Annotated in this window: 44 protein-coding genes (2 of these 44 running past the window's edge); 3 read left to right on the top strand and 41 right to left on the bottom strand. The window is 54.2% G+C overall.

The window, feature by feature from the left end; genetic code table 11:
• From speE to MUB23_RS19730, 27 genes are all read right to left on the bottom strand, one after another.
• A protein-coding gene (gene speE, locus MUB23_RS00700) for a polyamine aminopropyltransferase (RefSeq protein ID WP_244798267.1) crosses the window boundary here: on the bottom strand, positions 1-119 show its 5' end (the start). The gene continues 754 nt to the left of window position 1, outside the view; the window shows 119 of its 873 coding nt (coding positions 1-119); its start codon is at positions 117-119; its stop codon lies off the left edge, out of view.
• A gap of 16 nt (positions 120-135) precedes the next feature.
• Entirely contained in the window at positions 136-801 is a 666-nt protein-coding gene (locus MUB23_RS00695; RefSeq protein ID WP_244798266.1) for an S-adenosylmethionine decarboxylase, read from the bottom strand.
• 71 nt (positions 802-872) lie between these two features.
• The gene (locus tag MUB23_RS00690; protein WP_244798265.1) at positions 873-1,259 is read right to left on the bottom strand and encodes a DUF4280 domain-containing protein; all 387 of its coding nucleotides are present in this window, start codon (positions 1,257-1,259) and stop codon (positions 873-875) included.
• Positions 1,250-1,810, bottom strand: a complete 561-nt coding sequence (locus MUB23_RS00685; protein ID WP_244798264.1) for a hypothetical protein — start codon at positions 1,808-1,810, stop codon at positions 1,250-1,252. The genes MUB23_RS00690 and MUB23_RS00685 overlap by 10 nt, the downstream gene beginning before the upstream one ends.
• Positions 1,811-1,825: 15 nt before the next feature.
• Positions 1,826-4,192: a hypothetical protein gene (locus tag MUB23_RS00680; protein ID WP_244798263.1), complete on the bottom strand. Its 2,367-nt coding sequence runs from the start codon at positions 4,190-4,192 to the stop codon at positions 1,826-1,828.
• 30 nt (positions 4,193-4,222) lie between these two features.
• Positions 4,223-6,448, bottom strand: coding sequence for an ATP-binding protein (locus tag MUB23_RS00675; RefSeq protein WP_244798262.1), 2,226 nt, complete (start codon positions 6,446-6,448; stop codon positions 4,223-4,225).
• Positions 6,445-7,227 (bottom strand): hypothetical protein, encoded by a 783-nt coding sequence (locus tag MUB23_RS00670; protein WP_244798261.1) that lies wholly within the window; start codon positions 7,225-7,227, stop codon positions 6,445-6,447. Before MUB23_RS00670 ends, MUB23_RS00675 begins: the two co-directional genes overlap by 4 nt.
• 8 nt (positions 7,228-7,235) lie before the next feature.
• On the bottom strand, positions 7,236-7,796 hold the full coding sequence (locus MUB23_RS00665) for a DUF4255 domain-containing protein (protein ID WP_244798260.1): 561 nt from the start codon (positions 7,794-7,796) through the stop codon (positions 7,236-7,238).
• A gap of 21 nt (positions 7,797-7,817) precedes the next feature.
• Complete coding sequence (locus tag MUB23_RS00660; protein WP_244798259.1) at positions 7,818-9,689, bottom strand: hypothetical protein; 1,872 nt, start codon at positions 9,687-9,689, stop codon at positions 7,818-7,820.
• 12 nt (positions 9,690-9,701) lie between these two features.
• Positions 9,702-10,652: a hypothetical protein gene (locus MUB23_RS00655; protein ID WP_244798258.1), complete on the bottom strand. Its 951-nt coding sequence runs from the start codon at positions 10,650-10,652 to the stop codon at positions 9,702-9,704.
• Between the two features lie 19 nt (positions 10,653-10,671).
• Complete coding sequence (locus MUB23_RS00650) at positions 10,672-12,438, bottom strand: hypothetical protein (protein ID WP_244798257.1); 1,767 nt, start codon at positions 12,436-12,438, stop codon at positions 10,672-10,674.
• A complete protein-coding gene (locus tag MUB23_RS19740) occupies positions 12,435-13,589 on the bottom strand; it encodes a phage tail protein (protein WP_244798256.1) in 1,155 nt (384 codons plus the stop codon). Before MUB23_RS19740 ends, MUB23_RS00650 begins: the two co-directional genes overlap by 4 nt.
• Positions 13,590-13,598: 9 nt before the next feature.
• Positions 13,599-15,659, bottom strand: coding sequence for a putative baseplate assembly protein (locus MUB23_RS00640; protein ID WP_244798255.1), 2,061 nt, complete (start codon positions 15,657-15,659; stop codon positions 13,599-13,601).
• Between the two features lie 20 nt (positions 15,660-15,679).
• Complete coding sequence (locus tag MUB23_RS00635) at positions 15,680-18,685, bottom strand: baseplate J/gp47 family protein (protein ID WP_244798254.1); 3,006 nt, start codon at positions 18,683-18,685, stop codon at positions 15,680-15,682.
• A 74-nt stretch (positions 18,686-18,759) separates the two neighbouring features.
• Positions 18,760-19,182 (bottom strand): GPW/gp25 family protein, encoded by a 423-nt coding sequence (locus MUB23_RS00630; RefSeq protein WP_244798253.1) that lies wholly within the window; start codon positions 19,180-19,182, stop codon positions 18,760-18,762.
• A 16-nt stretch (positions 19,183-19,198) separates the two neighbouring features.
• The gene (locus MUB23_RS00625) at positions 19,199-20,023 is read right to left on the bottom strand and encodes a phage baseplate assembly protein V (RefSeq protein WP_244798252.1); all 825 of its coding nucleotides are present in this window, start codon (positions 20,021-20,023) and stop codon (positions 19,199-19,201) included.
• Positions 20,020-21,093, bottom strand: a complete 1,074-nt coding sequence (locus MUB23_RS00620; RefSeq protein WP_244798251.1) for a phage late control D family protein — start codon at positions 21,091-21,093, stop codon at positions 20,020-20,022. The genes MUB23_RS00625 and MUB23_RS00620 overlap by 4 nt, the downstream gene beginning before the upstream one ends.
• 15 nt (positions 21,094-21,108) lie before the next feature.
• Complete coding sequence (locus MUB23_RS00615; RefSeq protein WP_244798250.1) at positions 21,109-21,756, bottom strand: CIS tube protein; 648 nt, start codon at positions 21,754-21,756, stop codon at positions 21,109-21,111.
• A 15-nt stretch (positions 21,757-21,771) separates the two neighbouring features.
• Positions 21,772-26,517 carry a hypothetical protein gene (locus tag MUB23_RS00610; RefSeq protein WP_244798249.1) on the bottom strand — a complete coding sequence of 1,582 codons (4,746 nt, stop codon included), beginning with the start codon at positions 26,515-26,517 and terminating at the stop codon, positions 21,772-21,774.
• Between the two features lie 103 nt (positions 26,518-26,620).
• Entirely contained in the window at positions 26,621-27,052 is a 432-nt protein-coding gene (locus tag MUB23_RS00605) for a phage tail protein (protein ID WP_244798248.1), read from the bottom strand.
• Between the two features lie 9 nt (positions 27,053-27,061).
• Positions 27,062-27,196, bottom strand: a complete 135-nt coding sequence (locus tag MUB23_RS19735; protein WP_330641774.1) for a DUF6760 family protein — start codon at positions 27,194-27,196, stop codon at positions 27,062-27,064.
• Positions 27,197-27,237: 41 nt separating this feature from the next.
• Positions 27,238-27,609, bottom strand: coding sequence for a DUF4815 domain-containing protein (locus MUB23_RS00600; protein ID WP_244798247.1), 372 nt, complete (start codon positions 27,607-27,609; stop codon positions 27,238-27,240).
• A gap of 103 nt (positions 27,610-27,712) precedes the next feature.
• Positions 27,713-28,138, bottom strand: a complete 426-nt coding sequence (locus MUB23_RS00595; protein WP_244798246.1) for a phage tail protein — start codon at positions 28,136-28,138, stop codon at positions 27,713-27,715.
• Between the two features lie 21 nt (positions 28,139-28,159).
• Positions 28,160-29,890 (bottom strand): phage tail sheath C-terminal domain-containing protein, encoded by a 1,731-nt coding sequence (locus tag MUB23_RS00590; RefSeq protein ID WP_244798245.1) that lies wholly within the window; start codon positions 29,888-29,890, stop codon positions 28,160-28,162.
• 235 nt (positions 29,891-30,125) lie between these two features.
• A complete protein-coding gene (locus MUB23_RS00585) occupies positions 30,126-30,953 on the bottom strand; it encodes a hypothetical protein (protein WP_244798244.1) in 828 nt (275 codons plus the stop codon).
• A 19-nt stretch (positions 30,954-30,972) separates the two neighbouring features.
• Positions 30,973-32,982 carry an ATP-binding protein gene (locus tag MUB23_RS19630; RefSeq protein WP_280515587.1) on the bottom strand — a complete coding sequence of 670 codons (2,010 nt, stop codon included), beginning with the start codon at positions 32,980-32,982 and terminating at the stop codon, positions 30,973-30,975.
• On the bottom strand, positions 32,966-35,656 hold the full coding sequence (locus MUB23_RS19730; RefSeq protein WP_244798243.1) for a BTAD domain-containing putative transcriptional regulator: 2,691 nt from the start codon (positions 35,654-35,656) through the stop codon (positions 32,966-32,968). Before MUB23_RS19730 ends, MUB23_RS19630 begins: the two co-directional genes overlap by 17 nt.
• 278 nt (positions 35,657-35,934) lie before the next feature.
• On the opposite strand from MUB23_RS19730, the gene MUB23_RS00570 reads away from it, so the two are divergent.
• Entirely contained in the window at positions 35,935-37,923 is a 1,989-nt protein-coding gene (locus MUB23_RS00570; protein WP_244798242.1) for a sensor histidine kinase, read from the top strand.
• On the opposite strand, the gene MUB23_RS00565 is transcribed toward MUB23_RS00570, so the two are convergent.
• From MUB23_RS00565 to MUB23_RS00535, 7 genes are all read right to left on the bottom strand, one after another.
• Positions 37,908-38,630, bottom strand: coding sequence for a LytR/AlgR family response regulator transcription factor (locus MUB23_RS00565; RefSeq protein ID WP_244798241.1), 723 nt, complete (start codon positions 38,628-38,630; stop codon positions 37,908-37,910). The two genes, MUB23_RS00570 and MUB23_RS00565, sit on opposite strands and share 16 nt — an antisense overlap.
• Positions 38,631-38,681: 51 nt before the next feature.
• Entirely contained in the window at positions 38,682-39,623 is a 942-nt protein-coding gene (whiA, locus tag MUB23_RS00560) for a DNA-binding protein WhiA (RefSeq protein ID WP_244798240.1), read from the bottom strand.
• Between the two features lies 1 nt (position 39,624).
• Entirely contained in the window at positions 39,625-40,533 is a 909-nt protein-coding gene (murB, locus tag MUB23_RS00555) for a UDP-N-acetylmuramate dehydrogenase (protein ID WP_244798239.1), read from the bottom strand.
• 9 nt (positions 40,534-40,542) lie between these two features.
• Positions 40,543-41,472, bottom strand: coding sequence for an HPr(Ser) kinase/phosphatase (gene hprK / locus MUB23_RS00550; protein WP_244798238.1), 930 nt, complete (start codon positions 41,470-41,472; stop codon positions 40,543-40,545).
• Between the two features lie 108 nt (positions 41,473-41,580).
• Complete coding sequence (gene uvrC, locus MUB23_RS00545) at positions 41,581-43,458, bottom strand: excinuclease ABC subunit UvrC (RefSeq protein ID WP_244798237.1); 1,878 nt, start codon at positions 43,456-43,458, stop codon at positions 41,581-41,583.
• A 135-nt stretch (positions 43,459-43,593) separates the two neighbouring features.
• Complete coding sequence (ftsH, locus tag MUB23_RS00540) at positions 43,594-45,666, bottom strand: ATP-dependent zinc metalloprotease FtsH (protein WP_244798236.1); 2,073 nt, start codon at positions 45,664-45,666, stop codon at positions 43,594-43,596.
• 327 nt (positions 45,667-45,993) lie between these two features.
• Positions 45,994-46,410: a hypothetical protein gene (locus MUB23_RS00535; protein WP_244798235.1), complete on the bottom strand. Its 417-nt coding sequence runs from the start codon at positions 46,408-46,410 to the stop codon at positions 45,994-45,996.
• Positions 46,411-46,434: 24 nt separating this feature from the next.
• On the opposite strand from MUB23_RS00535, the gene MUB23_RS00530 reads away from it, so the two are divergent.
• Together MUB23_RS00530 and MUB23_RS00525 are read left to right on the top strand one after the other, a co-directional pair.
• Entirely contained in the window at positions 46,435-47,793 is a 1,359-nt protein-coding gene (locus MUB23_RS00530; protein WP_244798234.1) for an MATE family efflux transporter, read from the top strand.
• A 48-nt stretch (positions 47,794-47,841) separates the two neighbouring features.
• Positions 47,842-49,434, top strand: a complete 1,593-nt coding sequence (locus tag MUB23_RS00525) for an amidohydrolase (RefSeq protein ID WP_244798233.1) — start codon at positions 47,842-47,844, stop codon at positions 49,432-49,434.
• Between the two features lie 168 nt (positions 49,435-49,602).
• On the opposite strand, the gene asnS is transcribed toward MUB23_RS00525, so the two are convergent.
• The 7 genes from asnS to MUB23_RS00490 all read right to left on the bottom strand — a co-directional run.
• A complete protein-coding gene (gene asnS / locus MUB23_RS00520) occupies positions 49,603-50,994 on the bottom strand; it encodes an asparagine--tRNA ligase (RefSeq protein WP_244798232.1) in 1,392 nt (463 codons plus the stop codon).
• An 85-nt stretch (positions 50,995-51,079) separates the two neighbouring features.
• On the bottom strand, positions 51,080-51,682 hold the full coding sequence (gene yihA, locus MUB23_RS00515) for a ribosome biogenesis GTP-binding protein YihA/YsxC (protein ID WP_244798231.1): 603 nt from the start codon (positions 51,680-51,682) through the stop codon (positions 51,080-51,082).
• The gene (gene lon, locus MUB23_RS00510; protein ID WP_244798230.1) at positions 51,679-53,976 is read right to left on the bottom strand and encodes an endopeptidase La; all 2,298 of its coding nucleotides are present in this window, start codon (positions 53,974-53,976) and stop codon (positions 51,679-51,681) included. Before lon ends, yihA begins: the two co-directional genes overlap by 4 nt.
• A gap of 166 nt (positions 53,977-54,142) precedes the next feature.
• On the bottom strand, positions 54,143-55,435 hold the full coding sequence (gene clpX, locus MUB23_RS00505) for an ATP-dependent Clp protease ATP-binding subunit ClpX (protein WP_244798229.1): 1,293 nt from the start codon (positions 55,433-55,435) through the stop codon (positions 54,143-54,145).
• 10 nt (positions 55,436-55,445) lie between these two features.
• Positions 55,446-56,027: an ATP-dependent Clp endopeptidase proteolytic subunit ClpP gene (gene clpP / locus MUB23_RS00500; protein WP_244798228.1), complete on the bottom strand. Its 582-nt coding sequence runs from the start codon at positions 56,025-56,027 to the stop codon at positions 55,446-55,448.
• 15 nt (positions 56,028-56,042) lie between these two features.
• The gene (tig, locus tag MUB23_RS00495; protein WP_244798227.1) at positions 56,043-57,323 is read right to left on the bottom strand and encodes a trigger factor; all 1,281 of its coding nucleotides are present in this window, start codon (positions 57,321-57,323) and stop codon (positions 56,043-56,045) included.
• 182 nt (positions 57,324-57,505) lie between these two features.
• Positions 57,506-57,671, bottom strand: the final stretch of a protein-coding gene (locus MUB23_RS00490) for a glutamate-5-semialdehyde dehydrogenase (RefSeq protein ID WP_244798226.1). 1,085 nt of this gene lie beyond the right edge of the window; the window shows 166 of its 1,251 coding nt (coding positions 1,086-1,251); the start codon falls outside the window, past its right edge; the stop codon is at positions 57,506-57,508.

Here is a 57,671-nt window from a genome sequence, read left to right as displayed (position 1 = left end):
TCATCCGTCTGAAAGACCTCGATTTTCTGGAAGGGCGACTGCTCCTCCATCAATTTTTCCGTATATGCAATCTCAAACCGGGTGTTTCCGGTATAATATTCTGTAAACCATCGTTCCATATTGATCTCCCCAGCTCTATTGAAACATCAAGGAAAGCTCCCGCAGCAGTTCCGCGGACATCCCGTTATCTTTGCGTTTTAATTTCATATGAAAATAGGAAAGTTCCGGCGCTGCGATTACCTTTTTCTCGTACAAACCCGCCGTCTTTTCCGACAGCAGATCGCGGGCCGACTCTGGCAAGCCATCCGCCAGACAGATCGCCCCCTGTTCATCCCTGGTAAACCCCCGGACCCGGTAGTCCACCCAGGCCAGATCCGGCCGAATGCGCTCCATCAAAAATTCCAATACCGAGCAGGGCAGCAGGCAACCGCAAGTGGACACCTCCATATCAAGCCGGAAGGACGCCATATGTTTCTCCGAACAGATTTCCGGGTAAGTGTGAACCGTCAAATGGCTTTTATCCAAGTGCATGGCCGCATCCAACGGATGCTCCGCCACCAGCACCGCAGCGCTGGCCCCATAGGGGAGGTAATCCTGGACCGAGGTATTTAAAACCACGGCCCCAATCGCATCCGCCACCTCCCGCATCATACGCTTTAAGGGTTCCGCCGCATAGCAGGAATTCCGGCGCCTGATAAAATCTTCCAACACATTCGTCTGCTCTGCATAACAAAAATGATAAAAATTTAGGCTTAACGTTTTTGCCAGGTTGTTAAAATCTTTCAGCTTTACTTTTTGCATCTGTTTACGTCTTTCTCTCTACCTTCGTTCCACCCCTGCTCCATAACCAGAGTAAAACAGTGATTCCCCATTCAGGGAATTAAGATACCCGCCGTCCCCGGAACCGTGATCTGGATCACACCGCCCCAATTACAGATCAGCTTTGAGGTATTGTTCAGCGCCGGTTTTCCATTGACCAGCACGGTTGGGCATCCTGGAGCCCAAGGCGCCTGGGTGACTGGAATGCAGGGCATCGGGGTCAAAACGCCCAGGGCAGCCGCCGTGGCGGACGCCACAGTGGGGTTCGCCAGAGATGAGCACATGCCAAAAGGCAAAATATTTTTTAGCGGAACATGATCCATAATTGTGGCCGCCGGAGCGCCGGTTAACAACCGGTTCTCCGGGGTAACCACCAGGGAGGACGGGGCCATGCCAAAGCTGCACATGCACATGGCGCCCCCGCAGACCATCATCCCCATCCCAACGTCCCCCTCTCAATTCCCTCCGCCGCAAAAATCTCCGGAAGAGGCATCCCGGCGGCAATGCCTTCCAGGATTTCCTCCATCACGCTGCAGGCGGAAAAGATAAAGTCCACACACTCGTACAGCACGCTTCCGGGCAGGCTTTCTTCCACGTCCGCTGCAATGGTGTAACGCATCTGAACCCTTGCCTTCTTTTCATCCGCCCGCGTGTACACAAAATGCCCGACATTCGTCACCGCGTTCATGGCGTTGACCGCCAGCATCACCGGCTCGGTGTCAAGTGCCCCGGCTTCCAGCGGAATCTCGGACAGGAGGTGAAAATAATAGGTATATCTGGAATTCTTCTCCTCCACCGGAATATGGTTCATCACCAAAAACCGTTCCACCCCGTTTTCCTCCGGTTCTTCCGACGGAATTCCGATCAGGAGGGAAAGGGCCGGCACCGCCGGGTTCTCCTCCAAAATTTCCGCAGTCAGCCCGGTCCCGTCAATAAAATGTTTCAGTCTCTCAAAATGGTGGAGCTGTTCCTCCCGTCCCATCACTGCCATATGTTACTCCTTTCCTCAGCCTTCCCGCGAGAAGGCGCTGCTCATCAGATCCAGCAGATCGTCCTGATTCTCTGACCCCAGCATCTTGCTGAACTGGTAGCTCAGCGTCGTGGCCATCATATCCAGGTAATTCATCTGCTTGCTGACTTTGGACGCACTGTTTTCCCCCACGGAAAATAGCTGCTCCTTCGGGTCTGTGCTGCCTTCCTCCTTCATATAGTTGGAAACGTACAGCATCTGGCTGTACATGTTTTCCGCCATGGCAGAACGCCGCATTGCTTTATTTTCCGTGGAGTTTTCCGATCCGGTCCAGTCCCGGAACTTCTGGCGGATCTTAGTGCCGTATTTATGCCCTACTTTAGCCACCGAATTTCCGAAGCTGAGGCCCTTGGACACGGCGGTTCCGTAGCCCGGAATCAGATCGCAGATATTAGCCACCACCGACACGCCTTCATGGGCGATATCGACCCAATTCTGGCGGATCCGCTTTTCATTGACATATTTGTCTTCCTTCATCTCCTTGTGCTCCCGGATCCGAGTCAGGGTTTTCATTTTATAATATTTCTGCTTTTCCTCCGCACTCAAAAAGCCGCTGTTTTTCCGCAGCTTCATCTCATTCAGCTGATCGTAAATATTTCCGCTGCCGCCCAGCTCTGCTTCCAGGGCGTCCGCCTGATCTTTAAGCGTGAGTGTGCTTGGATCTTTCTCCTTATCCTTCTGGTTTTGGATATGAGCTGCATTGATCTTTTTTTTGGTGATGAAGCCCTTGCTCTCCTCCCGTGTGCCGGCAAAGCCAAACAGATTCAGATCTTTCAGATCCTGATCCTGGGCATACTTTTCTTTTTTCTCCATCATCTGCGCTTTGCCCAGTTCTTTTTTCACCGTGACTTCTTTCTTGTAATGCCGCCGGTCAATCATCTGGAGCACCTGCTGGACAATGGTTACCGCGTTTGCAAAAAGATCCGCGATCGCCCCGAGGAAGGGCACGGGCTTAAACAGCCCCACCAGCTTCAGCACATTCGACACCACAAAATTTAGCCCGTCTCCCAGAATAGATTCCATATTGCGCCGAATCTCCTCCGCAGACATATCCTTGGCCTGCTTCATAAAATCGCCGATGCCCATGATGAACTTTCCGGCCGACACCAGGGGTTCGAACAGATCCGAAAGTTCATCCAGTTTCTCTTTGAACGCTTCGGCCTTGTCCATGACCCCTCCGACCTCTTCCGCCGCTTTATCCAGGTGAAGCTTGCCGGTCAGCCATTTGATCACCGTGGATGCGTGCCCTTTCAGCCAATCTCCCAGGGATTCCGTCTCTCCGTCCGTCTGATGCTCCACAATGGGATCCGCCACGCTGGAAACATCCTCGTTCACTTCATCCCACGTTTCTTTGATGGAGGTGACTTTGTCCTTGGCTTTTTCCAGTCCGGTCGGCTCTTTTTCTATTTTGTGCTTCCCCTGGACTGCTTTTGACTTCCAGATCAGGCGGATAATCGGACTGGCCACGTTGTACTTGGTGTTCAGGGCCTGTTCCAGGATTTTTGATTTCTCCTGTCTTTTCTTCATCTCCTTCTGATCTTCCGGAGACAGCTTATCCCCGACTGCTTTCAGGCGTTCCCGGTCAAAATCGATCTCTCCCCGCAGATATTTCTGGCGCCGGATCCCCTTTTCCGATATGGGCGCGTCCAGACGGTTTGCCTGCAGCTCGATGTAATCCAGCCAGCTGGAGAGCTTCCGGTACTGGGCAAAATTCGGCTTTTTCACCTTCATCACGTCCCAGCGCTCCCGGCGCAGTTTATCCAGCTGACGGATGATATCCTCTGTTTTTCGGTCGGTGATGCTCCCCTTTACCGCGTCCATACAGCTGTCAAACTGTCCTGTCACCGCATCGCAGCGGTCCAGCAGCTTCTGCACTTTTTGCAGGATCTGCCTTTCCCTTCTCCGCCCCTTGGCTTTTGCCCGGTAGCCGGATATTCGATAAGCCAGGTTGGAAACTTTATCCCGCTCCCGGAGCAAATCCATCTGGGCGGTCTCCTGCTTCTCCTCATCGGCAGTGCGCCATACCTTGTCTTTAAACCGCCGGAAAAATTTCTCAGAATCCTTCAGCTGCGTTTCCATGGCGCCCAGCTCATTTAGATAGGCCGTGCTCTTTCCGGTCCGGTGCTGTCTGGGGCCGGATTTCCCCGGTGTGGCCTCCTCCTCCGTCGGAGAAGCTGATGCCGGATCCACATCCGCAATTCCGGCTGCTTGTCTGCTTGCCTCCAGTTCCCGGCTGTCCTGCTGCTCTTGTTGCTGTTCCCGCTGCTCCTGCCTGGCTTCCTCTTGTCTGGTCTCCTCCTCCCGCTGATCCTGGGCAGAGTTCTCATTTTCACCGTATGCCATATTCTCACCTCTCTGTCTATGCTGAAACGACTATGTCAAGCGCGCCGGTGTTTCCAAAAGATCTGAATATTCTCCAAAACTTTCCGACGGCATACTTTTTCCCGCCTTCTCCATCTCCCGTCGGAGCGCGGTCAAGAGATCCGAAAGCTCCACTGGTCTTTTTTGGGGAGCTGCCAGGAATGCGGCGGCGACCGCAATATTTTTAATGCTGCTCCCGGACAGCTCAAAGCGCTCGGCCAGATAGTCATAGTCCACATCCCCCAGCGGCAGTTCCCGCGGAAATACCTGCTTCCATAACTGTTTCCGGCAAGCCTTGTCGGGAAACGGAAATTCAATCATGAATTTCAGACGCCGCTTAAAGGCTTCGTCAAAGTTCTGCATATAGTTGGTCGCCAAAATCACGATGCCGGGGTATTCCTCCATCTTCTGTAGAAGATACGCAGTCTCCGCATTGGCGTATTTGTCATGGGAATCCTTGACCTCCGTCCGTTTTCCGAACAGGGCGTCTGCTTCATCGAAAAAAAGGATGTTTCTGGTGTTTTGCACGCCGTCAAAAATCTTTTCCAGATTTTTTTCAGTCTCCCCGATGTACTTGGACATGACTGCGGACAGGTTTACTTTGTAAAGCTCCATCTTTAAGGCATTAGCCAGCACCTGGGCCCCCATGGTCTTCCCGGTCCCTGGAGGGCCGTAAAAAAGCATAGACACGCCCCGTCCGTAGGCCACCTTCTTCCCAAAACCCCACCGTCCGTAAACCTGATGTTGAAACTCGATCTGATCGCAGGCCTGGCGGAGCACTTTTTTCTGCCGGTCCGGCAGCACCAGATCTTCCCAGGTATACAGGGATTTCACCTGGACCGCCTGGTTCCCCAGGTTTACGGTCAGCCTTCTCCGGCAGGCGGCGAGAAGTTCTTCCTCCCCCGGCCTTTCTTTCCCCTTTCGTCTTGCCTCGGCCTCAGCCTCCCGCAGCGCCGCCGCAATCTGCCCCGGCGTCAGGAAATACCGGGTTCCCAACATCTCCGCTCCGACTCCATCGGTGGGATGAGCCGTGAGCAGTTCCCTCCAAAGCAGAATCTGCTGCTCCGTTTCCGGGACCGTAAGGGGAAAATCCAGCCGCCAGACAGCATCCTCCTCCCACTCTTCCTTCCACTCCTTTGAAGAGATCAGACAGGTCAGGCGCTGTTTTCCTGCAATCCGCCGGAACAGGAAGCCTTTCAATTTTTCTTTTCGGCCCTTTTCCGCCTCGCTGTCCCTGTCCTCCGTCTGCAACGCCTCAAAATGAATGAAGCAGGCCATTGCCATCCGGATGCGGATTTCCCGGTCCACGGCCAAAAGCTTTTCCTCCGCCAGTTCCGGCTTTCGGATCAGTTTCTTCAAATCTACCCACAATACCGGAACGGAAAGTCTCTCCGCCATCCGCCGGACGAGGGTCCGTTTTCCCACGCCGTCCGGCCCGAAAAAATAAAATACCGTCGGTGTCTTTGCCGCTGCGGCCGCCTGTAATGCCTGATCCAACAGTTCTTCGCCGCAGACTGTCTCCGGAGAAGGCTTCGTTTTCCGGAATAGCTCCCGCTTCCCGGAGGACTCAGACTTCCGGGAGGGCAGCTCCAAAAACGCCTCTTCGGCAAGAAACGGGTCCTCCTCCTCATAATTCCAGATCAGGCACAGGATGCGGGAAGAGAGACGAAGGGTCTCGCTTCCTTCCGCTTCTTTCGCCTCGAAAAAGTACCGGAGCGGGCTGTCCTCCGAATGGAATCTCTGCCGGATGGCGTAGCGGATCCGGCTATCCGCCGTATACATCCGCACGGCCAAATCCAGGTCCGGTGCCGTCTTTTTATAGTCATCCTGAAACAGGCCGAACGCCCGCTCCAAGGACCGGTCAAAGGCCGGGGCTGCCGCCAAAATAACCAGATAACGCTCCGCCTCGTCCAGATGAAAAATCTGAAACAAATACTCCAAGGGAATGGCCGTGTGGTTCCGAAAAGAAGAGGCTCCCCGCTCTCCCATCCGGCGGATTTGTTCCCGAAGTTCCTCCGCCTCCTGCTCGTATTCCTGCCTTTCCCTCTCGCTCAGATCATTTTCCAGAGAAAATTCCAGGTCGGTGCCAAAGGTCACGGACCCCTTCCGGCGCAGCAGCCGTCCGTCCTCGTCCATCAGCAGGCAAAAACGCCGGTAAAGTCCCAGATAGTCCCGGACCGTTTGGATGAGATCCTCCAAATACTCCTCATTTCCTATGTAAGGCTTTGGTTCGTTCATCCGTCCTCCCTCCAGTCCACCCGGTTTCGGACACCCTCAGCCAGTTCCTTTCTGGTCAGTCTGGAAACGGATTTCCGACCGATGGACTTTCTCCAGAACACGTATTCCCGGCTTCCGCTCCCCCGAACGGAAAGGGGAAGAAAATAATTGCCCTCCGGGTCCGCCTCGGCCTGGCGCACCGGCACCAGTTTGGTTCCAATCTTCTTATGGCCGGCGGAGAGAGGCGCCTTTAAACGGTAAATCCCTCTGGCCCGTTCGATCTGCTCTCCCAGCTCCAGAAACTCTCCCTCGGTCTCGCCTGCGTCCAGCAGGCAAAAGACGCAGCCCTCCAAGTCTTCCTCCTCCCTGCCATACAGGGAGATCTCTTCCGCTCCTTTTGTTCCATCATACAGCAGCCTTTTGTAGTCCCCGTCGCCGGGACAGTAAGCGGCCAGAATCTCGCCGGGCTCCGCTTTCCCGTAAGCGCAGGTTGTCCCCGCGGGCAATGGGCAGGATGCGTTGGGAAAGAGCCTGATTTTTTTCACCTGCACCGGTTCTCCGCCCTGGCGCAGAGGGACTTCAAATGTCCGCCTTCCATACCAGGGGCCTCCGGCCGACACCCGGACCCACTCCCCGGATATCCCGGTAAATACATAGTAGCCGTCCGGCTTTCTGACCGGGCTTAAAGCCTCCGGGATCTCCACCCGAAGCCCCGATCCGCCGATGGGCTGATTCGTAAATGAATCGAAAAAGCGCAGCACCAGAGAGACCCGGATTTGCACGGTATCCTGAATCCTCATAAGCCCTCCTACTCTCTGACGGAAAACGATACATCGGTGACTCTTCTCGCCTCCTTCGCCTTGGTGGATTCCACGGCGATGGGGCCGACTTTATAGAACAGAGATGTTTTATACGCCGTATTGGGCACGCTCCAGATTCTCATTTTTTCTTCCAGGGACAGCGGCAGCATCTCCACCACCGGCTCTGTCTCCGCTCCGCCCGCGGGGAGCAGCCCCCCGTCCAGGACCGAATAGTCGTGAAATACCTGAATCACCCGCCCCAGCAGGCGCTGTTCCTCCTCGGAACGGTACTTGACATCCCCGTTGGAGTAAGCTGTCACCATGTAGAAAAGGGTCAGGTAAGCCGGCGGGTACTTCTGTCTGGAGGCATCCAACGTCACCATCTCATGGCTGCGGACTTCCTCGCTCTCCTTTACGTCATAGAGATGAAGGCCGATCTCAAAATCCCCCTTGTCCGCCGGGCTGCAAAGCCCGATATGATCCGGATTTTGCAGGGTTTCCGGCACCATCTGGCTTTTCAGCAGATGCACCAGAGCATTTCCCGCCTCCGCAATCGCCGTATATCTCATCTGGTTTCCTCCTTCCAATCCTCAGCCAAGTCCGGCATCTGGGTTTTCTCCCTCTGAGGCTCCACCTGTCTCCGCATCCGACGATGCCTCAGTAGGTGCCTCGGTGGGCGCTTCCGTCGGTGCCTCAGTAGGTGCTTCTGTCGGTGCCTCCGTCGGCGCTTCCGTCGGTGCCTCAGTAGGTGCTTCCGCCGGCGCTTCGGTCGTCCTCTTGTCCGTCACCAGCTCATCGCGCCGGAACGTTCCCTCCCCGGTCACGACACCGGTGTCCCCGTCATAGCTGACGCCTTCCCCGTTGCGCATCCCGTTTAAGAACTCCCCCTCGTAAATCATATTCCCGTCCACATTGTAGAGGACGCCTTTGCCGTTGTACTGGCCTTTCCGGAAGGCGCCCTCATAGACCGGCAGCTCAGTCCACGGGTCGTACTCTTTCCCGTCTCCCTCATACTGTCCGGCCACAAAAGCTCCCTCATAGATCAATGCTTCGGTGGCGGTGTTGTAGAGCTTGCCCTGGCCTTCATAAAGCCCTGCCCTCCATTCGCCGTCGTAGAGCAGAACTCCCTTCTCATAGGCTTTGCCCGCTCCCTCCCGGATGCCGGCTTTCCACTCTCCGTCATAATCAATGGTTCCTTTTTTTGTATAGAGGATCCCTTGCCCATCATAGACCCCGGCGCTGAATCCGCCTACATATAGGGCCTGTTTTTCATCCAGATAAAGAGTTCCCTGGCCGTCATAAAGCCCTGCCTTCCACTCCCCGTCGTAAATGGGAATGCCGCTGACGCTCTCGTAATAAGTCCCTTTGCCTTCCCGCAGTCCGGCCACAAACTCTCCCTCGTACTCCAGCCGCCCTTCCAGATCATATTCCTTGCCAAAGCCTTCCTTTAATCCGTCCACATAGTCCCCGACGTAGATCAAATTTCCATCTTCGCCGTACTCTTTGCCTTCCCCGGAGTGAGGCACGCCGCCCTTGAACTCTCCCTGGTAGGCAACCTCCCCGTTTTTATCGTACAAAATTCCCGTACCTTCATACTGACCGGCGGCAAAACCTCCGCTGTAGACCAGCTGGCCGTTTCGGTATAGATTTCCCCGGCCTTCATACTGACCGGAAGCAAAACCTCCGCTGTAGATTAGCTGGCCATCCGGCTGATAGAGGCTCCCCTCCCCCTCGTAAAGTCCCTCCACAAAGGCTCCCTGATATCGAAGGCTTCCGTCCTCGGCGTATTCCCTTCCGTTTCCCTCGTAGAGCCCGGCGGCAAAGTTTCCCTCATACCGGAGCGTACCGTTCCGGTAATATAAAAACCCTTGTCCTTCGTATTGATTCATGGAAAAGCTGCCCTTGTAGCGGGTGGTTCCGTCGGCATAATACTGTTCCCCGGTTCCGGAATAGAGTTCCAGCAAAAAGCCGCCTTGGTAAATCAGATGATTGTCGGAATCGTAGAGCTTTCCGTCTCCATTGATCCGTCCGTCCTCCAGGCGTCCCACAAACAAAACCTGGCTGCTTCCCGGATACGTCAGCTTTACCTTGCCGCTGTAGCCGTACATGGTTTCGCTGTTCACTTCCATTGTCCGGGTCAGAAAGGTGGAGCGCAGCCAGGGGTATCCCCATTTTACGATCACGATGGCGAAAAGCAGGATGAGCACCGCGATCCCGTAAATCAACTTTTTCGCTGCATAATACTGGCCAACCACATAATAGTCTTTCTCCGAGGCCGGCTTTTGCTTGATCGTCTCATCCACGCCGGTGCGGACATCCCGCACCACCGTATTGACCACCCCGTTCAAATTCAGCTTTCGTTTGACTTTCCGGCCGAACTGGGTGAACGGATACGTCATCGCCTGCAAAAGCTTTGTGGCGCCGTATTGGATATTCTGTTTGATATTCCAATTTCCTTTCATGTATCCCTCTCCTTACCGGCCGGCCGTGGTTTCCCTCTTTGTAGTCTCTGCCGCTGTGGTCTCCTCTGCCGTAGTTTTCGCGCCTGCGGCGGAAGTCCCCTCTTCTGTCCCGATCACCACTTCCCCGATCTGTTGGAAAGGAACTGGAGTATCGCCCTCCGCCGGCGCCAGAAAGGTAAAAACCAGATATCCAAGCAGTGCCAGCAGCACCGCCGCATAAAGCAGCAGACGAAGCCATTTTCCTATTTTTTTCAGGCGTTTCCACAGTTTGATCAAAAAAGTCTCCGGCTGCAGACCATCCACTGCCGCCTGATCTCTCATTTTTTCATAGACCGCTTTGTATCTGCGGTAAATCTCCGCGTAGGAATGATATTTTCCGGTCCGGAGGCTCTCGGCAAATTTTGCCATGGGCTCCGCGGCATGTCCGTCGATCTCCCTGGCAAACAGCGATTCCTGCCAGCCTGCCAGCCGCCCGCAGATATCCGGAAACAGTTCTTTTCCGATCTGCCCGGTCTCTTTCAGAAAATAGGTAAAGCAGACCGAACTGTCCCCGGCCACCCGGACGTTCTCAGACGAAAGCGCCTCATAGAGCAGGTAATCCGGAAGATTTTTCTGGACAATCCGGTCCATCAGGCTCCGGCTGACCGCAAGGCGTTCGGCCACGGGAAGGCGCTCCTCCCCCAGCTCGTTCCGGAGTTTCCTCTCCTCTTGATGCCGGAACACCAGATACAGAAAACCGTTTTTCAGGAAACATTCTTCAAAATCCTCGGTCTGCTGTTTAACCGAAAGCTCCATGAAATAGATCACATGCTCCCTCGGAACCTGTTCACTGTTGAAAGCGGTCACCAAATAGGAGCTTCCCGACGCGTCCCCCGGTATCCGGCACAGGTAGACGGCGCGCTCCGAATTTTCCTCAAACTTCTTAATGACCTCATAGGCTTTGTCCAACGTCTGAATTATCATAAAAGACCTCTGCTCTTTTCTAAATATCCCTGACTACCACAAAGGCAGATGCCCGCAGATCCGGGTATGCGGTGCTCTCGGCGATCACCTCATACACCCCCGGAATATTGGGCGCCGTGTACATGCCATTTTCGTCGATGGCGCCGCCTTCCGCTTCCTTGACCCGGAAACGGACGCCGTGCTCCGCCGCGCCGGTGAAGATGGGCTCAAAATAATAGGTCTCCCGCAGCTTCAAATATGCCATCTCCGGTTTCAGATAAAGTCCACGTTCCTCTCTGTCGTAGCGGAGTTCGCTGTTGTCCTTCATGGCGGTCCAGTGGATCTTGACCCGGCGTGTCACTGTGGTCTCGGACAGCGCCAGGCCGATCATGAAAGTGCCGGCCGCCACATTGACCCTGGCCGCAAACTTCCCCTTGACCGATAGGCCTTTATCCTCAAAAACATCCGGATCCCCGAACAGGATTTTGCTGTCGTCCTTCAGGCTGTAGGCCTCCCCCAACAAGACGGTCACCGCGCCGAGCCCCAGGCCATGGGTGATTTCCTGGGAGAAAAATTTCTGGCCCGCGGTGCCGCCGATTCCCAGGTCGATCACGGCCGTTCCGGTGGCAATCTGGAACGCCGGTCTCTCCGCGCGGCCTCCGGACTGCTTTTTCAACGAAATCCCCTTGGTCTCCCACGTCTTCATTCTCTTTTCCAGCCCGTCAATTTTATCCTGGGTGATCCGGTCCATCAGAGAAGCCAAAACCCCGTTGTACACATACTGTTCAAAGGGCATCGGGCGGACGCGGTCGATCACATAGGTGGTCTCGGCCCGGATGACGGAAAGCTCCGCCAGATAAATGTCCTGCCGGACGGTTTCCTTGGTCAGTTTATCCATGGTCTCCCGGTAATAGCGGCCCTTGATCTCTTCCTCCAGGCCGCCTTCCAGAATCCGCATCGTGTTGCCGCCGGAAAACTTGGCATTATAGACCGGCCGTCCTCCCAGGGACATGGTAAAATTGTCTTCCTCCACCGAGGCGTTTCCGTCGGTGTTTCTCACGGAGAGGGCCCTGGCGCGGAAGGCCAGCTCATAGTGACCGGTCTTCTCGTGCTCCTCCTCATCAAAGGCAACGTTGATAAAATCTTGTCCGCCGCACTCCAGGAAATCGAGAAGCAAGCGGTAGGAAAAACGGAGCGGCGCTTCCCCCAGGTTCTCCACAACCAGCTTCCAGCCAAATTCCTGGCCGCTCTCCAAAAACCGAGGGAAAATCTGTGTGATCTGCACCCCGTTTCCCCAATAAACCATGGTCCGCTCCTCGTAGTAGGCATCTAAATCGGTCATGCCGGACTCCGGCTGTTCATTGGTCAGGAACAGATGATAGCCCTCCGCCACCTTGTTGAACTCACCGTCCCGCAGGGAAGCGCGGATGTCTCCGGCCACATTGTAGACCGGCTCTTTTTCGCGTTCTTCATATTCAATGCACAGATAGAGGCTGCTGCGCTCCTCATCTTCCTCGGTATAGGAGTCAAACCCCTCAATTTCCGTTAGCTTTTTGGTCACCGGGCGTTCCACGACGATCTCCCGCCCGGCATAGTCAAGGGCAAGGCCTGCTTCCAAAGAAAAGGTGCGGTCGTCCACCTGCACCACATTCAGCCCGCTGATTACGCCGCAGCCATGGAGGAACCGGTTTCCCATCCGGCGTTTATTGTTCATATATTTTTGTTCGGTTTCAAAGTCATCGACACTCAGAAGCTTCCCATAAAAATATTTGTTTCTCTCAAAGGGAAAATAGTTCAGGTTTTTCAATGGATATTCCTTCCTTTCCTCTCACTTTCCGGCACGGTGGAAAACGGAACGGCGCAAAGGCCATCCAGACGGGCCGGCTGATAACGTCCGAGCACACTGTTGATCCCCAGATACGAGTATTGATCCAGAAAAATATAAGGTTTCAGCGTCAGGATCCGGCACTCCATTCCAGCCGGTTTCGCCAGATCCACCATCCGCCGCAGAATTTTATTGTCGTTGCCGTCCGCCGTCTCTTTCTGCGGCAGCAGCAGCGCAAATTCATAGGGCTGGCTGCAGTAAAGCTCGCTGACCCGCCTTCCGTCGGAAAGTTTTTTCCGAAAAGGAGTCACCCGGTGGTATTCCACCAAAAAAGGAGGAAAACCGGTGTGGAGCCGAATGATTTCTTTTAAATACTCTGCGGTTCCCCGGATTTGGTACAGCCGGGCCGCGTGGGAGATCAAATAGCGGAGCTGCTCCTCTTTCCAGATTCCGGCCTCCTCCACGGAAAACAACTCCGCCAGCCATTGCAAAAAGGAAAAACCGGTGGATGAAGGCTCCATCCAGGAAGGCACCGCCTCGATCCGGTCTGTCAGTTCCTCGCTCATCTTCTGGAATACGGCCAAAAAACGCTCGGTAAACGCGTTCGCCCCCTGCTCTCTCTGATAGATTTCCGGGAGATAAGAAACCCAGGAGCGCCTGGGGAATTCAACCATCAGCCCCCGCAGCATCGGCGTCTCCTCTTCCCTGCGGAGGAAACGGAAGGAAAGCCACAGATACCGCCCTTTTACGCCGAGGAGCAAAGCCTCCTCCGGGTGCTCCGCCACGGCGGCGAGAAAAGGCGCCATGAATCGTTCTTTTTCCTCCGGCGGCCGCTCCTCAGCCAGAAAATCCTCGATTTTCTTGGTATTTCCTTCCACGGTAATCCAGGGGCTTTCACTGGCATAGACCTGCACGGTGAAAGAGACACTGCTCCCTTTCGCCACATCTGCCCGGAGACGGTGCCAGGTCATCTCTTTTTCCCTGCTGTCCCAGACGCAGGTGGTATAGATACCAAAGAGCGCATCCTCCCTGAGCTGGACGCCTTCCCGCGAGATTTCCACCTGGAAGCCGTGCCCCTTTTGGAAATCTGATTCCTTATTCATCACCACATAAAGTCTCTGATTCTGTTTCACGTCTTCCTCCTATTCCGCCGAGGATATCATACATTCCCAGTCCCTCAGATAGGCCAGGCCCGATGCCGGCAGCAGCAGGTCGCCGTTCCGGTTCCGTTTCACACCCTTTCCCTTGGCGTCCAGCGTCACCGTGCGGACAGCCGTCACGCCGGGAAGGGTATCCAAAAGCCCGTAAATCTCACTGTGACGGACAGACCGGCCAAAATCCCAGCCCTGCTTTTCAAAATATCGGGCGAGCACGCGTCCGATCTCCCGCCTTACCCTCTCATAGTAGGAATCCGCGGTGACTTCCACAAAGACAGAGATTCCGATGTATTCCGAGGGAAGAATCTGCACCTTGACGCCGATCATCCGCCGGGGTTCCAGCATCTGCAGAATGTTTGCCAGATAAGCCGGGCTCGGCTGTTTCCTCTCCTCCTCGGAATAAGGGGCCACCGCGATGGCCACTCGGGATTCCTCCATGGAGCCGTCGGGCCGTTTCAGCGCCGTCACCGGCACTGCCTTCACTGCCCGGACCCGGATCCCCGGTGTCCGGCGGACCAGCTCCTCGTAATCCTCATAGGTCACCGCCCGCTCGGTGCGGTGGAGCGCCTCTCTCATCCGGCCGCCACAGTCGGAAAGTGTTTCTTCCTCCGCGCCGCCGCAGGCGCTCTCCTCGTTGACCGCCTGCTCCACAAGCGAGACGGCGTCCCAGGCGCCGATGGCTCCGGCCTTGACGTTCCCGCCCGCCCCCAGGCTCATCCGGCAGGCTCCGATAAAAATCCTGCCCTCCGGGGCACAGCCGTGAAAGCAGTCCCCAAACAAAATTTTTCCATCTTCTAGACGGTAATGTAGATCCTCCGGGCCGGAGCTGTCAAAATCCTCCACCTGGGTCCACTCCCGGTAGAATCCACTCCCAGACGAAGTCTCCGCCATGACAAGAAAGCCGGTGCGGCAGAGGCCGGGGATTCCCAGGTCGTACTCCTGAAAAGGAAAGCCAGTGCCCTCCCCGATCTCTCTCTTCCCGGTGAATTCCTGTTCATAGCAGAAAACCTGCGCGTTTTCCGCCTGTTCCCCGTTCTCCCCGATCGAAAACAAAACATCCTGCTCCGTTCGAATCCGCTCCATCTTTCCCTCGTATTTCCGGTAGCCTTTTTCATCTTTCAGATAAAGGTCCGTCTCACCCGTTTCCGCCAGATCAAAGTCCAGATGAAACGCTCCATCTTCCAAGGAGACCCCGCAGCTTTCCGCCAGGGTTCTCACCTGGATCACCGGAAAGGTGTGAAGGCTGATAGCCTCCATCTCCGGAGCGGTCTCATAACCCGATTCCAGCAGCCGCAGGCGCAACCAATAGTTGCCTTCCGCCTCTTTCATCTCTCGGTCCAGGGACAAACGCAGATAGCCGGAAAACAGCAGCGCCTGGGTCTCATCTTCCCGGAGGGAAACTGGCTGGTATCCCTGATCGGTAAGGACCTCCACCGAAATTTTAGCCAGGGGAATAAAATGCTCCCGGTCTTCCACCGGATTCCTCTTTACCGGATACCCATCAAAAATCTGAACATAGAGGTGATGCTCCACCTCCGGCGCCAGCGGCGCGGACAGCCCCAGGGCAAAAGTCTCCCCTCCCTTCGGGCTCTTCCCGAACACCGGAATCCGGAACAGGCCTCCCCTGGTTTTCAGGTCAAACCTCCGAACGCCGTTCTCGTCTTCCCGCACGCCCTCCAGCACCTCGGCTCGGCTCAGGTATTCCCTCCCCGCGGTCTCAAAACAGACAGAATCTGCATAGAAACGGCTGCCCCGAAGCAAAAAGCCATCCGTCTTTCCCCGGACGGTTAGCATGGCCTTGGCCGGCATAAGGTCCCGCGGGGAGATTCCCAACAGTTTCAGGTATTTTCTCCGGTGCAGATCTCCGATCTGATCCATATGGAATTGCTGCATTTCTTTCATCCAAGCAAACAGCTCCAAAAATGTCATGCCAGGGTCGTGATAGTTAAAATCCGTCCAGTTCGGATCAATGCCGGGAATCATTTTTCTCGCCTTCTCGACGATTTCCTCAAAATTTTCTGCGTCCAATTGAATATCCGGCAGCATAGGGCGCCTCCTTTCCTCGGTTATTCCACCTGAATCTGGATCTCATGGTCCCCGTTCACGGGCACCGCATAGATTCTCCTCGGCTCCCCGGATCCGGTTCCCCCCTCCTCCTCCCGGCCGCCGGCATAGGCGCTGAGGCGGACCCGTTTCAGGAATGCGATCCCCGGAATTCCCTTGACTGCGTTCATCACCTGGGTTTCATTGGGCAGCCGTCCGATGTCCCAGCCCGTTCCCAGATAATTGCCGGTCACCGGGTCCAAGAATTCTTCAATTTTCGCTTTTACCCGCTCTTTTACCTCAAAGACCCGGTTGAAATCCCGGACCGAAAGCTCCACCAGGCAGACCAGCTTTACATAGTAGGGTTCCGCCACATAGAACTTGCCCAGCGCCGCCATGTTTCCCGGCAGCCGCGGATTCATATATTCCAAAACCCGTTCCTTCACTTCATCGAAATTCGTTCTTCCATAGCGGAACCCTTCCGGCAGCACCACCGCCGTCACACTGCCCGGCTCCCGCCTTCCCTCCTCGTTGCGTCCGGGGAAACAGCGCACCTTCACAATGTTCCGGTCCGCCTCCCGGACCAGCGCTTCAAAGTCCGAGGTGGTCACAGCCCGTTCCCCGTGGCGCAGCCGTCTCGAATTCCGGATGAGCGCTTCGGAAAGTGTCTCCTGCTGGCATCCGCCCTCGGTTCGCTCCTCATTGGCCGCTCCGGAGAGAAATCCCAGGGACCGGCTCATCTGAGCGACGCTGCCCGGCCTTTGGTTGCCGCCTGTCCCGCCGCCGCAGCGATAGGATACCCGGATCTCCTGGGCCCCGGCCACCGGGGGCAGTGCTCCGCGGCGTCCGTCACCAAACCGGATGACGCCCTGATTGCGATCCACCAAATAACACCGGCTCTCCGGCCCGGAAAGCCAAAAATCCTCCGTCTCCTGCCAGAGCACCCAAGCCCGGCAGATCTCCCCGTCCTCATCCAATTCAGTCTTTGCCTGGCATTTTGACAGCAGCCGGTCCAGCTCCTCCCGCGAAATAGAGCCTGCCTCATTGACCCAGACGCTCAGATCATAGACCGCGCCGCTTCTCAGCCGGCAGACCGGGTTTTCCTCCCCTGTCTCCACAGAAAAGAATTCCTCCGGCATGGTCTCCACCGCCAGCACCCGCACCGTATTCATCGATAACCGCCGGATCCGCGGCATGGGCCTGTTCCGCCAAGCTCCGGCATATGCCCCGGACTCATCGGTAAGCCTTAGCCAGTAGGCTTCCACGCCGAATATTTCTCTCTTTTTAAAATCATTTCTCCCCATAAAGGTAATCAGGCCGGATTTCCGGAAATCTTCCGTCTCATCCACCACGGAAAACGGCTCAAATCCCTGCTCCCCGCTGTACGTAAGGGAAAGCCTCGGCAATTTTTCATGGATGGTCTCTTCCATGGAAGCAAACATCCGGAGCGGGCCGTCCGTCAACGGTTCCGTAAAACCCCAGTAAAGGGACGCAGCCGGGTTCTCCAACCCCTGAAACAAAGTGCAGAAAAACCGGGGTGTCCCAAAGCTTTTCCCTTCCGTCACCAGGTTCTTCCGGTTGTTCCGGCAGATCAGGCGCTCCGGCCTCAGGCCCTGGCCCTTATAAGAATAGGAAAAATTCACATCGCTGATCACCGGCGTGATGTAATTCCCCCTGATTTTATAAAGATTATCCATCCGGATGACCCGGATCCGCAGGTAACAAGACTCCGCCGAGTGCAGCAGCACCGGCTCCATGTCGTCGGGACAGGGAAATTCAATGGAAACCATCCGGCCCATGGCACTTTCCTTGCCGCTGAACGTCCGGCTGTGTTCCTGACCGGCAAACAGGCGGCTCCATCCAGTGCCGTTGTAGTACTCGAAGATCACTTGCTCGATTGTGATGTCATACTCCGGGTCCGGCCGGAAATCGGAGCGCTTCATCACCAGTTTCCACTCCCGCTCCTGTTCCTCGGTGATAATTTCCAGTGGAAACCGCTCAAAATCCAGGCGGAATTTCAGGGTGATCCTCGCCCCCTTCTTGCTGAGGGCCTCCTCCGAGGCAAAATAGATCTCGGAAAACAGGCTGGGCCGCTGGCCAAACGGAAAGATATCCTTTGCGGCCTGCTCTCCTTCGTCGGTCTGGATCAAATCCGGGGCCAGGCCCTCGGCCCGTGCCGCCAGCCAGACGTCCTCCACTTGGATCGGTTTTCTGTTATATTTTCCTTCCAGACGGCATCGGATGAAGTACCCTTTTGCCTCTGTGAATTCCCGGTAAGCAAAAGGAAGCTGTCCGGCCCCCTTATGAAGATAGATAACGCCCTCTTCCAGCTTCTGCTCTTCAAAAGGAAGAAAGCCTTCTTCCGTGTAATATTCAAATACCGCTTCCTTTTCCAGGAAGCTCAGCTCATCCCCGTCCGGATTTCCAAAACGGTAAGGGATCAGCCGCAGCGAGATCCAGGCGTCGCGGCGGATCCGCAGGACATGGTCCTGACTCAGAAAGAAAAGATGCTCCTGCTCGTTTTTACCCTCCGGGGCAAACAGGAAAAACGGCTCCGGCTCCTCCTGCTCCGGACTGCTCCGGAACACCTCCACGATCCGGTCCTCCGGCCCGTTTTCATAGAGAACGGCCGACAAGGCCGACGGGGTCACAAACAGATCGTCCATGGTCTCAAAGACCTGGCTTTGCTCCTCCTCGTCCGGCTCGCCCAGAAGTGCAAAGCCTTTGGGAACCTGCGTGCCGCCGAACTCTCCGGTGGACAGATGAAAGGTCACGGTTCCCTTGGCCGGCACCGCGGGAAGCAGTTCCGCTCCCAGTTCCCGGAAAAATGCGATTTCATTTTTTCGCAGGACCTGGCGGAAACGCCGGAGCGTGCCGGCGAACAGATCCGCGTAGACCATGGCAAGAACGGTCCCCACATCCGGATGTTCCGGATCAAACTGCCATTCGGGGACATAGGAAGCGGCTGTGTCCCGGATTTCTTCAAGCAAGTCTTCTTTTTTTCTTCCGTCAATCTCCCTGCTGTCCATCCTGCGCTCCTTCCTTTCTTTTCCATGAAACCCTGCTCTTTATGTCTTGGGCCAATCGAAACCAATTCTGTCTTTTAAATCCCTTCGTTGATATAATAGGGAAACACCAAGTTGTAGGGGTTGTTGGTGGTTCTCACCACATAGCGGACTTCCACCCGGATCAGTCCCTCGTCAAGTCTCTCCGTGTCCACCCGGACCTCCGGCTCAATCACCCGCGGCTCCCAGCGGATGATTGCCTCTAAAAGTTCCCGCTCCATCCGTTTGATGGTTGTGAAATCCATGGTGGAAAACAAGTATTCGTAGATTGTGGAGCCGAACTCCGGGCGCATCGCCCGCTCCCCCTTTCGGGTAAACAGGATGATCCGGATGGCTTCCGCAATATCTTCCTCATAGCCGGCCGTGCGAATCCGCCCGGTGGTCTCATCCACCTGGGGCGGGAATTTCCAGCCGCGCCCCAGAAAGTCCTGGGAAACTTCTTCTCTGCTGTATGATTCCATGGCAGCCTCCTGTCTGTTAATTGATCTTTACCATGCTCCCTTTCAGCTGGAGCATGCCACTGGACTCTGCCTTGAGCGTTCCTTTTCCGGCCAAATCCAGCATATTCCCCTCCATTTTGGTGGTCTGCCCTTTGACGGAAAGAGAATTTCCCTCTAAAGAACCGCTCTGCCCCTTCAATTTCAAAGCCTGCTCCGCCTCCACGGTGACCTGTTTGGTCTTGACCGTGGCCGAGCCCGCTTTTCCATCCAGAGCAATCACATCCTTCTTGTTGACCCGGAGAGTCAGCTTCTCTTTTGCTTCCAGGACCATGGCTCCATTTTTGCAGTCCATGGAAATGCTGTTGTCTGCTTTTTCATCCCGGATGGCGACCATCTGTTTCTCATCGTCCAGACCGATAAAAAGCTTTCCCTTGGTCTCTATCTCTATCTTTTCCTTGCCTCCCTCGTCGGAAATCAAAATCCGGTTTCCGCCTTTGGTAACAAACGTTTTTTCCGTGTTCTTTTCATTGGCCGCCTTCGGGGGAACCGGATCTTTCTGGTTCCAGAGACATCCGATCACCACCGGCGAGTGGAGATTTCCCATCTCAAAAGCCACCACCGCCTGGGTCCCAATCTCCGGCAGCGCGTATGCGCCGAATTCCTTGCCCGCATAGGGGGACATCACCGGGATCCAGTCGCTGACATTTTTCCCCGATTCTCCCTGTAAGATCTCCACTTTCACCATTCCCGGATGATCCTGGTCCCAGTTTTCTTTTACCACCCCGTAGACAATCCCCATCATACTCTGGGTCTGCCTGCGGTTTTCCTTTTGTTCTTCTAAAAGCTCGTCAAACAGACTCATGTATCATATCCTCCCACCTCAAAACTGGTCTGGTAGCCGTCGCTCCCCCATTGGTGCTCCACACTTTTCAAATAGTATTTTCCATCCAGCATCGCATCCACCTTGGCGATCTCAATATAACGGCCCGGCACCAGGTCCGGCAGTCCGATACAACTGCCGCTCCCCGCCTGGCACTGCTTGGTGACCTCTACGATTTCCTTGGCCAGACGGTCTTTTGCCTTTTCTCTGGTTTTGATGTCGGACTCTACGATATATTTCTGGATCGGGATATTCAGGGAACGGACCTCGGCTGAGCCGGTTTTTACTTTCTCAGACTCCCGGAGCACTTCCTTGTCGTCTTTCCGGACCACCACATGGATGGTCTCGTCCTTATAAATCATCTCCCTGGAAAAAGCTAATAGGCTTCTTCCGTTTTCCAGCGTCACAATGGACGCGTCCGCCGAGCGGGGCTTCCGGAAATACACCTTGGAGCCACAGACCAAAAACTCCCGGTTGGAGCGGCGGCATAGGGTCTGGATAAAGTCTAAGTCCGAGCCGTTTTGCTCGAAATCCGGATCCTCCTCGGCCTTGGTCTTGGTAATGACCGCCTTGCTAAACATCGGCTGATAGGTTTTCAGGATCTCCATCACCACGTCGGAACTGCTTTTCTGGGAATAGGTGTAGTAGCTCTTTTGGTTTTCCGCCATCAGACGGCGCAGGTCCATCACCGCCACCGAGAGGGACGGCATCTCTCCCACCTGATAGTGGATGTTGTAGATAAAGCCGGCAAAGACTTCCTCCAAAGAGGACCCGTAACCGATCTCAATCTTGACCAGGCTGCCCAGCATCACCAGATCCTTCACCTTTTTGGCAAAGGAGCGCTTCTCGCTGTCGTAGACATGGGTCAGCGTAAAATCCGCACTTCCGCTGTCGTCCAATGCCAGTTTCACCCGCAGGCTCTCCACCACGGCGCCGCCGTTTCCCGCCACATCCTTTCCGTTTACACGAATCCGCACAGCCGGGACCATAAAATTCTCGTATTTTTGTTCCAGCGCCGCCAGCGTCGTTTTCTGTTCCATCAAATCTGCCATTGCGATCTCCTCCGGTTACAAGGCCGGGAGTTTTACCTTTTGGCCCGGCACGATAGCGAGGGGATTGCGAATGCCATTCTCCTTGGCAATGACCCGCCACAGTTCCGGATCTCCGTACTCCTCCCAGGCGTAATGCCAGAGCTGCTCCCCTTCATGGATCGTCCGAACTTTGGTCCGGTCCGGCGACTCGAAAGGGGCTTTCATCTTGTCCTTGGCCGCATCGTACACCGACTGGAAGGTGAGCTTCACCTTGGCCCGGACCGGCATGCCGCTTGCTAGGAACATGGTATAGCTCTCCTCAATCTTGGTCACAATTCCGTGAAATTGGAGGGTCCCCCAGATGAACCAGACCATCGGGGGCCGGTGCAGCTTGCCGTCGATGGACAGCAGGCGGGCCAGCTCCCTGGTCTTCACCGTTACATCGCTGCCGCCCTCTTTTCCTTTGTTCTGAAGAGTCGGCGGCTCATAGGTGTCGAACACCAGGGTGATGTCCAGCGTAATATTCTCTCCGGAGAGGAATTGGGTGACCGGCCCCTCCAGACCCGGTATCTTTTTTTCCGCATAGTTGACGCCGCGGGAAAGATTGTACTCCGAAGGATTGAACATCACCGGCACATGGCCGCTCTTTCCTTCCACTTCCAGATATGCTTTTTCCAGTCCCATCTGCGTCTCCTTTCCCTATAAAAGTCCTTTTCGCATCTTTTCCAGCCGCAGTTCCCGTTCTAAACGTTTTACTACCTCTCTGGTGATGGCGCCGACATCCGGCCTAGGAATCTCGTTTCCGGCTCCCTGGCTTTCCGAAAGCTGGGTCACCTTAGTTTCCTGAAGGCGGATCTGCTCTTCCAACTTCTCAATCCGCCCCTGCGCTGCCTCCAGATCCTGGGTTCTCCGGGTCTGGCTCTGCAAAAGCTTCAGCTGGGCGGGCTTTAATTCCTCCCATCGCGGCTCTGGCGGCTGTTTTCTGGGAAACGTCACCGAGTCTAAAGCCGCGGGATCCGCCGCCGGATGCTTGGACACCGGATGCTTTTCCCACACGCTCTCATGGAGCAGGGGTGGAGGCGGGGCCGGCCCTGTCAGAGGATCTGGCGGGACCCGGTAGTGGAAAACGGCCGCAGGCTGGCCAGGTGCAAAGGTTTGATCCGGCGGCGCCGGCTGGCCTGCCTCATGGCCGGGCAGCGCTGGGGAACCGACCTTTCGTTGAAAGGAAAAATCCGCGCTCGATGGATCAACAGAACCGGATAGATTTCTTTTCCGCATCACACTTGATGTCAAAGGCATCGGCTGAGCCCGGCCGGACGGCAATGTCTGGGCTATGTTCCGGAGTTCCGGCGGATAAAAGGATGTCTCCATCGGGCGGGTGACCCCCTCCGACGAGGTCTGAAAAAAAGCTTCCAAAGCGTTTCCGGCCTCACGGCCCATCCGTTCCTTCGCCAGCCGGACCAGAGCTTCCCTCGTTTTGACCTGTTCGGGGGATTCCTTTAAAACAATCAACAACTCCCCGTATAGGAAGTCAAGTGATCCCCCCGCCTTTTCATTCTGTCCGCCCGCCCGGCGGGACCGATCGGCCTGTTCCGTCAAAGGGTCAAGTCCAGCCTCCGCAAACAGCGCCGCCCAGGCTTGTTCCTTTCCCCGAAAGATCTCTTTCAGGGCAGTGGGAAGAACATGCCTCCCCGGCGCAGGGCCAATTCGCAGGGGTACGGTCCGGATTGGGCGTATATCCGGAAGCAAAGCCGCCTGGCTTCTCTCCCCGGTAAGCGCCTGCCCAGCAGAAAAATAATGCTCCACTGTCCGGGCAGCCTCGGATCCCAAATTTTCCCGGAAGAGGCGGGTCAGTTCCTCCCGCTCTCTCTGAAATCCGTGTTCTGTCTTTAGATAGGAAAAAAGGGCTCCGTACTCCCCGTAGGACAAGGATTCTTCCGGACCGTTTTCCGCCTGCCCGTGGTTCAGCCTCTCTGTATGACCGGTTTTCTCCGGATGGATACGAAAAACGATTCCATCCTCATCCTGGGATAGTGAAATTCCGGCGCGTCTCAGAATACTAGGAAGAAGCTCTCCGTTTTTTCGGATCAGCGCGGACAGTTCTTCCGGCAGTTTTACTCCCGGCTGGTTCCGAAAATCAGCCGCCGTTCTCACAGTGATTTTTTCCGCTGAGGGCAAGCCCGCAGACGGCTTGGTCAAGCCAGGCTTTTCTTGCTGTTCCAGGCCTTCCGTCTTGATGTGCCGTTCCTTGGGCCTCTCACCTGAATGCAAAATGTCTCTCCGCCCCCTGCCGCGGGCGCTCTCATGGACTCCGCCAGATCTTCCGCCCGGCTCTGTTTCGGCATCTCTTGTGCCGCAGTCAGTGCCGGTATCCGCTTCCCCCGATAACTTCCCCAAAGACATTCCCAGATATGATCTCAGCAGTCTGCCTGCCGCCGCTCCCATCTGCTCTTCCGTCAGACGGACCAGATTTTCCCGCTCCTTCCGGTAAGATTCCTTCTCTCTAAGCGTCAAAAAGACGGACTCATAGGAAAATCCCGCATCTTCTCCCCCATCTTCCGCGGTCAGTCTCCCGACAAATTCCGACAGATCAAAAATTCCGGCCCGTTCCAGCAAGGAAGAAAACGTTTTTGGGTATGCTTTCGTCAGAGCCATCAGCCCGCCGGGCATTTCTGTCTTTCCAAGAGGGCCGGCGTCAGCCGCTAATCCTGTACGGACCGCCGGTTCCACACCACCCGACCGCTCTGCAGATTGTGAAGGATTACCCGCGGCTTTTACCGCCGATCTTTCCCAAATGCCTGGCTTTCTGCCTGATTCGGCGGAATCCTTTCCGAATTCCCAGACGGTTTCCTTGTCTTCTAACCTGGAATCTACGTTTCGGGAACCCTCTTGATTGCCGTCAAGCTTTGTCTCTATCTTTGCTTCTTTAGTTGCCTCAACTTCCTTAGTTGCCTTAGTTGCCTTAGCTTCCTTAATTGCTTTAGCTTTCTCAGCTGCCTTAGCTTCCTTCTCTTTTCCTTCCGGACCGGAAACTGTGTATTCTTTTACACCGGGATGCTTGGTTTCCTCCTCCGGTTTCCCCGGTTCCCGACTGCTGCTCTTCCAGTCGCGGGATGGATCAGGTTGTGAAGAATCCGGTTGGGACAAATCGAGTCGGGAGGAATCCGGTCGGGATAGATCCGGTCGGAATAGATCCGGTCGGGACGAATCGGTCCGGGGTGTTTCCAGATACTTCGTCAGCACCCGAAGGTCGTTCTCACTCAACGCCTCCGCCGCCAGCCGCGCCAATTCTTCCCGCACGGACCGGTAGCTTTCCTTCTCCCTCAGTGTACGAAAAACAGTTTCGTAAAAAGGAAAGGCAAAGTTTTCCCTCTGAAGCAGTTCCAGATTCCCGTCGGAGAAACGCTCCCCGCGGTGCCGCTCTTTTCCTGCGGTTTCATCCGGCTTCTCAGCCTGAAATTCTGGGAGTTCCAAAACTCCGGACGCTTGGAGAAGGGACAAAATCTTTCCCTGGTTTCTCTGAATGATATCCCGAACCGGGGCTTCCGGGGAATTCTTTGGACTCTGTTTTTCGATTGGACCGGAATCCGGTTCGGAGGTCAGGTATTGCCGAAGCAACCTCGCCTCGGAAGAAGTCAGCAGACGTTCCGAGAGATTTATGAACTGGGTTCGGATCCCTGGATCTTTCGCTTGTTTTCGAAGCTGAATCAAAACCTCTTCATAAGGGTTTCCTTGATCAAAGAATGAGTCCTGCGTCTCGGAAACACCATCTGCGCTGCGCACAATTCTTTCCCGGAACCACCAAAATTCCGGCTGTTCCAGGATTCCAGATTTTTGAATCAAGGCCGCCAGACGGCCGGAAGAATGTATTGCCAACTCCCGTATAGGCAGCGGTAAAGCATCCTGGACTGGTTCCTGCCGGTTTCCCTCCTGCCTGTTTTCCACCCTCCCGATTGTTGGTTCTGAATTTCTTTCCGGATCAGAGTCCTTTGTTTCGCCTGCCTTCTTCCGATCGTTTCGGATTGTCTGTTGAAAATACTGTTCCAAAATTTCCACCGCTTCCGGCCCGATCTGTTCTCCGGCCAGGCGGATGAGTTCCTCCGGATTCTGCCCCCGTCCGATGTCTCCTCTGATTCCTCGGATCCTGGCCATTGCTTCCAGCTTGGCCGAGACAGCGGCGGTATCTTCCTGGTAGGTCCGGGACTCTTCCAATCTATGGTACAAGACAGTTGCCTGTCTTTGATTTTCTCTCGCAATCAGCCGGAGAACCGGCTCTATTTCTTTCTCCCGTTCCGAAACCCCTTCGGGTTTCTCAGCAGGCAGTTCCCAATATTTTTTGATCCGATCCGCCGCTTTGGATCCCGCGCTCTCGGCTGCCAAACGAAGAAATTCCTCTCGTTCTTCCCGGAGGTCCTTCCGCCGCAAAAATGTCAAGACTCCCGCGCCTTCCCACAGCAGACGTTCCTGAGCCTGCTTTTCTTCCGCCTGCTCCCGCTCTTTCAAATCCTTCCAAAGAAGGGAAAAACGGTTCTGCTTTAAACCGCCTTGTTTTGAGTTTTTCTCGCCTGACGTTCCTTGGGAGAGACCAGCCCTTGCCTTTTCTTGTCCTTCCATGGTGGTCCGCCCATCTGTCTGAGAGGATCGCTTGTTCCAGGCCAGCAGAGAATCGGAATCCTGGATGGAAGAGGACTGGATCAAAAAGGATGGGGCTTCCCCTGCCCAAACAGAAAAAACCTCTGGAAAGACGCGAGACGAAGCTGTCTTTTCCATCTCCCGCCGGACCGGTTCCTCATATTTTAAAATCAACCGGCGAAACGTTTCCTGATTTGCAGAGCCGAGCACATGATTCTGGATCCACTCTGTTATCTTTTCTTTTTCTTCACCGTCCAACCGGTTCCACCGTCTCAGGATCTCATAAGAAGAAGCTTCTCTTCGCAGGCGGCCCGCCGTTTCACTTTCTGCCCTCAGCCCAATTTTTTCGTGACTGGGAGCTGTTTTTTCCTGTATGCGCTCCTCGCCGCTTTCCGCTTTTTGATCCCGGGGCAAAATTCCGGCATTCAATAATTCCTGAGAGACGAACTTAGATTCTTCCTCTGTCAGCTTTCGGATCCAACTCCCCAAGAAGGCCTCATCGACGGTCAGCCTTCGTTCCCGCCGCAGCCGCTGTTTTTCCGATTCGATAGATGACGGGATTCTTCTGCGCAGGCCGGCCGCCTGCTGCTTTTTCTGATTGGTCTGGGAGGAATTTCCATCGCCTGTTCCCGCTTCTGTCAGCGAATGGGACAGCACCTGCTGCAGCATAGACTGGTTTAAAATGTTTTTCTGACCGGCCAGAACCAGCGTCTGGAATTGGAGGAACAGCTTAAGGAGCAGCTCCGTGTGATAAGAAGCCGGGGGCTGGTTTTCCGCAGCAGGTTCATAGTAAACAAAATTCACCTCTTCCAAGAAACAGGTGTCATGAAAAGCATATTTATCTATGATTTGCTGTGCAAAAAAAGGATTTATCAGAGTCAGTCCCATGCCGCCACCTGCCTCTCAACGATAACGATCAGGATAGTTTCAATCCTACATACTGGATTTCCAGCTTTTCAATCAACACCTCATGTCCCATGGCATCCAGCGGCGACAATTCCCACTTGGTCACCACTCCGTCCTCGATCTCATAGGACCTGAGGATCTTATCATTTCTAGCGTCCATCAGGGAAATCCGGAGCCAGGTTCCCAGATGTAGCCCTGGCCTCATCCGGGCCATCCAGCCTTTTTTTCCGGCCACGCCCCGTTCCAGCACCAGCGTCCCGTTCTTCTTCGCCGGATTGTTCAGAACGTGGGGCCGGTCATTGAGCCCGCCCTCGGCCAGTTCTTCAAACTCCAAACTCAGCTGCAGTCCGGATGCTCTGGCAAAACTGATCACCTCCGGGTTATATCCGGGAACATTTCCCAGTACAACGCGGAACCGATAATTCGACATATATTTTTCCATCTGTCACTCCTAGACGGCGAACACATTCTCCGGTTCATCATTCAGCCTGCTGTTAATCTTAGAGATTTCCTTGCACCACCGGATCCGGTCCAGATGACTCATCTCCATGATCTCATCGTGGCTCCAGTGAAAATAGTAGCCGATGAACGCCGCCTCCTCGTAGATTTTTTCCGCCGGATAAAGTTCTATAGGCCGGCTTCCATAAAATTTATGGGCACCTCGATCTCCTGGTGGCAGTGGGGGCAGACCGCCCGGTAGCTGGGAGATTCCATCGTATTGATCCGCTGGTACAAATCCTGGAGATACGCTAGATCCATCGTAAACAGATTCTCCACCACGCGGGTGTCCACCGCCGGCAGAGACCCCAGCTTGGTGATGACTCTGGCCAGCAAAATGACGGTCAGATAACCGGGATTCTGCTGTACCCTCGGATCCTTTAACGGCAGGATCTCATCCCCTGCGTTGGCTAAACGCATGACTCCTTCTTTGTGCAGGACTCCTTCCCGGTCCAGATAGCCTCTGGGAAGCACAAAATTGTACTCGGTTTGAAATGCCATAAAAATCCTCCTCCTTTATCGCCGCCCCAAACCCCAAGAAGGGGCTGCCATCACTGCGCCTTTTTTGCAGAATGGCATCCCTCTTCCCGAAGTATCTGTTCGCTTACGATTCTCTCGTCATGCCCTCGTGTGCGATCTCCAGAGTCTCCACGGCAACCTCAGAGGAGGTTGCGCTGAAATCCGGCCCTGTATATTTCACCGGCCAGGCATTGATCACACGCCAGGAAGCAACCGCTGCTTCCGTTGCATTCAGCAAAGTGATCGTGATGGTCTTTCTCTCGACCTCCCCGTTCACTCCGGCGATCATCCAGTCGTACAGGGCGCGGGAATCCGCCAGCCCTTTCTTCAGTGTGATATTGCCGTATTTTTTCAGTCCCGGTATCTTCATCGGGGTCTGTACCATGTCCCCTTCCCGGTACTCCATCACATCGATGGATGCGTCAAAACCGGTCACCTCGGAGAAGCCGCCGGCTTCTATGCCGTCAATCTCCACCTTATATCGAAATCTTCCATAGGGATATGAAGCCATTTTTTAACTCTCCTTTCGCCGTTATTCCGCGTCGCTGGTCTTTTGAGAAATTCTAAAGATAACAAACTCTGCCGGTTTCACAGGCGCCACGCCGATGACGCAGACCAGACGTCCGTTATCAATATCATCCTGACTCATGGTTTCATGGCCGATGTTGACAAAGAATGCCTCCTCCGGCGTACTTCCCGCCAGGGAGCCGTCTCTCCACATACCGGTCAGGAACACCTCGATGGTTCTCTTGACACGCACCCACAGAACCTCGTCGTTGGGCTCGAAAACGGCCCAGTTGGTGTTGGCTTTAATGGATTCCTCAATGTAGATGAACAGGCGGCGGACATTGACATATTTCCAGCTGGGATTGCTGGTGGCCGTCCGTGCGCCCCAGACGCGGATTCCCTGTCCGGGGAATGAGCGGATCAGGTTTACACCTTTCGGGTTCAGAATATCCTGCTCGCCCTTGTTGAACTGGCAGTCCAGCCCGACGCAGGCGCGGACCACTTCATTGGCAGGAGCCTTGTGCACGCCGCGGGTGTTGTCGCTGCGGGCATAGATTCCCATGATAGAGCCCGACGGGGGGATCGCCGCGTTTTTCTTGTCCAGCGGATCAAAGACCATCAGCCAGGGGTGATAGAGAGCTGCATAGTTGGAATCAAAGATATCCCGGTGCGCCATGATGTCGTCGATCTTCTTGGCATCCCTCGGCATATCCAGTACCGCAAAACGGCTGCCCAGGTTCTCACAGTGAGCCACCAGCATCAACTGCACGTTGGGGTCGGTGACGCCGGGAACCGCCATGATCGACACACTATCGTTGTCCAGGAAAGACTGAATGCCCGTACGCCGTCCTGCGCCGTTGTCCGTGCCGATAAAGTCGGCGGCGGTCAGAGTTCCCACGCTGCCGTTGGAACCGCCGGTCAGGGTTACGGAGACAACCGCCTGTTCCTCATTGCCTCCGGCCAGCGCCAGGAAAGGCGCGGAAGCCTCGTCGGGTTTTTGGCAGGCAACGGAAATCAGATCGGACTTCGCCGTCTTCTTTTCCACATAGTTGGGCGCGGTGATGTTGAAAGAAACATTCTCATAGAACTCTGCCAGATCGTCGGCCTTGACTTCCAGGCTGAACTCGCATGTGGTGATCACCTTGACCGGCAGAAGGTTTTTGTCCACAACACTGTCGTCGAACTCTTCCTCGAATTCGATAATGTTGTCCTGGCTCTTGATCACGCGGTTGTAAAGGACCGTGGTCTTATCCGTGTACATCACCACATCGCCGGGCTGGAAACCGTTGGAATTCTTTACATGGTATTTCTTTCCGGAAGAAGTCTCCAAGATATCCAAAATCTGAGTTTTTGCTTTGGACGAAGGGGTGATCACAACATTGATGTTATTGCCCCACATACCAGGGTTCTTTGCCGAAATGGTAAGCAGGGGCTCTTCGGCAGGGACCAAACCGGATGCGCATTTGGCATCGCCCGGAACCACACGCGAAATAAAAGCGCGGGATCCTCCGTTGACGAAGAAATGCTCCACGGCATAAGCCAGGAAACGGTAATCTCCGAATTCATTCTCGGAGAGGTACCCCCCGTACTTTCTCTTAAAGTCTGCAAAGTTGGTGACCAGCTGAGGGACGCCCTCCGCGGCCCCCTTTTCGGCCAGGCCGATAAAGCCTGCCGTGCTGGTGCCCACGCCTTCCATGGGCTTGCCGCCGGATTCAAATTCTTCCACATAGACGCCTGGTGATAAATATTCCGCCATATTGTTCCCGCCTCCTGCTCTCCTTGGATGGAAACGGGATACCTCCTTTCTAAAGAAATTTTATATGGTATCTTTTGACAATATTTTACTGGCCCTCACTTAACAAAAGCTAAACAAACCATGAAAAAGAGGGAATCCGTAAAATTTTTTATTGCCCGAATGCTTAGCTCCCATATTTTGAGCGCTTACGCGCCAAGCATGAAATATTCAAATATTCTCCGGATGACTTCGCCGTTCACACGGTAAAAATCGACGTTTGATCCGGTTGTTCCTTCCGCTCATCCGTCTCCTCCTGCCCTTCGGATCTGCTTTCCGGGACGGAAGGATTTTTTTCCGGTCCCGGTTGTTCCTCCGGCGGCTGGTCCGGATTTTGTTCCCCCGAAAGGAAAGCGGCCGCCATGCCCAAGAGAAGCTCCCAGGGAAAGCGGGGGGCTTTTTCCTGTTCCGTCTCCAGGTTCGTCTCCAGCATTTTTAAGAGACGCTGCTTTTGTTCCTCTTTCTTCCTCTGATCCTCCCGAAGCATTCCGGCCAGACGGCGGTTTTGCCCGATCCGGACCGGATCCTCACTCTTTCGGGCCTCGTCCTCTAAAACCTGAATCTGCTCGGCCTCTTCTTTTTCTTCTAGATAAGGAAGAAGGCCGGAGACGGTTTCATTTCCCTTTTTTTCCATCAGCGCTGTAATTTCCGAAAGCAGACGTTTTTTATTCTTGGACGAGTCCAGCTCGAAAAGCGCTGCGCTTTTTCCCGGATTATGGCTGTTGGTCAAAACCCGTTTTCCCTCCACTTTCTCCGGGCGGGCTCCCTCCCGTTTCAAATTCTTTTCTTCGCGCCGGGCCCGCGCCTCCTTGTCCTGGGAGACCAAGAGAACCACCTTTTCCTTTTTTTCTCCGGAAAATCCGGCGCTGAGAAAACCGGTTTCACTTTCCGCCCGCAGGCGCTCCAGAGGCGCTTTTTCCTCCTCCTTTTCCGAGGGTTCGTACCCTTTCAAAATGTTTTCCCGGTCTTCTTCCCGTTTTCGCAGCCGGTAATCTTTCTCCGTTGCTCTTTTTTCTTTATACTCCAAATCTCCTGTCCGCCCTCCCCTAAAAGCCGCCGTACTCGCCAAAATCACCGGCGGACAGTTTCTTTCCGCTCTTTTCCAGTTCCCGCTTTACAGCCAAAAGCAAATGCCGCATCCCCACTGCGTTCTCTCCGTCTCCCACGGCCAAAAATGCTCCGTTTCTCACACTATTTTTAATCTGGCTGCCGGAAAGCTCAAAATGAGCCGACAGAAAATCAAAATCCACGTCATTTTCCAGACGCATTCTTCGGGGAATCGAAATCTCCCACAGCCGCCTGCGGTTTTCCGGATCCGGGAAGGGGAACTCAATCAGGAAGGTCATCCTCCGTTTAAATGCCTCGTCGACATTTTGCAGGTAATTAGTAGCCAAGATGACGGTTCCGGTGTATTCCTCCATCTTTTGCAGGAGAAAGGCAGCTTCCATATTGCTATATTTATCATTGGAGTCCCGGACTTCCGTCCTCTTGGAAAAAAGCACGTCCGCCTCGTCAAAAAACAGGACCGCCTGGCTCTTCCTTCCCTCCTCAAAAATAACATTTAGATTTTTCTCTGTCTCCCCGATGTATTTGCTGACCACCGCCGCCAGATCGATCCGGAACAATTCCAGCCCCAATTCGCGGGCCAGGACCTGGGCCGCCATGGTCTTTCCAGTTCCGGGGGAGCCGGAAAACACCAGGGAAGTACCGGTGCCATAGGCAATTTTCTCCGAAAGCCCCCAAGTCTCGTATACCGCATACTTGTTTTTTGCCTGGGCGCAGGCATCTTTCAGCATACGTACCACAGGACCTGGCAGCACCAGATCCTCCCAGCCAAATTTTAGAGGGACCCGCCGCAGGCTTCCGCCGGATTGTCCGGAAAGATTTTCCCGGCAGAATGCTTTTACCTCTTCCGTGCCGATCCCTCCGTCTCCAGCGCGTCCCCAGGCCCCGGCCAGCATTTCCTCCACCTGCCCCGGAGGCAAAAGAAACAGCCCTGCCAATTCTTCCGCACGGAGCGGGTCCCGCCAAGAGTATCCGGAAGCCAAAAAACGCCAAAGTTCCGCCGCCTCCGCAAGGTCCGGCAGCGAAAGTTCTATCTTCCACACATGCTGTCCGAAAAATTGGACTTGTTCCGCTTCTTCGGAAAGAACGATCAAAGCTTCCCCCTCCCAAGAGGCCTGTTCCAAGAAAGAACCCCACTCTTCTTCCCTGCCGTCCGAGGGGTTCCAGTGTTCCACGGCCAGGAACGCCTGATTCACTTTGCATTCCCAAATCAGTTCCATCCAGGATCCCCTCAAAGCGGAGGGATCCAGCCGCCTTCGGTCCGCGCAGAAAACCGGCCGGCCACTTTCCTGCGCCAGCCGGACAAGCTGTGTCTTTTTTCCCACACCCTCCGGCCCGCCGATCAGAAAAACCCACTGTCCTGGAAGCTTGCCGGCGTGTGCTTTTTGAAATCCTAAATGCCAGGATTCATATTCTCTTCTTCCCAAGGAGGTCAGGCTGCATTTTTCTGGAAACAGGAGGGAAGTCCAGGCAGAAAGCTTTCGATTCTCCCATTTTCCTAAGGCAAATTCCACCACCCGTTCTCTCAATTTCAGCGGCTGCTCCAGCTGGGTCTCCCTCCCCCCGGCCCTGCCCGGTTCCAAAAACCAGCGGTGCAGCACTCCGTGAGAGGAAAAATGTCCGGCGTCCGCGCCCGGACCGTACAGCTTCATCAAAAATCCTGCGGTCGGAAGCGCCCCCTCCCTCTGCAAGGATCGGATCACCGGCCCGCAGTCTGGTTCCAGCTCTGCTGCCAGACAGACGGCCACGCACATCCGTTCCAGATCATCGGCCTGAAACAAAGCAAATAAATACTCCAGAGGTTCCCATTGTCCATCGGAAAGCGCCTGCCTCCCTCTCTCAGCCCAAGTCAGGAAACATTCGCTGGAAGTTTTCTCATCTGAAATCTCCGTGGTAAAGCGAAGGACAACCGGAGGATTCCTGCGTTTTCCGTACTCTTCCAATGCCCTCCAAACCGCATTCATCATATCCTGTCTATAGGGATCTGTCATAGGTCAGCTCCTGTCCCATTTCCTCCAGCCAAAGGCTGTTATACTTTTCAAACTGTTTTTTTGCATTCCTCCGATCACCGGAAGCCTCCAGACTGTCGATTAAAAGACCGGCCAGTTCGTTGGAAAAAGCATCTGTCTCCAATGCGCGGCCCGCCGAATCCGCGGCCAGACGGTACTGGCCTTGATCGAAATAATGCCTGGCCAGACGCTGCATCGCTTTCAAATACCGCTGCTCCAACCGTTCCCGTTCGGTAACCGCCCACAGATAATCTTCCCCGCTCAGGTAGCCCGACCCGTATAGCTCCGGGAGAGTCTCCGGCCCTGCCTCCGCAGCCAAATCCCAATCTCCGCTTAGAAAGGCTCCGGCCACCTCCAAAAAGCGGGCGTAGTCGGACCGGATTGCCTTCATCTCCAAACGGTATCTCTTATTCTGGACCACAAAAGCATGGCCGCACCCTGCATTGGTCAAGGTCTTCCTCAGATAGGACACAGTGGTGTCTAAAAGCGCCGATGATTTTTGGGCATCCCCTTCGGGCCATAAGTACTCCATCAGCACATCTTTCTCCATCTCTTTCCCCTGGGCTGCAAACAGGCAGGCAAACAGCTCCCTTGTCTTTTTGGTTCTCCAGGAGAGCGGCTTTCCATCCTCTGTCCACACGCGGAAACTGCCGAAACAAAACACATCCAGATGAGGAAGCGCCTGCCCCTGCTGTTCCTCCGGTTCCGCCAGGAGAGCGTAGAATTTTTTCTGATCTTTCTCCGACAGCTTTGGCCAGGACACCTCCTGACGGTTCCGATACTCCTCCAGACGCCGCGCTTCCTTTCTGGCGCAGGAGTCCGAAATTTCACCTTTTTGACAGGATAGGAGAAGCTGGTACAAACGCATCCACTGAGCAAACAGGCTGCCTTTGGCAAAAGAAAGAACCTCAGCCAGCTCCGCTTTTCGCTCAGAGAGCCTTCCCGCCCGATATTCTTGGGTCAGATACCGATAAAACCCAAAGTCCATAAACACCTGGGAATATACCTGATATCCGCGGGCTTCCTGTAAAAAATTTTCATCATAGAGAGCAGCCGCCTGAGACCGGCACAGCCACTCCACGCAGTCAATGATTTCCGACTGGCCGTGGAGAACCTTGACCGCCCCTTTGCGGATGTTGTCCCGGAAAGAAAACAGCATATCCCAGTCATCCATCTGAACACAGTATTCCAGCAGGATTTTCATCAGCTGTCCACAATATTTTGTTGTTTTTCCTTTGATTTTCCCCATGGATTCCATGAGAAAATCCGTGCGTGCGCTCAACGTTTCCAATTGGTCCAGCGCCGGCAGCAATTCCAGCAGATACTTGGAATAAATCTCGTATTTTTCATCCCGCAGCGCCGTCTTTGCCGCCTGCATCAGATAACCGGCAGCTTTCTCCTCCTGCCCCTGGCAGGCATAAAAAGCGCTGATCTCATGGAGGCATGCCCAGGACATCCGGCCGCCCTCAATTTCCAAAAAGTGAACCCACTGGGAAAGTAAAGCCGTCCGGCCGTTTTGAATCAGCTCCCCGGCATAGAGCTCCACGCCCAGCCCAACGGTCTCACTGTCACCGCACCGCAGGGCATACTTGATCCCCGGCTCAAAGTCCTGCTTTCTCATATAATAGAGAGACGCCTTTTTTAAAATTTCTCGTTTCCGTTCTTCCTTAATCTGACTGTTCAGGAAATCCTTGAAGATCGAATGATAGCGGTACCAGGATTTCTGCCCGTCAAGCCGGATGACAAATAAATTCTCCTGCACCAGATAGTCCAGGTTATTCTTCGCGTTGGTTTTTCCGGTGACAAAATCACAGACCCACGGATTCAAAGGATCCAGAACTGATGTGTCCACCAAAAACTGCTGCAGGTCAAAGGAAAGCTTACGAAACACTTCATAGGCAATATAATCATAAATACGGGAGCCCCGCAGCACGCTGTGGGCGTCCGCAGCATGCACTTGTCCCTGAAGCCCCAGCCCGGCAAACATCAGTCCCACCGGCCATCCTTCCGTATATTCATAGATCCGCTGCAGTGCGTCCGGCTCCATTTGCTCCCCGGTCACCTTTTCCAACAAGAGGGCCGCTTCTTCCTGGGTAAACTGAAGCTGCGCCTGTCCAAACAGCACGGCGCTGCCTTGAGCCAAAAAAGTGGCAAGAAAAGAGGGAAACGCCCCTTTGGTTGCAAAGAAAAAATGAATCTCCGGCGAAGTTTTCCGGATCAGGACTGACAGGATTTGACTGATTGCCTCCTCTTGAATTACCTGAAAATCGTCAAATGCAATCAAAAGCGGTCCGGAAACCAAATCAGAAAGCGTCTCGGCAAATGTACCGGCAGCAGCCTCTACTGTCTGTTCCCGCATCGGAGGTGATAAGGGAAAGGAAAAATCAGGAATCACCCGCTTTACCGAGCTTTCCAGGATATGTAAAAACAAAATGGGTTCATTGTCGGACGCTTCCAGCTGATACCAGGCGCAGCGTTTTTCCTGCTGATGCGCCACGTCCGCCATAAACATGGTCTTCCCAAAGCCTGCGCCCGCATAAAACACAGTTACCTTTTTCTCCCGGTATTCGGCGTGCAGACGTTTTCGTTCCACATAAGAAGGGATCTGCGCCGGTATCTGTATTTTAGAATCAATGTTTCTGTTTTCTCTGATCACGTTTGCCGCCTCTTTTTCATGCGCTTTTTCTTTGGGAAATAAAAAGGGATTCTCTGCCGCTTTTCATAGAGATTGTCCCTGTATTTTTTGTCCATTCCACTTACTTTTTTAAAGATTGATTCTATTCTATAAAAAAGATACAGAAGAATCTATCCCCCAAGCAAAATCGGGAAAAAATATGCAAAATCAGAAATTATTTATATTGACGGAACAAATTGGGGCTGTTAAGCTTGATGCAGACTCAGCAAACGTCGAGATTTGACAAAAGAGGAGCTTATATGTATCGTTCAATCGTTCGTTATCTAAAAATCCTGATTCCAGTCGCAGCGGCGGCCCTTCTCTGCGGACTATTTGTTCCTGTGCTTCTTACCTACACACATCCCTTGAAAAATGATATTTACGATCTTTCCGTCTCTTCGGTTAAAGAAGGCACGGAGCAAGTGGAATCCAAGGAGGATGCCAATGGATGGACCGCCTTTTTGATGGAAGGAGAAGAAAAAACCTCTTTGTTCTACGATGGAATCGAAGGCTTTACCGGTATAGAACGGCCGGGCCAAACCTTCTACTATTCCCGCGTCATGGACCAGGAGGTCGACGATCCCACCCTGCGTATCGGTGTGGTGAACCGCAATGTCAGTGTTTTTCTGGACGGCCAGCTGCTCTACACAGACTGCCCCGATGAGGACAACCGGATTGGCTATCTGACTCTCCCGATGAAGGAATGGGATGAAGAGTCCCCGCTCGTGGTCGCCCTTCCTTCCCATTATCTGGGAAAAACTCTGACCATCGCCCAGAGTACCGGGCCCAGCGAAAAACAGAATATGGACATGACCGCCTACCCCTGTTCGGTTGTTTTATACTGCGGATATGCCTCGGAGAGCGCCCTGATCGCTGATGCGGCGTCGAATTCCCTGCCCGCCATGGCGTTCTTTCTGTTCGGCTTTTTTTCGCTGCTTTTGATGGTTTTTCAGACGTTTTCCGGCAAATTGGATTGGGGCATGTTTTTTCTCTCCGCTTTCTTTTTCCTGCTGATGGTGAGTCAAGTGGCCGATGCGCCTTATTACCATAAATATTTTCCCTGGAGCCGGGAAGGGACCGGAATCGATTTAAATAATCTTGGATATCTTTTATCCAGCACCTCTATCCTCCTGTTTCTCTGCACCCGTATGGACCGGCCATTTCGGCTTCCCCTTGGACTCAGCCTGCTTGTCCAAGTTATTGCCGTCCTGGCTCACGTATGGTACCAATACCGGCATCCCGAACTGCCAGGTTTTCTGAAATACCACCTGTTGTTCTTTTCCAATTTTTATACTCTGCTCCTGTTTCTCGCCGTCACTGTGCTGGCCTTCCTCAACTGGAAAAGAAAAAATCGTTTCTATTCTGTATTTTGTATTACGGCCGGGATCACCGCGGGAGGTTTTGCCGCGTTCCTGGCCGCCGGCGCGCTGCTTGGCTCGGACTACCCCGGCGGTCTGTTTTCCCGCCTTTCCCAGGTTGATTATTCCAACACCGTCCTGCCCTTACGGGGATTTCGTATTCTGTTTTTGATCTGCGCCTTTGTCTCAGTGCTATTTGAATTTATTTGGTATCAAAAACAGACCAGCGCAGAGCGGACCGCCATCCTCTTAAAAGAAAAAATGGCGCAGGACAGCAGCATTTATATCAAGCAGCAGGTCAAGCAGACTGCCATTTTGCGCCACGATATCAACCGGCATCTGCTGGCGCTCCAGGAGCTTCTGGCCGATGGGCAAAGCAAGCGTGCCTCTGATTACGCAGCCGCCGTATCGGAACAGCTTGCCACACTTCAACCTATCTTAAGCACCGGCAACTATATGATCGATATTCTGTTTAACAGCCGGCTGCTCTCCGCCGCCGACGCCGGAATAAAAGTGAGCATCGAGAGGGCGGAAGCTCCGGCCTCACTACCCCTTGGTGACACGGATTTGACTTCGCTCTTGCTGAACGCCCTGGACAATGCCATCCAGGCTGCTGCCGAATCCGGTGAGAAACCTTCGTATCTGCGTCTGGATCTGCACATTAAAGGGAGGTTTTTCTATCTGTCGCTGGAAAATTCCACGTCAAATGAGCCTTCTGCCGGAAAAATCGACAAAAAAAGAACCGTGGAACTCCACGGCTACGGTATTCTGATTATGAAAAACATTGTAGAAAAATACGGCGGGATCCTTGAGACAAAAGAACTTCCGGGAAAATTCCGGACAGCCTTTGCCATCCCTCTCGAAAGTCCAAGCGGTCAGTCCGAGACATAAAAAAATAATCGTTCTCTCGTTTCGTTGTATTTGGATTTGCTGACCGGAACCCGAAGCCCTCCCTGGAGGGTCAGTTCATAACGCTGAATGGATTCCACCCGGTCCAGATTCACCAGAAAACTTTGATGGCAGCGGCAGAATGTCTCCGCAGGCAATTCTTCTTCCAGCTCGCGGATGGAGGAGAGGGATTCCCATTTGTGTCCCTCTTCTATCAAAATGGTGTTCCTGCCGCAGATTTCTATGTAGGCCAGACGGTCCATACGGATTTTCCGCATACAGCCATCCTTCATCTTGACCATAAGAATTTTCTTTTGCTGCAATTTTTCTATGCAGTATCCCAATGCTTCCCGGAGTTTTTTTTCCTCCACCGGTTTTGCCAGATAGCGGACGGCTTCCACTTCGTAGCCGAGCAGCGCCATCTCCCGGTTCGTGGAGACAAAGATCACGAGGGAAGAAGTGCCCAGGCTGCGCAGCCTTGACGCCATAGAAATTCCATCGATCTCGTCCATCATCACATCCAGGACCAGAATCTGATACCGGTCTGGTTTCTCGTGCAGCAGACGAAACAGTTCCTGGCTGCTGGCGTAGGAATCCAGGTGGACCGGGCGTTTCTCTTTTTCCAATATTTGCTTCACCATGGCGGAAAGCTTCTCTAAATCTTTCCGGTCGTCGTCACAGACGGCGATCCAAACAGGCAAATCCGACATCCGCCATTCCTCCGTTCTTCCCAATCGATATCCCACCGCAATTCTCTCTTATCACATCAGTTCTTCCGCGATGGCCTTCAGCTTCCGCAGACGGTGATTCACCCCGGATTTACCCACCGGGGGATCCAGCAGGCCTCCCAGCTCTTTTAACGGCATGTCCGGATTTTCCAGACGGACATAAGCCATCTCCCGCAGACCGTCGGGCAGGCTGTCCAGCCCGCGCTTTTCCTCAATCAACCGGATGTCCCTAACCTGTTCCACGGCAGCTGAGACCGTCTTGTTTAGGTTCGCCGTCTCACAGTTCACTTTCCGGTTCACCGAGCCGCTGATCCCCCGGAGAATCCGGATATTCTCCAGCTCCATCAAGCTGAGATGTGCCTCCATGATATTCAACAGGTCGGCGATTCCGTCGCTCTCCTTCACATAGACCACATGATACTTTTTCCGCAGCACAATCTTCGCGTCCACTTCAAAGGAAACCATGACTTTCCGGATCTGTTCAGCCTTTTCTTCATTTCCGCAGACGATCTCAAAATGATAGGATTTCTGTGGATTGCTGATGGAGCCCGAACTTAAAAAAGCCCCTCTCAAAAAAGCGCGGCGGCAGCAGGCGCTCTGAATCACCCGGTTGTCCACCGGCAGCTCCAGATCCCGGAGAACCCCGTTCTCCTGCAAAAACTTGGTAGCCTGCAAAACCCGCGAGACCTCCTCATGGCGGCGCAGAGCCAGTGTGTACACATGGCTCTTTTTCCAATCGCCGCTTCCCATGACAGAGACGTCCGGCTTGATTTGGAATCCTTTTTGCAGGAGAACCGCGGCCTTTCTCGCCACCATGGGGCTCTCGCTTTGAATCACCAGGAAAAGCCTTCCGTCCAAACGGACAGAAATTCTCCCCAAAGCGCTGATGATCGCCGCCAGCTCCGCGATCTGACAATGGCGCGCGCTGCTCTTATGTTTTTCCAACTCTTCTTTTGCCCGCAAGGAAAAAGACATATCAAAACTCCCCCAGACATCTGACTTCCATCTCCAGCGTCACGCCGGAATTCTCTTTGACCCGGCGGACCACCTCCTGACAGAGAGCCAGAATATCCGCAGCGGTTGCACCGCCCCGGTTGATCACGAAACCGCAGTGTTTTTCCGATACCTGAGCGCCGCCCACGGAAAAGCCGAGGAGACCGGCCTCCTCGATCAGCTTGCCAGCAAAATAGCCGGCCGGCCGTTTAAAGGTACTCCCGGCGCTGGGATACTCCAACGGCTGTTTTTCCCGTCTTCTCGCCGCCAGCTCCGCCATTTTCTCTTTGATTTTCTCCACATCGCCTTCTGCCAGCTGGAACTCAGCGGCAGTTACGGCGTACCCTTCTTTCATCACCGCGCTGGTCCGATAGCCCAGCTGCATCTGCTCCGCCGTCAGCCAGAAAAGCTCTCCCCCCCTTGTCACAACCTGAACCGCCGTCAGCACATCTTTCATCTCGCCGCCGTAGGCTCCGGCATTCATCGTCACCGCTCCGCCAAGACTACCCGGAATGCCAGCGGCAAATTCCAATCCGGTCAGGCCGGCCGCACAGGCATTTTTCGCCAGAAGGGCCAGAGAAATTCCCGCCTCCGCGTAAATCCGGTCGTGTTCAATTTCACAGGCGGCAAGGCCTGCACCCACATGGAGGATCACCCCGGCGTATCCCCTGTCGCCAATCAGCAGATTGCTCCCCTTCCCTATGATGTAATAAGGGATGCTCCCTTCCCGGCAGCAGCGAATCAAGGCCGCCAGCTCCTCCGCATTCTGCGGTTCTGCAAAACATTCGGCAGGCCCGCCCACCTGAAACGTCGTGTGCCGGCTCATTGGCTCCTGCCTGAGAAAAACGGCTCCCGGAGCCGCCTGTCTCAACTGTTCCAACCAGTCTGTCATGATATTCTCCTATCGATTCCGCAGCATGTTGTTCTGTACCCGCTTGTACAGCTCCGCCACGGCGTCATATCCCATCTTTTTCTGGCGGTAATTCACCGCGGCCGACTCAACGATCACGGCTACATTCCGTCCAGGGCGCACCGGGATGGAATAGCATATGATTTTATTTCCCAGATATTCCACGTATTCTTCATTGGTTCCCAGGCGGTCGTAGGTCTTCGCCCGGTCCCACTCCTCCAGGCGGATCACCATGTCCACATCCTGCTCGTCCTTCACGCTCTCCACGCCGAACAGGGTCTTCACATCAATGATCCCAATCCCCCGGAGCTCAATAAAATGGCGGGTCACCTCCGGAGCCGAACCGATCAGCCGCTCCTCATTGAACCGGCGGAGCTCCACCGCGTCGTCGGCAACCAGCCGGTGACCTCGCTTGATCAGCTCCAGCGCTGCCTCGCTTTTTCCGATCCCGCTCTCGCCGATGATCAAAACGCCCTCCCCGAATACATCGATCAGAACGCCGTGCATCACCATAGTAGGGGCGGTTTTTTCCTGGACATAGTGCAGGATCCGCGCATACAGATCAGCTGTTACCCGCTTGCTGGTAAGAATCGGGATCTCCGCTTTTCTCGCCGCGTCCAGAATAATATCGTCCGGTATATGACCGCGGCAGAAAACCATGCAGGGGATTGCAAAGCCGAACATCTTCCGGAAAATTTCAGCCTTCCGCTCCGGGGTAATGGTCTCCAGATATGCCATCTCCACATTTCCAATCAACTGTACCCGGCAGTAATCAAAATGTTCAAAAAAGCCGGCAATCTGCAAAGCCGGCCGGTTGATGATCCCTTCTGCCTTCAACATCTGGCTGTCCAAATCGATCTCCGGTGTCAAGTTCACCAAATTCATTGCCCGCGCCAACTGTCCGACACTGATTTGATCCATCGCGCTTCCTCCTGCGATATTATAATTTGTGGAATTGCCTCCGGCAAATCTTTGATTCCGCTGCCGGGCTCTGATCCGTTTCGTGAATAGTATAGCACAAAATTTCCGCTACTTCAACGGAACTTCCCCATCATGGAAGAACGCGTACACCATCTCTGCCACGCCCCGGTTCATCTCTGGCAGGGCCGCGATATCGTCGACGCTGGCCGCTTTCATAGCATCAATGGTTTTGAATTCCCTCATCAAAGCTTTCCGCCGGACCGGTCCAACCCCGTCGATATCATCCAGAATGGAATGAATCTGAGCCTTGCCGCGGCGGGCCCGGTGGAACGTAATCGCAAACCGGTGGGCTTCGTCCTGAATCCGCGTGATCAGCTGGAACGCCTCCGAATGATGGTCCAAAGGCAGCTCCTTATTTTCAAAGTAGAGTCCTCTCGTCCGGTGATTCTCATCCTTTACCATTCCGCAGACCGGAATGGATAGCCCCAGGCCTCGCAGCACCCGCTCCGCCACATTGACCTGGCCGCGGCCGCCGTCCATCAAAAGCAGATCCGGGAACTGGCTGAAACTGCCGTAGTCCTCCTCCATCCCCTTTTCCCGAAGCATCTTCACCTCTTCCAGCCCGTGAGAAAAACGCCGGGTCAGTACCTCCTCCATCGAGGCGTAGTCGTTGGCCCCCTTAACCCACTGAATCTTAAATTTCCGGTAATCGTTCCGCTTCGGACGGCCGTTTTCATAGACTACCATGGATCCGACCGACTCGAATCCACTGATATTGGAAATGTCAAAGGCCTCCATCCGGTGAAGTCCTTCCCTGCCCAGCAGTGTCTCCAACTGATGGACCGCGCCCATGGTGCGAGCCTCTTCCCGCTTTACCTTCTCCCGGTCCTGGGTCAGGATCAGCTTCGCATTTTTCTCCGCCAACTCCACCAACTGGTGTTTTTCCCCTCGCTTGGGGACGACCAGCGAAATCTTATGTCCGCTTTTGGCGCTGAGCCACCGCTCGATCAGCCCGCCGTCGGGCAGCTCCTCCGGCACAAAGATTTCCCGCGGAAAGAAAGGCGTTCCGGAGTAAAACTGTTTGACAAAGTCAGATACCACCTGGCTTTTCTCATCCCCTTCCGCCACTTTGACGTGAAAATGCTCGCGGCCGATCAGACGGCCTTCCCGGATAAAGAACACCTGGACGATCGCGTCCTCACCTTCCATGGCAAGAGCCACGATATCCCGATTCTCCTGGCCGCTGTCGGTCACTTTCTGCTGCTGCTCGGTCCGCTGGACGCTGAATAAGAGTTCCCGGTACATCATTGCGTTTTCAAAATCCAAGGCATCCGACGCCTCCTGCATCTTGGCTCTCAGATGCTTTTGTACCGGCCCATAATTTCCCTTCAGAAACTCCTGGGCCTTGTCAATGGCCTCCCGGTATTCTTCTTCACTGATATAGCCCTGGCACGGAGCATCGCATTGATGGATATGGTAATTCAGGCACGGCCGTTCTTTCCCGGTATCGGCAGGGAGATTTCTCCGGCACGTGCGGATCTTATAGAGCTTTTGTACCAGGCGGATGCTGTCCTTGACCGCGCCGACATCGGTATACGGGCCGTAATATTTGGATTTGTCCTTTTTCATGGTCCGGGCGATCAGGATTCTGGGATATGCCTCCTCCACAGTGACCCGGATAAAGGGATATCCCTTGTCGTCGGTCAGCATGGTATTATATTTGGGATGATGCTCTTTGATCAGATTACATTCCAGCACAAGGGCCTCGGTCTCGGAATCCGTGACGATAAATTCAAACCAGGCGATCTGGCTGACCATGCGCAAAATTTTCGGCGATTTGTTCCCGCCGTTCTGGAAATACTGCCGGACCCGGTTTTTCAGATTCACCGCCTTGCCCACATAGATGATGTGGTCGCCTTTGTCGTGCATCAGATAGACGCCCGGTTTATCCGGCAGCTTTTTCAGCTCCTCTTTCAGATCAAACATAGGATCCTCTCCTCCTAGTCGGCTCAGCTTGGTACCAATGGCAGGGACTGCCCGTAAACCACCTTGCTGCGTCTCATCGTAAAATCAGCCTCCGGTAAGGAATCCCTATCGAAGGCTGGTGGTGTTTCACTGTGATTAATTCCGTTTTCCGCCGGGGCGTTTCATTCTCGCCTGGCGGGGCTTGGGAGCGTTGGCTTTCCGGCCGCTCCGGGCTCTCCGGCGAAGAACCTCGCGCTTTACGATCCGCTTTACCTCCGCGGAAGTGTAGAGCGGCTCCGTCAGCGATACCTTCGGGGAAATCTGCAAAGGCGCCTTGGGATCTTCCTTTCTCAGAGAGACATGGTTATCTCCTTTTTCTTCCAAGGACTCTCCCTTTACCTCCCGCAGAATCTTCATAAACTCCTTGCCGGTGATCGTCTCTTTTTCGATCAGGAAGGCCGCGATCTTTTCCAAAGCCTCTTTGTTTTCATTGATAATGACCTTTGCTTTTTCGTAGGCTTCTTTCAACATCACCTTGACGACTCCGTCCACCTGAGCTGCGGTGTTATCCCCGCAGTTGAGAACCGAGCGTCCGTCCAGGTACTGACCTTCAATGGTTTCCAGTCCCATCAGGCCGAATTCCTCGCTCATGCCGAAACGAGTCACCATGGCGCGGGCCACTTTGGTCGCTTTTTCAATATCGTTGGACGCGCCGGTGGAAACCGATTCAAAGAAAATTTCTTCGGTTGCGCGGCCGGCCAAAAGCGTGATCAATTCGGCTTCCAGCTCCACCTTGGTCATCAGGAACTTTTCTTCCTCCGGAGTCTGCATGACATAGCCGAGGGAACCCATGGTACGGGGCACAATGGTAATCTTCTGCACCGGCTCCGTGTTCTTCTGGAGGGCAGCCGCCAGGGCATGGCCGACCTCGTGGTAGGCCACCATCTTTTTCTCCTGGGCATTCATGATCCGGTCCTTCTTCTCCTTACCGGCGATCACAACCTCCACCGACTCGAAGAGATCTGCCTGGCTGACAGCCCGGCGTCCCTGTTTGACGGCCAGGATCGCCGCCTCGTTGATCATATTGGCAAGGTCCGAACCTACGGCACCGGAAGTCGCCATGGCAATGGACTCCAGATCCACCGTATCGTCCATCAGCACATTTTTCGAGTGAACTTTTAAAACGGCCAGACGGCCCTTTAAATCCGGTTTATCCACGATGATCCGGCGGTCCAGACGGCCCGGACGGAGCAGCGCGGGGTCCAGCACCTCCGGCCGGTTGGTGGCAGCCAGAATAAAGACGCCCTTGGACGAATCAAAACCGTCCATCTCAGCTAACAGCTGGTTCAGCGTCTGCTCCCGCTCGTCGTTTCCGCCGAAACGGGTGTCACGGCTCTTTCCGATGGCGTCGATCTCATCGATGAATATAATGCACGGCGCTTGCTGCTGGGCCTGCTTAAAGAGGTCGCGGACACGGGACGCGCCGACGCCGACAAACATTTCCACAAAATCAGAGCCTGCCAGGGAGAAGAACGGAACGCGCGCTTCCCCGGCCACGGCCTTCGCCAGCAGCGTTTTACCGGTTCCGGGCGGGCCCACTAAGAGAGCGCCCTTCGGAAGCTTCGCACCAATGGCCGTGTACTTTCCGGGATTATGCAGGAAATCCACAATCTCCACCAGGGATTCTTCGGCTTCGTCCTGTCCGGCAACGTCTTTGAAGGTGACGCCGGTTTCCCGCTGCATATAGACCTTGGCGTTGCTCTTGCCGACGCCCATGATCCCACCGCCGCCGCCTTTACGCATCATCACGTTGAAGATAATGAGAATCAGGAACACCGGGATGATATAGATCAGAATCTCCATCAGCCAGGAAGTCCGCTCCAAGATGGTTCCTTTGTAGTTCTCGATTCCGTGATCTTCAAACAGCTGCTTCAGTTCCTTGTTGGATACGATCGCGGTGTAGTATTTTTCTTCGGTATTCCCATCCTCGGATTTTACGGTGATGCTTACCTTGTTGTAGTACTCATCCATCACCACTTCCACGACTTCGCGGGTCTCGACCAGCTTTTCAAATTCCGGATAGGTAATCTCCTGCGACTGCCCTCCGCCCAGCGAACGGGTCAGGATGGTCATCACAAACAGAACCACCATTCCCAATGCCGCCATCGCCATAAAATTTTGATTCCGCTTCCCGTTATCGTTCTGCGGATTATTTCGATTTGGTTCCATTCAATATCTCCTTCAAATCCACTTATGTATCCGCTGCCCCAGCGGAAGCGTAAAGTTACGCACTATCCATTATAGGTTTCGTTTGGAAATAAAGCAATAAGAAGATTTGGAATATTTCGTAAAATTTTTATGTTTTTTATGTAGAAGGGCGGAAGTATGGGATTTTCGAAGAATAACCGGTGGCTCAGTGTCTGGCTTTGCTTCCAGACATGAAAATTGCTGCTGCATCGACGGAAATTCATTGGATCGATGCAGCAGCTTACGCTTCGACTTTTGATTGTGAATTCAAATTTATTTTTGCCGAAAGAAAGAGAAATATCCCTGGATTTAGGTGGTTTCCTGGGTGGATAATTTTTCAATGGCTTCCAGCGGAATTTCCATAATTTTTGACACTTGCTCCGGCGTGAGGCCGTTTTTCAGCATTTTGATTATGGCTTCTCTTCTGCCCCTTTCCAGGCCACGAGCTTCCCGTTCATTTAATTCCATCAATAATGTCATATATTCCCGCCTCCACTCTTCATTATTACGAACTTTTTCTAGTTCGAGATTCATCTTTACCAGCAGCTCGTCATCAGACACGGAGTCCGCGGCTGAATCCAGAAAATGCAGAAAACGTTTTACATGTCCAGACGTTTCCAAATAAACGTACAGTAGGAACTTCCTCGCCCATCTTTCCCCATTCCCCCCTGGCAATCCCCCGCCACCTATTGTATAATATCTCATAAAGCGTTTCACCAATTCCAAAGATCCCTCCAAGGAGCTGATCCCATGACACACGAAGAAAAATTCACCTATATGACCACCACCCCGGTCCCCCGCCTGATCTGCAAGATGGCGGTTCCGACCATCATCAGTATGCTGGTCACCAACTTTTACAACATGGCGGATACGTATTTCGTCGGAAAGATTGACACCAGTTCCACCGGGGCCGTTGGCATCGTCTTTTCCCTGATGGCGATCCTTCAAGCCTTTGGCTTTTTCTTCGGCCAAGGCTCCGGGAATTTCATGTCCCGCCGGTTAGGACAGCACAAGGTCGAGGAGGCGTCCCAAATGGCTGCCCTCGGCTTTTTCTCCGCCCTGGGCTGCGGCTTTTTGATTATGATTCTCGGCCTGCTTTTCCTGGAACCCCTGGCCCTGCTTTTGGGCTCCACGGATACGATCCTCCCCTATGCCAAAGATTACCTGCGCTTTATCCTGATCGGAGCCCCTTATATGACCGCCTCCTTTGCTTTGAACAACCAGCTCCGCTTTCAGGGCAGCGCGTTCTACGCCATGATCGGCATTGCTTCCGGCGGACTCCTCAACATTGTCCTTGACCCGATCTTTATCTTCGTGCTGGACATGGGCGTCGGCGGGGCGGCGCTGGCCACGATCATCAGCCAGTTCCTCGGTTTTATCCTGCTGGTCTCCGGCACTTACCGGGACGGCTGCATTGCGGTCCGCATCCGGAACCTGAAACCTAGTTTTTACTATGTCAGAGAGATGGTGCAGGCGGGATTCCCGTCCCTCTGCCGCCAGGGACTGAACAGCATCGCCACTTTGAGCCTGAACCATATGGCCGGCCTCTACGGCGACGCGGCGATCGCGGCCATGTCCATCGTCAACCGGGTATTCGCCTTTGCCTTCTCTGCCCTGATCGGCTTTGGGCAGGGCTTTCAGCCGGTCTGCGGTTTCAATTATGGAGCCAAACTGTACCGCAGGGTGCGCCAGGGCTACTGGTTCTGCGTGCGCACCTCTGTAGGCTTTCTCTGTGTGCTGGCGGTTCTTGGTTTTGGGTTTGCTCCGGAGATTATTTCTCTGTTTCGGAAGACGGATCCTGAGGTCATTGAGATCGGCGCAAAGGCACTGCGGATGCAGGCTGTCGTTTTCCCTCTGATGTCTCTATACACGATCAGCAGCATGATGCTGCAGGCAATTCGAAAGACAACAAAGGCAACGATCATGGCAGCCTCCCGTCAGGGGATTTTTTTCCTACCCGCGATCTTACTCCTGCCCCATCTGCTGGGATTGACCGGCATTCAAATCGCACAGCCGGTCTCGGATTTCTTCACCGCCTGCCTGGCGCTGCCCCTTGCCGCCAGTGAACTGCGGAAAATGAGGGAGGACGGAGAAACCGCTGTAAAATAAGTCAAAATTGGTACCGCCGGATTTTATACCGGCGGAGAAAGGAACACAATGATGCAAAAGCTTTATTTTGGAGGTCCGATCCTTACGATGGAAGACGCTTTCCCTTCCGCCGAGGCGGTTTTAACGGAAGACGGACGAATTCTCGCTGTGGGAGAACGGGAGGAGTTGAAACTTCAGGCTGGCCCGGCTTGTCAAAAAATCGATCTGGACGGACGCACGATGCTGCCCGCTTTTCTCGACCCGCACAGTCACTTTTCCGGCTTTGCCAATTCCTTTCTGCAGGTTCCGCTGGACGAAGTGGTCAGCTTTGAAGAAATCACAGAAAAGATCCGGGAATTTATAGAGGAAAATCAGATTCCGGAGGGCCAATGGGTTCTGGCCAAAGGATACGACCACAATAACCTGGCGGAAAAACGGCCGCCCCATAAAGAGGTCCTGGACACCGCCGCGCCAAACCATCCCCTCCTGCTCCAGCACCAGTCCGGCCATACCGGCGTGTTCAACAGCGCGGCCCTGAGGCTCTTAGGGATTACCGCCCAAACGCCTTCCCCGGCCGGAGGAAAAATCGAAGTAAAAAACGGGGAACTCACCGGCTACGTGGAGGAAAACGCCCTGATCCAGTACCAGGACAAGATCCCCATGCCTTCCCCCAAAAAACTGATGGGCGCTTATCAAAAAGCCCAAGATAAATACATGAGCTACGGAATCACTACAATTCAGGAAGGGATGATGGTGAAGCAGTTAGGGCCTTTCTATGAGACGCTTTGCCGCTCTCACCTGCTTCGCCTGGATGTGGCCGGCTATCTGGATATTGCGGAAAGCGACTCGCTTATTGCCGAATTTCCCGGTCATATCCGGCAGTACCAGGATCGCTTTAAGATCGGCGGCTACAAGATTTTCCTGGACGGCTCCCCCCAGAGCCGGACGGCCTGGATGCTTCATCCGTACCAAAATGCAGCGGACGGCTACTGCGGATATCCTACATTGACCGATGAAGAGATCGAGTTCCGCATTCGCAAAGCCCTTACGGACAACATGCAGCTCTTGGCCCACTGCAACGGCGACGCGGCCAGCCTGCAATACATTACCACCTATGACAAGGTAAAAAAGGAACTCCTCAGTTCCCCGGATATCCGCCCGGTCATCATCCACGCTCAGCTGCTGCCGGAGGACCAGTTGGACCTGGCGGTAAAAAATCGTATGATCGCCTCGTTTTTCGCCGCCCACGTCTACCACTGGGGAGATGTTCACATCGAAAACTTCGGCCTGGAGCGGGCGAAACAAATCAGCCTGGCCGCCTCGGCGAAAAAGGCCGGCCTGCCCTTTACCTTCCATCAGGATTCCCCGGTGATTCAGCCGGATATGATGGAAACCGTCTGGTGTGCGGTCAACCGGATCACCAAAAAGGGAGTGCTGCTTGGGGAAGAACAGAAAATCCCGGTATGGGACGCGCTGAAAGCAGTGACGCAGCAGGCGGCATACCAATATTTTGAAGAAGAGGAAAAAGGAAGCATCCGTCCAGGCAAACAGGCAAATTTCGCGGTTCTGGACCGCAATCCCCTTGCGGTGGAACCGATGGATCTGAGAAACATCCGGGTGCTGGAGACCATCCGGCAGGATGAAACGATTTTCCGCAGATAAGAAAGAATTTCGCGCCGAGAAATTCCAAAGGAATTTCCTATCAAAGAAAAAGCTCCGTCCGGGGCGGCCGTTCCACTTCCACGGCCGCTCTCAGACGGAGCTTTTTAGGTATACCCCCGACTGACCGCAAGGTCTGTCCGCGGTGGACCGCAGCTTGCCCGATCCGCTTTACAGCTCGCAGTTGTTCACTGTCCGCGGGAACGGGAGCACGTCGCGGATGTTCCCCATGCCGGTCACATACATGATCAGCCGCTCAAAGCCCAGGCCAAATCCGGCGTGACGGGCGGAACCGTACTTTCTGAGATCCAGATAGAAGCCATAGTCCTCTTCTTTGAGCCCCAGCTCCTGCATCCTTTTCACCAGTTTCCCGTAATCGTCCTCTCTCTGACTTCCCCCAATGATCTCGCCGATACCGGGAACCAGGCAGTCCATGGCCGCCACGGTCTTCCCGTCGTCGTTCATCTTCATATAGAAAGCCTTGATCTCCTTGGGATAATCGGTCACAAACACCGGACGCTTAAAAATCTGCTCCGTCAGATACCGCTCGTGCTCGGTCTGAAGATCACAGCCCCAGGATACCTTGTAGTCGAACTTGTCATTGTGCTTTTCTAAAATCTCCACGGCCTCGGTATAGGTCACATGGGCAAAATCCGAGTTTACCACGTGGTTCAGCCGGTCAAGCAAGCCTTTATCGATAAACTGATTGAAGAACTTCATCTCCTCCGGAGCCTGCTCCATGACATAGCGGATCACGTATTTCAGCATACTTTCGGCCACCGTCATATTGTCGGCCAAGTCCGCAAAGGCCATCTCCGGCTCAATCATCCAAAACTCTGCCGCATGGCGGGTGGTATTGGAATTCTCCGCCCGGAAGGTGGGCCCGAAGGTGTAGATGTTCCGGAACGCCATGGCGTAGGCTTCGCCGTTCAGCTGGCCGCTGACCGTCAGGCTGGTTGGCTTATTGAAAAAGTCCTGGCTGTAATCCACGGTGCCGTCTTCGTTCTTCGGCACGTTGTCCAAATCAAGGGTCGTCACCTGGAACATCTCGCCCGCGCCTTCGCAGTCGCTGCCGGTGATCAAAGGCGTGTGCACATAGACGAAGTCCCGCTCCTGGAAAAATTTATGGATCGCATAAGCCGCCAGAGAGCGCACGCGGAATACGGCCTGGAAGGTGTTGGTCCGGGGACGCAGATGAGAAATCGTTCTCAAAAATTCCATCGAATGGCGCTTGGGCTGGAGCGGATAATCCGGCGTGGAAGGACCCTCCACCGTGACGCTCTCCGCCTGCAGCTCAAAAGGCTGTTTGGCCTGGGGCGTCAGCACCAGCTCTCCTTTTGCAATCACGGCGGCCCCGACATTCAGCTTGGAAATCTCGCTGAAATTCTCCATGGTATCATGGTAAACCACCTGCAGCGTCTCAAAAAAAGTTCCGTCGCTCAGGACAAGAAAGCCAAAGCTTTTGGAGTCCCGGAGGTTCTTCACCCAGCCGCAGACCGTCACTTTCTTACCCGCGTATTGTTCTGTGTTTCGGTATAATTCCCGAATACTGATGCAGTCCATCTGTATTTCTCCTCTCTAATGTCTCCCTGGAATATCCTGTAAATTAAACATAGATTATAGCAGATTCTCCCGGATCCCGCAAGCCTCAGACCGGAGAAATCTCCTCCGGCCCGTCATCTTCCAGCAAAGCGTAGATTTCCTCCCGTCCCTGCTTGGTCTCAGCGGAAAACGGGATCACCGTCACGTCCGGCCCGGCACCCAGGCCCTCCCGGACCAGCTTCAGCTGTTTTTGCAGCTGGCTGCGCTTAATCTTGTCCAGCTTGGTGGCAATCACGATGGGCTGGTAACCGTTGTGGAGAATCCAGTCGTACATCTGCTTGTCATTGGCGCTGGGTTCATGGCGGATATCCACCAGGAGAAATACCTGCCGAAGCACCTTAGAACTCCTCAGATACCGCTCAATCAGCTTTCCCCACTTTTCTTTTTCCGCGATCGACACCTTGGCGTAGCCGTATCCGGGGAGATCCACCAGATACCGCTCGTCGTTGATGTTGTAAAAATTGATGGTCTGGGTTTTTCCCGGCTGGGCCGAAGTCCTGGCGTAAGCCTTTCGGTTCATCAGCGCATTGATCAGCGAAGACTTCCCCACGTTGGATTTTCCGGCAAAAGCAAACTCCGGCTTTTCGTTTTTCGGAAGAACGCTGGTGACTCCGCATACGGTTTCCAGGTTGACCGTTTTAATAATCATACAAAACTCCTCGGAATGACTTCCTCCATGGAAGAGACATAGACAAGCTCCATGCCGCCGGTGATCTCTTCCGACAGTTCTTCGATATCCGGACGGTTTTTCGCCGGCACCAATACCTCATGGATTCCGGCCAGTTTGGCGGCCAGCAGCTTTTCTTTCAAACCGCCGACCGGCAGCACCCGACCGCGCAGCGTGATCTCGCCGGTCATGGCCAAATCCGCTTTCACCTTTTTCCCGGTCACGGCCGAGAGCACCGCCGTCGCCATGGTAATGCCGGCCGAAGGACCGTCCTTGGGCACCGCCCCTTCCGGGATATGGACATGGATGTCATTCTTTTCAAAATAATCGTCGTCGATGCCGTACCGGGACCCGACCGAACGGATATAGGTGATACCGGCCTGCGCCGACTCTTTCATCACATCGCCCAGCTGGCCGGTCAGCTGCAGCTTGCCGTCCCCCGGCATCTGATTGACTTCTACCTGCAAGGTATCGCCGCCGACGCTGGTCCAGGCCAGACCGCGGACAATACCGATCTGATCCTCCTCATTGGCCGCGTCGTAGGTCACTTTTTCTTTCCCCAGATATTTTTCCAGGTTTTCCACCGTGACCGCAACCGAGGTCAGCTCCTTCTGCTCTAAAAGCTCCCTGGCGGCTTTCCGGCACAGGTCGCCGATCCGCCGCTCCAGGCTCCGGACTCCGGCTTCCCTGGTGTAATTATGGATGATCTTTTTCAGAGCGGCCTCATCAATAGAAAATTGCTTTTCCGTCAGGCCGTTCTTTTCCAGTTGCTTCCCGATTAGATAGTCTTTGCCAATATGGAACTTTTCATTCTCCGTATAGCTGCTGACCTCGATGATATCCATGCGGTCCAAAAGCGGCTGGGGAATCGTCTCGGTGGTATTGGCGGTAGCGATAAAAAGGACCTTGGAGAGATCCACCGGAATTTCCACATAGTGATCCCGGAATTTATTGTTCTGTTCGGAATCCAGCACTTCCAGGAGAGCCGAGGAAGTGTCTCCCTTATAATCTTTGCTGACCTTGTCGATCTCATCCAAAAGCATCAGAGGATTCGCCACGCCGGCCTGTTTCAGCCCGGCCACAATCCGCCCCGGCATCGCGCCGATGTACGTACGCCGGTGACCGCGGATCTCCGCCTCATCCCGGACTCCGCCAAGGCTGACGCGGACATACTGCTTGTCCAGGGCTCTTGCGACAGAGCGGGCGATGGAGGTCTTTCCGGTGCCGGGCGGTCCCACCAGGCAGAGAATGGAGCCGTCCCCTTTGCCGCTGAACGAACGAACCGCCAGGTATTCCAGGATCCGTTCCTTGATCTTCTCCAGGCCGTAGTGATCCTCGTTCAGGATCTTTTCCGCCTTCCGGATATTCTTATTTTCTTTCTGAACCTTCTGCCAGGGAAGCTCCAGCAGCGTCTCAATGTAGGTGCGGCTGACTGTCCCCTCCTGGCTGCCCGAAGGCATCATCCGGAAGCGGCGGATTTCTTTGCGGATTTTCTCTTTCACTTCCGCGTCGGCTTTTAGCTTTTTCACTTGATTTTCAAAGTGATCCGCATCATTTGCCTCATCCTCCCCCAGTTCCGTGCGAAGAACACGGATCTGTTCCCGGAGCAGATACTCCTTCTGGTTCTTATCGATCTGCATCTTGACTTTTTCCTGGATATCCTGCTTGAATAGAATAATCTCAATTTCATTGTCCAGGAGCCTTGCCATCAACTGATAGCGGGCGTAAGTAGAATCCAGTTCCAGTAATTCCTGCCTGCTCTGATTGCTGAGAGGCATCCGGATCATCATCTGATCCATCAGCTCCGGCAGCGACTGGATCGCCAGCATCTGATTGGCCCCCGCCTCCCCGAAGGACGGAGTCAGTTTGGCAAAGTGTTCAATATTTTCCTTCAGCGCCCGCATCATCCCTTCTTCCTCCAAAGGATTCAGAATGTCGTTGCTGTACGGCGCCTCTTCCACTTCGGCCTCAAAAAACGGAGATTCACTCAGCATCTTTACGATCTCTCCGCGGGCCGTCCCCTCCACGAGGACGCGGACCGTATCATTCGGTAGTTTTAAAATCTGCTTCACCGTGGCAATCGTGCCGATATGGTGCAGATCCTCCTCGGCCGGCTTCATCACCGCCTCATCCTTCTGGCAGGCCAAAAACAGCTGGTCATCCTGGACCATGGCCCGCTCCACAGCGGCAACGGAAATCCGCCGGCTGATATCAAAGTGCATCAGCATCTTGGGGAGTATCACCACGCCCCGCAATGCGATTACCGGTAATTTCATCTTTTATCCTCCATCCAAATAAAGTGTGCGCTTTGCGCACACTCGCGCCGGAGCGCGGCTGCGCCAGCAGCAGGAAACGCGCAAAGGGCCGCCGCAAAAGCCTCCCGCCGCCTCATGGCGGCAGGAAGCTCCGGTTTCCCGTTCTGCAGCAGCCCCTACCATTTCCTTATGCGATTTCGTTGCTGTCCTTCCGGCTGATGCGGCGCTTTTCCCGCGGGACTTCCACGTCCCGGATCGTCAGCTCCGGCTCCCCGGTGCCGCGGATAACCTCCTCGGTCACCAGGCACCGGCCCACTTCCTCATTGGAAGGCAACTCGTACATCAGGTTCGTCATTGCCTTTTCCAAGATCGAGCGCAGGCCTCTGGCCCCAGTCTTTCTCTCCGCGGAAAGCTTCGCGATCTCCCGGACCGCGCCTTCCGTAAATTCCAATTCCACATGGTCCAACTCAAACAGCTTTTGATACTGTTTGACGATCGCATTTTTCGGTTCCGTCAGGATTTTTACCAGCGCCTCTTCATCCAGCGGCTCCAAAGATACCACCACCGGGACACGGCCGACAAATTCGGGAATCAGCCCGAACTTGACCAGATCCTGGGGCATCGCCTGTTTCAAAAGCTCCCCAAGATTTTCTTCCTGCTTCACCTTAATGTCGGCGTTGAATCCAATGGAGTTGGCGCCGAGCCGGTTGTCGACAATCTTTTCCAGACCGTCGAAAGCGCCGCCGCAGATAAACAGGATATTCGTCGTATCAATCTGGAACATCTCCTGGTGGGGATGTTTCCGTCCGCCCTGGGGCGGCACGCTGGCCACGGTGCCTTCCAAAATTTTCAGCAGCGCCTGCTGTACGCCTTCCCCGGACACGTCACGGGTAATCGAAACATTCTCCGATTTTTTTGTGATCTTATCAATCTCATCAATATAGACGATGCCGTACTCCGCCTTATGGATATCATAATCCGCCGACTGAATCAGCTTTAACAGGATGTTTTCCACATCCTCTCCCACATAACCTGCCTCGGTCAAAGCCGTCGCATCCGCGATGGCAAAGGGGACGTTCAGCAGACGGGCGATTGTCTGAGCCAGGAAGGTTTTTCCGGAGCCGGTGGGACCCAGCATCAGAATGTTACTCTTCTGGACGTCCACATCAGTAATATCCGAAGAGATGCGCTTGTAGTGGTTATAAACCGCCACCGACAGCACCTTCTTAGCATCTTCCTGACCGATCACATACTGATCCAGAAACGCCTTGATCTCCTTGGGCTTTTTCAGTTCAATGCCGCGGAAGCTGGCCGGCGAACCGTCCAGATCTTCCAGTTCCTCCTCCAAAAGCTCGGAGCAGAGCTCGACACATTCATCACAGATGTATACGTCTTTCTTATTTCCTGCTATCAGCTTCTGCACCTGGTCCTGGGATTTCCCGCAGAACGAACAGTACAGCGTATCCATTCCTTTTGACATCCTCTACTCCTTAATGGTGAACGATGACCTCGTCGATCAAACCATAGGCCTTTGCTTCCTCGGCCGACATATAGTTGTCACGCTCGGTATCCTGCGCAATCACATCCAGAGGCTGGCCGGTGTTGTCCGCCAAAATCTGGTTCAATGTCTGTTTGATCTTTAAAATATGCTCGGCGACAATCTTGATCTCCGTTGCCTGCCCCTGGGCTCCGCCCGAAGGCTGGTGAATCATGATCTCGGCGTTGGGCAGGGCAAACCGCTTACCCTTCTTGCCGCCCGCCAGCAAAAAAGCCCCCATGCTGGCCGCCATGCCGATGCAGATCGTGGAAACATCGCTCTTAATATACTGCATGGTGTCGTAGATCGCAAGTCCCGCGCTGACCGAACCGCCGGGGCTGTTGATATACAGGGAAATATCCTTTCCGGGATCCTCGGATTCCAGGAAAAGAAGCTGGGCAACGACCAGGCTTGCAGTCACATCATTGACTTCCTCGCCGAGGAAGATAATCCGTTCCTTCAGCAGACGGGAATAAATGTCATAGGACCGCTCTCCGCGGCTGGTCGATTCGATTACATAAGGCACTAAGCTCATTGATTTCACTCCTAATTATTTGGCGGCTGCGTATACCATGTCGATGGCTTTCTGAACAGCGATATTCATCTTCATCTGCTCTTTCTGCTCCTCGTCCATGTAGGTTTTCACCTGCTCCACATCCATGCCGTAGGCTTCCGCCATTTTCTTGATCTCTTCTTCCACATCTTCTTCGGTGGCAACCAGGCTTTCCGCCGCTACGATTGCTTCCATCACCAGACGGGTCTGAATGCGCTTTAACGCCTGCTCCTTCATCTGGTCGATCATCTGTGCTTCGGTCTGGCCGGTGTACTGCATGTATTGCTGCAGATTCAGTCCCTGGGACTGCAGACGCTGGCCGAACTCGCTCACCATACTTCTGGCCTGGGAAGTGATCATCAGCTCCGGGACCTCCATCTGGGAGTTCTCGATGATCTTGTCAACCAAAGCGTCCTCCTTGGCAATCTTGGCTTCTTTTTCTTTGTTCTCCGTCAGTTTCTTCTTGACGTCTTCTTTGTACTCGTCCAGGGTTTCAAAATCGGAAACCTCGCTGGCGAACTCATCGTCCAGCTCCGGCAGTTCTTTCACTTTGATCGTGTGAACCGTGCACTTGAAGACAGCAGGCTTGCCCGCCAGCTCCTTCGCATGGTACTCTTCGGGGAAGGTCACGTCTACGTTCTTCTCCTCGCCGATGACGGCGCCGATCAGCTGCTCCTCAAATCCAGGGATAAAGGAATGAGATCCGATGGTCAGCGGATAGTTGTCGCTCTTTCCGCCCTCAAAAGGCGCGCCGTCCACAAAGCCTTCGAAAGCCAGCTCAATGATATCGCCGTCTTCCACCGCTCTGTCGTCCACGGTCTTCATGGTCGCGTTTTTCTCCTGCTCCTTCTTCAGTTCCGCAAGGATTTCCTCCTCGGTGACTTCCACCGGCTTGGACTCGACTTCAAGGCCCTTATACTCGCCGAGGGTTACCTCCGGACGGGTCGCAACCGTGGCCGTGAAGATCACGGGCTTGCCGGCTTCCACCTGCTCATATTCGATTTCCGGCTGGGAAACGATCTCCAATTCGCACTCGCCGCAAGCCTCCTCATAGGCTACCGGGATCAGTTCATTAACGGCGTCCTCCAGAAATACGTCTGCACCGTAGTATTTCTCAATCATCTTGCGGGGCGCTTTGCCCTTCCGGAAGCCGGGCAGGGTAATCTGGTTTTTCGCTTTCCGGTATACCTGATCGATGGATTCTTCCAGTTTCTCTACCGGTACCTCTACGGTCAGCTTGGCCAGATTTTTCTCCAGGTTTTCTACCTTAACACTCATTTTTTGTGTTTCCTCCTTGATTTATCGGTTATTTTTCCGCAATTTTTCTTTCCGCGAACCGAAAAGTTGCCGGAGCAGTCTTTCCGGCTTAGTCAATTTAGCATTATATCATGTTTTCCTCAAAAAAGGAAGCATTAATTTACTCATTTTAGTTTTATCCCGTCCCGTCCAAAACCAGCCGCCTACGGGCGGATTTGCCCGTTTCCGTAAATAATATACTTGGTGCTGGTCAGGGCGTTCAGCCCCATGGGGCCCCTTGCGTGGAGCTTCTGTGTACTGATGCCGATTTCCGCGCCGAACCCGAATTCAAATCCGTCGGAAAAACGGGTAGACGCATTGACATAGACA

The sequence above is a fragment of the Cuneatibacter sp. NSJ-177 genome, from assembly GCF_022867805.1.
Taxonomy (GTDB): Bacteria; Bacillota; Clostridia; order Lachnospirales; family Lachnospiraceae; genus Pseudolachnospira.
Note: the sequence above shows the minus strand (reverse complement) of the source record. Positions and strands in the feature narration are given on the sequence as shown.

Coding starts and splice junctions, on each gene's coding strand:
- MUB23_RS00695 (WP_244798266.1), bottom strand. CDS start 801: ATGCAAAAAGTAAAGCTGAAAGATTTTAACAACCTGGCAAAAACGTTA.
- MUB23_RS00690 (WP_244798265.1), bottom strand. CDS start 1,259: ATGGGGATGATGGTCTGCGGGGGCGCCATGTGCATGTGCAGCTTTGGC.
- MUB23_RS00685 (WP_244798264.1), bottom strand. CDS start 1,810: ATGGCAGTGATGGGACGGGAGGAACAGCTCCACCATTTTGAGAGACTG.
- MUB23_RS00680 (WP_244798263.1), bottom strand. CDS start 4,192: ATGGCATACGGTGAAAATGAGAACTCTGCCCAGGATCAGCGGGAGGAG.
- MUB23_RS00675 (WP_244798262.1), bottom strand. CDS start 6,448: ATGAACGAACCAAAGCCTTACATAGGAAATGAGGAGTATTTGGAGGAT.
- MUB23_RS00670 (WP_244798261.1), bottom strand. CDS start 7,227: ATGAGGATTCAGGATACCGTGCAAATCCGGGTCTCTCTGGTGCTGCGC.
- MUB23_RS00665 (WP_244798260.1), bottom strand. CDS start 7,796: ATGAGATATACGGCGATTGCGGAGGCGGGAAATGCTCTGGTGCATCTG.
- MUB23_RS00660 (WP_244798259.1), bottom strand. CDS start 9,689: ATGAAAGGAAATTGGAATATCAAACAGAATATCCAATACGGCGCCACA.
- MUB23_RS00655 (WP_244798258.1), bottom strand. CDS start 10,652: ATGATAATTCAGACGTTGGACAAAGCCTATGAGGTCATTAAGAAGTTT.
- MUB23_RS00640 (WP_244798255.1), bottom strand. CDS start 15,659: ATGCTGCCGGATATTCAATTGGACGCAGAAAATTTTGAGGAAATCGTC.
- MUB23_RS00635 (WP_244798254.1), bottom strand. CDS start 18,685: ATGGACAGCAGGGAGATTGACGGAAGAAAAAAAGAAGACTTGCTTGAA.
- MUB23_RS00630 (WP_244798253.1), bottom strand. CDS start 19,182: ATGGAATCATACAGCAGAGAAGAAGTTTCCCAGGACTTTCTGGGGCGC.
- MUB23_RS00625 (WP_244798252.1), bottom strand. CDS start 20,023: ATGAGTCTGTTTGACGAGCTTTTAGAAGAACAAAAGGAAAACCGCAGG.
- MUB23_RS00620 (WP_244798251.1), bottom strand. CDS start 21,093: ATGGCAGATTTGATGGAACAGAAAACGACGCTGGCGGCGCTGGAACAA.
- MUB23_RS00615 (WP_244798250.1), bottom strand. CDS start 21,756: ATGGGACTGGAAAAAGCATATCTGGAAGTGGAAGGAAAGAGCGGCCAT.
- MUB23_RS00605 (WP_244798248.1), bottom strand. CDS start 27,052: ATGGAAAAATATATGTCGAATTATCGGTTCCGCGTTGTACTGGGAAAT.
- MUB23_RS00600 (WP_244798247.1), bottom strand. CDS start 27,609: ATGGCATTTCAAACCGAGTACAATTTTGTGCTTCCCAGAGGCTATCTG.
- MUB23_RS00595 (WP_244798246.1), bottom strand. CDS start 28,138: ATGGCTTCATATCCCTATGGAAGATTTCGATATAAGGTGGAGATTGAC.
- MUB23_RS00590 (WP_244798245.1), bottom strand. CDS start 29,890: ATGGCGGAATATTTATCACCAGGCGTCTATGTGGAAGAATTTGAATCC.
- MUB23_RS19630 (WP_280515587.1), bottom strand. CDS start 32,982: ATGACAGATCCCTATAGACAGGATATGATGAATGCGGTTTGGAGGGCA.
- MUB23_RS00570 (WP_244798242.1), top strand. CDS start 35,935: ATGTATCGTTCAATCGTTCGTTATCTAAAAATCCTGATTCCAGTCGCA.
- MUB23_RS00565 (WP_244798241.1), bottom strand. CDS start 38,630: ATGTCGGATTTGCCTGTTTGGATCGCCGTCTGTGACGACGACCGGAAA.
- whiA (WP_244798240.1), bottom strand. CDS start 39,623: ATGTCTTTTTCCTTGCGGGCAAAAGAAGAGTTGGAAAAACATAAGAGC.
- murB (WP_244798239.1), bottom strand. CDS start 40,533: ATGACAGACTGGTTGGAACAGTTGAGACAGGCGGCTCCGGGAGCCGTT.
- hprK (WP_244798238.1), bottom strand. CDS start 41,472: ATGGATCAAATCAGTGTCGGACAGTTGGCGCGGGCAATGAATTTGGTG.
- uvrC (WP_244798237.1), bottom strand. CDS start 43,458: ATGTTTGATCTGAAAGAGGAGCTGAAAAAGCTGCCGGATAAACCGGGC.
- ftsH (WP_244798236.1), bottom strand. CDS start 45,666: ATGGAACCAAATCGAAATAATCCGCAGAACGATAACGGGAAGCGGAAT.
- MUB23_RS00530 (WP_244798234.1), top strand. CDS start 46,435: ATGACACACGAAGAAAAATTCACCTATATGACCACCACCCCGGTCCCC.
- MUB23_RS00525 (WP_244798233.1), top strand. CDS start 47,842: ATGATGCAAAAGCTTTATTTTGGAGGTCCGATCCTTACGATGGAAGAC.
- asnS (WP_244798232.1), bottom strand. CDS start 50,994: ATGGACTGCATCAGTATTCGGGAATTATACCGAAACACAGAACAATAC.
- yihA (WP_244798231.1), bottom strand. CDS start 51,682: ATGATTATTAAAACGGTCAACCTGGAAACCGTATGCGGAGTCACCAGC.
- lon (WP_244798230.1), bottom strand. CDS start 53,976: ATGAAATTACCGGTAATCGCATTGCGGGGCGTGGTGATACTCCCCAAG.
- clpX (WP_244798229.1), bottom strand. CDS start 55,435: ATGTCAAAAGGAATGGATACGCTGTACTGTTCGTTCTGCGGGAAATCC.
- clpP (WP_244798228.1), bottom strand. CDS start 56,027: ATGAGCTTAGTGCCTTATGTAATCGAATCGACCAGCCGCGGAGAGCGG.
- tig (WP_244798227.1), bottom strand. CDS start 57,323: ATGAGTGTTAAGGTAGAAAACCTGGAGAAAAATCTGGCCAAGCTGACC.